This is a genomic window from Flavobacterium galactosi (assembly GCF_048158585.1).
GTDB lineage: Bacteria > Bacteroidota > Bacteroidia > Flavobacteriales > Flavobacteriaceae > Flavobacterium > Flavobacterium galactosi.
This window is the reverse complement of the sequence record NZ_JBLNKV010000001.1, coordinates 865,071-922,741: the sequence shown is the minus strand read 5'-3', so window position 1 is coordinate 922,741 and position 57,671 is coordinate 865,071. Positions and strand designations below refer to the sequence as shown.

45 protein-coding genes (2 of these 45 cut by a window edge) are annotated in these 57,671 nt (G+C 34.1%); 17 read left to right on the top strand and 28 right to left on the bottom strand.

Translation table 11 applies throughout. The features are described from left to right. Window positions 1-819, top strand: partial view of a DUF3078 domain-containing protein gene (locus ACM55M_RS03905; RefSeq protein WP_416856193.1) — the 3' portion only. Its footprint begins 222 nt before the window's first position; only the last 819 of its 1,041 coding nucleotides appear in the window; its start codon lies beyond the left edge, outside the window; its stop codon occupies window positions 817-819. A 5-nt stretch (window positions 820-824) separates the two neighbouring features. Here ACM55M_RS03905 and ACM55M_RS03900 read toward each other — a convergent pair whose 3' ends face one another. Together ACM55M_RS03900 and ACM55M_RS03895 are read right to left on the bottom strand one after the other, a co-directional pair. Further along, the gene (locus ACM55M_RS03900) at window positions 825-2,171 is read right to left on the bottom strand and encodes a deoxyguanosinetriphosphate triphosphohydrolase (protein ID WP_416856192.1); all 1,347 of its coding nucleotides are present in this window, start codon (window positions 2,169-2,171) and stop codon (window positions 825-827) included. A gap of 134 nt (window positions 2,172-2,305) precedes the next feature. After that, window positions 2,306-2,767, bottom strand: a complete 462-nt coding sequence (locus ACM55M_RS03895; RefSeq protein ID WP_416856191.1) for an Lrp/AsnC family transcriptional regulator — start codon at window positions 2,765-2,767, stop codon at window positions 2,306-2,308. A gap of 155 nt (window positions 2,768-2,922) precedes the next feature. On the opposite strand from ACM55M_RS03895, the gene metE reads away from it, so the two are divergent. Continuing rightward, a complete protein-coding gene (gene metE / locus ACM55M_RS03890) occupies window positions 2,923-5,247 on the top strand; it encodes a 5-methyltetrahydropteroyltriglutamate--homocysteine S-methyltransferase (RefSeq protein WP_416856190.1) in 2,325 nt (774 codons plus the stop codon). Window positions 5,248-5,311: 64 nt separating this feature from the next. Here metE and ACM55M_RS03885 read toward each other — a convergent pair whose 3' ends face one another. From ACM55M_RS03885 to ACM55M_RS03870, 4 genes are all read right to left on the bottom strand, one after another. Next, a complete protein-coding gene (locus tag ACM55M_RS03885; RefSeq protein WP_416856189.1) occupies window positions 5,312-5,806 on the bottom strand; it encodes an RDD family protein in 495 nt (164 codons plus the stop codon). A 300-nt stretch (window positions 5,807-6,106) separates the two neighbouring features. Next, a complete protein-coding gene (locus ACM55M_RS03880) occupies window positions 6,107-8,521 on the bottom strand; it encodes a ribonucleoside-diphosphate reductase subunit alpha (RefSeq protein WP_416856187.1) in 2,415 nt (804 codons plus the stop codon). Window positions 8,522-8,698: 177 nt separating this feature from the next. Further along, on the bottom strand, window positions 8,699-9,676 hold the full coding sequence (locus ACM55M_RS03875) for a ribonucleotide-diphosphate reductase subunit beta (protein WP_416856185.1): 978 nt from the start codon (window positions 9,674-9,676) through the stop codon (window positions 8,699-8,701). Window positions 9,677-9,938: 262 nt separating this feature from the next. Next, a complete protein-coding gene (locus tag ACM55M_RS03870) occupies window positions 9,939-10,505 on the bottom strand; it encodes a DUF3109 family protein (protein ID WP_416856184.1) in 567 nt (188 codons plus the stop codon). 248 nt (window positions 10,506-10,753) lie between these two features. Between ACM55M_RS03870 and ACM55M_RS03865 the strand changes: the two genes are divergently transcribed. The 4 genes from ACM55M_RS03865 (at window position 10,754) to ACM55M_RS03850 (ending at window position 13,079) form a co-directional block, all read left to right on the top strand. Further along, window positions 10,754-11,332, top strand: a complete 579-nt coding sequence (locus ACM55M_RS03865) for a MarC family protein (protein WP_416856183.1) — start codon at window positions 10,754-10,756, stop codon at window positions 11,330-11,332. 123 nt (window positions 11,333-11,455) lie between these two features. Further along, on the top strand, window positions 11,456-11,653 hold the full coding sequence (locus ACM55M_RS03860; RefSeq protein ID WP_416848202.1) for a hypothetical protein: 198 nt from the start codon (window positions 11,456-11,458) through the stop codon (window positions 11,651-11,653). A 1-nt stretch (window position 11,654) separates the two neighbouring features. Further along, window positions 11,655-12,260 (top strand): FAD-dependent oxidoreductase, encoded by a 606-nt coding sequence (locus tag ACM55M_RS03855; RefSeq protein WP_416856286.1) that lies wholly within the window; start codon window positions 11,655-11,657, stop codon window positions 12,258-12,260. 69 nt (window positions 12,261-12,329) lie between these two features. Next, complete coding sequence (locus ACM55M_RS03850; protein WP_416856182.1) at window positions 12,330-13,079, top strand: lysophospholipid acyltransferase family protein; 750 nt, start codon at window positions 12,330-12,332, stop codon at window positions 13,077-13,079. A 38-nt stretch (window positions 13,080-13,117) separates the two neighbouring features. Here ACM55M_RS03850 and ACM55M_RS03845 read toward each other — a convergent pair whose 3' ends face one another. From ACM55M_RS03845 to ACM55M_RS03835, 3 genes are read right to left on the bottom strand one after another with little or no spacing between them, the layout of a single operon-like run. Further along, window positions 13,118-14,692, bottom strand: a complete 1,575-nt coding sequence (locus tag ACM55M_RS03845) for a S41 family peptidase (RefSeq protein ID WP_416856181.1) — start codon at window positions 14,690-14,692, stop codon at window positions 13,118-13,120. Further along, window positions 14,693-15,124: a deoxycytidylate deaminase gene (locus tag ACM55M_RS03840; RefSeq protein ID WP_035669575.1), complete on the bottom strand. Its 432-nt coding sequence runs from the start codon at window positions 15,122-15,124 to the stop codon at window positions 14,693-14,695. Window positions 15,125-15,129: 5 nt separating this feature from the next. Beyond that, window positions 15,130-15,723: a HupE/UreJ family protein gene (locus tag ACM55M_RS03835; RefSeq protein WP_416856180.1), complete on the bottom strand. Its 594-nt coding sequence runs from the start codon at window positions 15,721-15,723 to the stop codon at window positions 15,130-15,132. A gap of 189 nt (window positions 15,724-15,912) precedes the next feature. Here ACM55M_RS03835 and ACM55M_RS03830 point away from each other — a divergent pair, with 189 nt between their 5' ends. Then, window positions 15,913-16,344, top strand: coding sequence for a tellurite resistance TerB family protein (locus ACM55M_RS03830; RefSeq protein ID WP_416856179.1), 432 nt, complete (start codon window positions 15,913-15,915; stop codon window positions 16,342-16,344). A gap of 51 nt (window positions 16,345-16,395) precedes the next feature. Here the strand turns inward: ACM55M_RS03830 and fbp are convergent, their stop codons facing one another. Further along, window positions 16,396-17,415 (bottom strand): class 1 fructose-bisphosphatase, encoded by a 1,020-nt coding sequence (gene fbp / locus ACM55M_RS03825; protein WP_039108650.1) that lies wholly within the window; start codon window positions 17,413-17,415, stop codon window positions 16,396-16,398. Window positions 17,416-17,586: 171 nt separating this feature from the next. Between fbp and ACM55M_RS03820 the strand changes: the two genes are divergently transcribed. From ACM55M_RS03820 to ACM55M_RS03800, 5 genes are all read left to right on the top strand, one after another. Then, entirely contained in the window at window positions 17,587-18,066 is a 480-nt protein-coding gene (locus ACM55M_RS03820) for a GNAT family N-acetyltransferase (RefSeq protein WP_416856178.1), read from the top strand. Window positions 18,067-18,094: 28 nt separating this feature from the next. Continuing rightward, window positions 18,095-19,351 (top strand): aspartate kinase, encoded by a 1,257-nt coding sequence (locus ACM55M_RS03815; protein WP_416856177.1) that lies wholly within the window; start codon window positions 18,095-18,097, stop codon window positions 19,349-19,351. A gap of 86 nt (window positions 19,352-19,437) precedes the next feature. Beyond that, window positions 19,438-22,869 carry a hypothetical protein gene (locus ACM55M_RS03810; RefSeq protein WP_416856176.1) on the top strand — a complete coding sequence of 1,144 codons (3,432 nt, stop codon included), beginning with the start codon at window positions 19,438-19,440 and terminating at the stop codon, window positions 22,867-22,869. Between the two features lie 86 nt (window positions 22,870-22,955). Then, the gene (locus ACM55M_RS03805) at window positions 22,956-23,585 is read left to right on the top strand and encodes a hypothetical protein (RefSeq protein ID WP_416856174.1); all 630 of its coding nucleotides are present in this window, start codon (window positions 22,956-22,958) and stop codon (window positions 23,583-23,585) included. Between the two features lie 176 nt (window positions 23,586-23,761). Next, window positions 23,762-24,826: a glycosyltransferase gene (locus ACM55M_RS03800; protein WP_416856173.1), complete on the top strand. Its 1,065-nt coding sequence runs from the start codon at window positions 23,762-23,764 to the stop codon at window positions 24,824-24,826. Between the two features lie 118 nt (window positions 24,827-24,944). On the opposite strand, the gene phoU is transcribed toward ACM55M_RS03800, so the two are convergent. The 8 genes from phoU to ACM55M_RS03760 form a co-directional block, all read right to left on the bottom strand. Beyond that, complete coding sequence (phoU, locus tag ACM55M_RS03795; RefSeq protein ID WP_416856172.1) at window positions 24,945-25,622, bottom strand: phosphate signaling complex protein PhoU; 678 nt, start codon at window positions 25,620-25,622, stop codon at window positions 24,945-24,947. 82 nt (window positions 25,623-25,704) lie between these two features. Further along, window positions 25,705-26,463: a phosphate ABC transporter ATP-binding protein PstB gene (gene pstB, locus ACM55M_RS03790; protein ID WP_416848212.1), complete on the bottom strand. Its 759-nt coding sequence runs from the start codon at window positions 26,461-26,463 to the stop codon at window positions 25,705-25,707. Between the two features lie 42 nt (window positions 26,464-26,505). Next, window positions 26,506-27,450: a phosphate ABC transporter permease PstA gene (pstA, locus tag ACM55M_RS03785; protein WP_416856170.1), complete on the bottom strand. Its 945-nt coding sequence runs from the start codon at window positions 27,448-27,450 to the stop codon at window positions 26,506-26,508. A gap of 2 nt (window positions 27,451-27,452) precedes the next feature. Continuing rightward, window positions 27,453-28,700, bottom strand: a complete 1,248-nt coding sequence (gene pstC / locus ACM55M_RS03780) for a phosphate ABC transporter permease subunit PstC (protein WP_416856169.1) — start codon at window positions 28,698-28,700, stop codon at window positions 27,453-27,455. 75 nt (window positions 28,701-28,775) lie between these two features. Next, window positions 28,776-29,609: a phosphate ABC transporter substrate-binding protein gene (locus tag ACM55M_RS03775; protein ID WP_416856168.1), complete on the bottom strand. Its 834-nt coding sequence runs from the start codon at window positions 29,607-29,609 to the stop codon at window positions 28,776-28,778. A gap of 38 nt (window positions 29,610-29,647) precedes the next feature. Then, on the bottom strand, window positions 29,648-30,940 hold the full coding sequence (locus ACM55M_RS03770) for a porin (RefSeq protein ID WP_416856166.1): 1,293 nt from the start codon (window positions 30,938-30,940) through the stop codon (window positions 29,648-29,650). A 146-nt stretch (window positions 30,941-31,086) separates the two neighbouring features. Continuing rightward, window positions 31,087-32,211 carry a sensor histidine kinase gene (locus ACM55M_RS03765; RefSeq protein WP_416856165.1) on the bottom strand — a complete coding sequence of 375 codons (1,125 nt, stop codon included), beginning with the start codon at window positions 32,209-32,211 and terminating at the stop codon, window positions 31,087-31,089. 68 nt (window positions 32,212-32,279) lie between these two features. After that, window positions 32,280-32,963, bottom strand: coding sequence for a response regulator transcription factor (locus ACM55M_RS03760; protein WP_416856163.1), 684 nt, complete (start codon window positions 32,961-32,963; stop codon window positions 32,280-32,282). Window positions 32,964-33,186: 223 nt separating this feature from the next. On the opposite strand from ACM55M_RS03760, the gene ACM55M_RS03755 reads away from it, so the two are divergent. The 4 genes from ACM55M_RS03755 to ACM55M_RS03740 all read left to right on the top strand — a co-directional run bounded on the left by ACM55M_RS03755 (window position 33,187) and on the right by ACM55M_RS03740 (window position 38,889). After that, window positions 33,187-35,964: a TonB-dependent receptor gene (locus ACM55M_RS03755; RefSeq protein ID WP_416856162.1), complete on the top strand. Its 2,778-nt coding sequence runs from the start codon at window positions 33,187-33,189 to the stop codon at window positions 35,962-35,964. A 138-nt stretch (window positions 35,965-36,102) separates the two neighbouring features. Next, a complete protein-coding gene (locus tag ACM55M_RS03750) occupies window positions 36,103-37,305 on the top strand; it encodes a hypothetical protein (protein WP_416856161.1) in 1,203 nt (400 codons plus the stop codon). 107 nt (window positions 37,306-37,412) lie between these two features. Next, window positions 37,413-37,751: a T9SS type A sorting domain-containing protein gene (locus ACM55M_RS03745; protein ID WP_416856159.1), complete on the top strand. Its 339-nt coding sequence runs from the start codon at window positions 37,413-37,415 to the stop codon at window positions 37,749-37,751. Window positions 37,752-37,908: 157 nt separating this feature from the next. Continuing rightward, entirely contained in the window at window positions 37,909-38,889 is a 981-nt protein-coding gene (locus ACM55M_RS03740) for a LuxE/PaaK family acyltransferase (protein WP_416856158.1), read from the top strand. Window positions 38,890-38,922: 33 nt separating this feature from the next. Here the strand turns inward: ACM55M_RS03740 and ACM55M_RS03735 are convergent, their stop codons facing one another. From ACM55M_RS03735 to tyrS, 7 genes are all read right to left on the bottom strand, one after another. Continuing rightward, window positions 38,923-41,235, bottom strand: coding sequence for a glycoside hydrolase family 2 protein (locus ACM55M_RS03735; RefSeq protein WP_416856157.1), 2,313 nt, complete (start codon window positions 41,233-41,235; stop codon window positions 38,923-38,925). A 51-nt stretch (window positions 41,236-41,286) separates the two neighbouring features. Beyond that, complete coding sequence (locus tag ACM55M_RS03730; protein ID WP_416856156.1) at window positions 41,287-42,360, bottom strand: glycoside hydrolase family 53 protein; 1,074 nt, start codon at window positions 42,358-42,360, stop codon at window positions 41,287-41,289. A 125-nt stretch (window positions 42,361-42,485) separates the two neighbouring features. After that, entirely contained in the window at window positions 42,486-43,622 is a 1,137-nt protein-coding gene (locus ACM55M_RS03725) for a SusE domain-containing protein (protein WP_416856155.1), read from the bottom strand. Between the two features lie 20 nt (window positions 43,623-43,642). Further along, complete coding sequence (locus ACM55M_RS03720) at window positions 43,643-45,205, bottom strand: RagB/SusD family nutrient uptake outer membrane protein (RefSeq protein WP_416856154.1); 1,563 nt, start codon at window positions 45,203-45,205, stop codon at window positions 43,643-43,645. Window positions 45,206-45,234: 29 nt separating this feature from the next. Then, on the bottom strand, window positions 45,235-48,132 hold the full coding sequence (locus ACM55M_RS03715) for a SusC/RagA family TonB-linked outer membrane protein (RefSeq protein ID WP_416856153.1): 2,898 nt from the start codon (window positions 48,130-48,132) through the stop codon (window positions 45,235-45,237). Window positions 48,133-48,797: 665 nt separating this feature from the next. Then, the gene (locus ACM55M_RS03710) at window positions 48,798-52,877 is read right to left on the bottom strand and encodes a hybrid sensor histidine kinase/response regulator transcription factor (RefSeq protein WP_416856152.1); all 4,080 of its coding nucleotides are present in this window, start codon (window positions 52,875-52,877) and stop codon (window positions 48,798-48,800) included. Window positions 52,878-53,191: 314 nt separating this feature from the next. Continuing rightward, window positions 53,192-54,484, bottom strand: a complete 1,293-nt coding sequence (tyrS, locus tag ACM55M_RS03705) for a tyrosine--tRNA ligase (protein WP_416856151.1) — start codon at window positions 54,482-54,484, stop codon at window positions 53,192-53,194. A 94-nt stretch (window positions 54,485-54,578) separates the two neighbouring features. On the opposite strand from tyrS, the gene ACM55M_RS03700 reads away from it, so the two are divergent. Continuing rightward, window positions 54,579-55,580, top strand: coding sequence for an NAD-dependent epimerase/dehydratase family protein (locus ACM55M_RS03700; protein WP_416856150.1), 1,002 nt, complete (start codon window positions 54,579-54,581; stop codon window positions 55,578-55,580). Here the strand turns inward: ACM55M_RS03700 and ACM55M_RS03695 are convergent, their stop codons facing one another. The 3 genes in view from ACM55M_RS03695 to ACM55M_RS03685 are tightly spaced (at most 12 nt apart) and all read right to left on the bottom strand, a layout consistent with a single transcriptional unit that may run on beyond the window. Next, window positions 55,581-56,033: a DUF4296 domain-containing protein gene (locus ACM55M_RS03695; protein ID WP_416856149.1), complete on the bottom strand. Its 453-nt coding sequence runs from the start codon at window positions 56,031-56,033 to the stop codon at window positions 55,581-55,583. 10 nt (window positions 56,034-56,043) lie between these two features. After that, window positions 56,044-57,384: a dihydroorotase gene (locus tag ACM55M_RS03690; RefSeq protein ID WP_416856148.1), complete on the bottom strand. Its 1,341-nt coding sequence runs from the start codon at window positions 57,382-57,384 to the stop codon at window positions 56,044-56,046. A gap of 12 nt (window positions 57,385-57,396) precedes the next feature. Continuing rightward, window positions 57,397-57,671, bottom strand: the 3' end of a protein-coding gene (locus ACM55M_RS03685; protein ID WP_416856147.1) for a polyprenol monophosphomannose synthase. Its footprint extends 451 nt past the window's final position; 275 of the gene's 726 nt are visible here — the last part of the coding sequence; the start codon falls outside the window, past its right edge; the stop codon is at window positions 57,397-57,399.

Sequence of the window (57,671 nt, the reverse complement as noted above, 5' to 3'; positions counted from 1 at the left end):
TACCTCTCAGAAATTGCTTTTGTTAATTGGAGTGCTGGTGGAACAAGCTCCATATCAGGATTGGTTAAAGGAGATTTCACAAGAGTATATGCCAAAAAAAATCGCAAATGGGTAAACGAACTTGTTATTCGATATGGTTTAAACAAACAAGATGGAATCGAAGTAAGAAAAACGGAAGATGCCATCCGATTTAATTCCTCCTTTGGGTATCGAAATGACACCCTTTCAAATTGGTATCACACCGCAAAATTTAATTTTAACTCCCAGTTTTCAAATGGTTATTCGTATCCAAATAAAGAAATTGCCAAATCAAAACCTTTAGCGCCAGCATATGCATTTATGGGGATGGGAGCTGAAAACAGCAGTAAAGATAAAAATAGAATATTCTATATTTCCCCTTTTACTTTTAAAACCACATTGGTTTTAGATCAAAAATTAGCCAATCAAGGTGCCTTTGGTGTTGAAAAAGCAACTTATGACAGTGCTGGGCTTCTAATTTCTGAAGGTAAAATGTCAAAAACTGAACTTGGTTTTTTAGTGACTAGCTCTTATAAAAAAGAAATTGCCAAAAATATTAATATAGAAAACCGCTTAAGTTTATACTCTGATTACATTAATAATTTTGGCAATGTTGATGTTGATTGCGATTTAACATTAGACTTAGTTGTAAACCAATATGTAAAAGCAAATATAGGAACCCGAATAGTCTATGATGATGATATAAAAACAAAAAAAGAAATTGATGGCAAACAAATTACCGAAGGTCCAAAAACACAACTAAAACAACTTTTAGGTGTGGGAATAGTATATGCTTTCTAAAACAATTAAGCTTTTTTTCTTCCATTAATAGTTTCAAATAATTCGAGCGCATTCCCATCAGTCAGCAGCGATACATAATGACAAATATGAAGTAATCTTCCATAAAGATTTTCCTTTTCTAAATGATGTTTCTCTGGCAACATTTTCATAATGAGAGCATCATAATTTGATGCTTCTCCGTTGAATTTATTATTGAAAGCGGTTATGAATTTATCCAATAAAGTTTGTATAATTTGATATCCGACGATTTCTTTCTCGATGACTTCACGGCTTTGGTAAATGTTTTTAACGCTGATTTTAATGATATCATCCATCTGCGCTTTGTACTTACTTTTATCCATTATAGCATACGGAAATTTACCATCCAAAATTAAGGCTTCATTTTCGATAAAAACTTTCACTGCATCATTAATTAAACTACCGATTGCCAAAGCACGCAAATAACTTATTCGGTCTTCTTTGGTTTCTAAAGTCTTGTATTTAGATGTATCGATGCTGTCTTTTACCAATTTTATCAAATATTCCAAGGCAAAATCCTCCGAAACTAACCCTAAATTGATTCCGTCTTCAAAATCGATTATGGTATAACAAATATCATCCGCTGCTTCGACTAAATAAGCCAAAGGATGTCTCTCGAAACCTATATTATCTCCCGATTTATTTGGAATCAAACCCATATCAGTAGCCACATCTTGGAAAAAGGCTTTGTCAGTTTGAAAAAAACCATATTTTTTATCGGCAATAGCTGCGGTTGGTTTTTTCGGCAAACTTTCTTTTGGATATTTCATAAAAGCACCAAGAGTCGCATAGGAAATTCGAAGCCCCCCTTCAATTCCGGGACGACCTGCTGTCAGTACTGAAAATCCATTCGCATTTCCTTCAAAATCAATTAAATCCTGCCATTCTTTGGGAGTAAGCTGGTCTTTGTATTGCTGCCCTTTCCCAATAGAAAAATACTCTCCAATTGCTTTTTCACCAGAATGGCCAAAAGGCGGATTCCCAATATCATGAGCCAATGATGCTGCGGCAACTATAGCACCAAAATCATTCATGTGATAGCCGTGAACCTCTTTTAAATGCGGGTATTTTTCTATGATTTTCTTACCAACCAATCGACCTAAAGAACGTCCCACAACCGAAACTTCCAAACTATGTGTCAATCGGGTATGCACAAAATCAGTTTTTGATAAGGGAATAACCTGTGTTTTATCCTGTAAACTTCTAAAAGCGGACGAAAAGATTATACGATCATAATCAACCTCAAAACCCAAACGGGTATCGTCTTGTTCTACACGCAATCTTTTGCCCTTGTCGCCTTGTCTTCTTAGTGATAAAAGTTGTTCCCAGTTCATTATGATTTATAATTTCAGATTAACGAATTTTGATCTCCGATTTAAAAGAACCAAAAATACATTTTATTTTAAGATTTTACCCCGCAATTAAAATTCTCTTAAAACAAAAATTCCAATACAATGATTTTGCGTTGTTAAATAGCCAATGCCGTACTGTGCTTGATTTCTCCCATCACAAAAACACTTTGCGTATTCCCGATATTTTCGATAGTGGATAGTTTATTCATCACAAAATCTTGATAACTGGACATATCTTCCACCAGAATTTTCAACATGAAATCATAATCTCCTGCAATGTTGTAGCATTCGATAATTTCAGGAAGGGCTACGATATCTTTTACAAAATTACTCCCCACATTTTTGGCGTGTTCTTTTAGCCGAACATTACAAAATACGGTCATCCCAAGATTCAATTTTTTCTTATCCAATAAAGCAACATATTTCATAATATAGCCGTCCCGTTCCAATCTTTTTATCCGTTCATAGACTGGTGTAACCGTCAAAAATAATTTACTTGCTAGCTCTTTAGTATTGATATTGGAGTTTTCCTGCAGGTGTTTTAAAATTTGCAAATCAATGTTGTCGATATTTCCCATAGTACTTTTTACTGTTAAAAATCATTTTCAAAGTTTCATTCCGAACTAAAACCTACATTATATCCATATAACACTTTTATTCACTGAAACAATGCGCTAATTTAAGTTTAAATATCCAATACAATAACTTTGCATAGTAAAAAATACTGTAAAAAATGAAAACAAACAATCTAGGTTATCCAAGAATTGGCAGCAACAGAGAATTAAAAAAAGCCTGTGAATCGTATTGGGCAGGAAAAATTTCCATAGCAGAACTTTTAACTATAGGCGCAACTATCCGCAAAGAAAACTGGCAATTACAAGCCGAGGCTGGAATCGATTTAATCCCTTCCAATGACTTTTCCTTTTATGATCAAGTATTGGATTTATCACTTACATTGGGTGTTATTCCAAAACGGTATCAAGAGTTAGCCAAAACAAACTCCATTATCGATTTGTATTTTGCCATGGCAAGAGGTTCACAAAAAGACGGAGAAGATGTGGTTGCCATGGAAATGACAAAATGGTTTGATACCAATTACCATTACATTGTACCGGAATTTACAAAAGATCAAGAATTTAAATTATTCTCCGAAAAAATAATCGACGAGTTCAAAGAAGCCAATACTTTAGGAATCGCAACAAAACCAGTTCTAATAGGACCCGTTTCTTATTTACTTCTTGGAAAAGAAAAGGAAGAAGGTTTCCATAGAATAGACCTTATTGATAAATTACTTCCGGTATATTTTAAAATTCTTAAAAAATTAGAAGACGAAAACATTGAATGGATTCAATTTGACGAACCATTTTTAGCCTTGAATCTAACTGATAAAGAAAGAAGCGCTATCACGTATGTGTATACCGAAATCAACAAACGCTTCCCTAAAATCAAATTAATTCTTGCTAATTATTTTGATTGCTTTGGTGAAAATCTAGAAACTGTTCTTGCGTTACCTGTTCACACTTTACATTTGGATTTGGTGCGTTGTCATTCGCAGTTGGATGATATTTTAGAATCCGGACAATTATCAGACAACGTAAATCTTTCCCTTGGCGTTGTCGATGGAAGGAACATTTGGAAAAATGATTTCAAAAAATCGGTAGCCCTTATCAAAAAAGCAACGGACGCACTTGGCGAAAACAGAATACTAATTGCACCATCGTGTTCCCTTATTCACTCGCCATGTGATTTGGAACTAGAAACCAACAACACAACATTAACTCCTGAAATCAAACAATGGCTGGCTTTCGCCAAACAAAAAATCGATGAAGTAGTACTGCTTCAAAGCTTTGCTTTAAATGAGATAACTCAACATGAATCGGTTTTATTTCAAGAAAATACGATCGCCAACGAAAACCGAAAAACATCTAAATTAATCCATAATGATGCGGTGAAAAATCGTGTCGCCAGTATTACAACCGGTGATGATCAGAGAGGAAATCCGTTTTCCATTCGAAGAAAAAAACAAATAGACGTATTGAATCTTCCATTATTCCCAACTACAACTATTGGTTCTTTTCCGCAAACTACCGAAGTGCGCAGCTGGAGAGCGAAATTCAAAAAAGGCGAATTAAACCAACAACAATACGATGATTTACTCCAAAAAGAAACCGAAGAAACGATTCGCTTTCAAGAAGAAACCGGCATTGATGTATTGGTGCACGGAGAATTTGAACGCAATGACATGGTGGAATATTTTGGAGAACAATTAGACGGATTTGCATTTACCAAAAACGGCTGGGTACAAAGTTACGGAAGCCGTTGTGTGAAACCTCCCGTTATTTATGGTGATGTATCGCGTCCAAATCCGATGACTGTGAAATGGTCAGCCTTTGCACAATCGCTGACGCCAAAATGGGTTAAAGGAATGCTAACTGGTCCCGTGACTATTTTACAATGGTCCTTTGTCCGCAACGATCAACCCCGCTCAGAAACCTGTACTCAAATTGCACTGGCGATTAGAGATGAAGTAGTCGATTTAGAAAATGCAGGAATTAAGATTATTCAAATTGACGAACCCGCCATTCGAGAAGGATTGCCTTTACGAAAAGAAGAATGGGCAACCTATTTGGATTGGGCCGTAAAAGCCTTTAGAATTTCGGCAAGTGGCGTAAAAGATGACACCCAGATTCATACGCACATGTGTTACAGCGAATTTAACGACATCATCCAGAATATTGCCGATATGGATGCCGATGTAATCACCATAGAATGTTCGCGTTCGCAAATGGAATTACTGGATGCTTTTGCCGATTTCAATTATCCAAACGAAATAGGACCTGGCGTGTATGATATCCATTCGCCTCGCGTTCCTTCCAGTTCCGAAATGGTGAAGTTATTAGAAAAAGCGTCGGCAGTGATTCCTGTAGACCAGCTTTGGGTAAACCCGGATTGTGGTTTAAAAACGCGTCATTGGGACGAAACCAAAAAAGCTTTGATCGAAATGGTAGCCGCTGCTCAAGAAATGAGAATTGCAGTAAATAATATAGTGACATTATAGTTCAATTGAAAAAACCCGGTAGATTTAAAAATCTATTGGGTTTTCTTTTTTAGGGAAACTATCATTAAACTACAATTTCACCAGATGGATCAAGCAATTTCTTTCTCGCAATAAACTCATCCTTTTTTACCACATACGTAACGGATAATGTATCGTGCCATCCTCGCGAATCGCCTGCTAAAAAAGAAAAAGGCTCGAAAGGGATTAATCTGGAGACTGTTCGTAGAATAACGCTTTTCATATTTGGTTTTGAACCATCATGCTTTACAACCAGTGTTTCAGTGAAATATTTTGCGAATGTTCTGGAGAAATACATTTCAGTAAGTCCGTAATAAAAAAACAGGATAATAAGTCCAAAAAAGAAATTTTCAATGGGGCTCAATGCTTTAACCCAATTCGAAGCTGCATAACTATGGGTCAAGTCTCCAATTATAGTTATGGTAGTGCCGATAGTGATTCCGATAATATAAATAATCAGTAGATCGATAATGAAATTCAGGAAACGCTGGCTTTTGGAAGCTAATAAATCATCTGTAACAGTAAATTTTTTATTTTCCATTTTTATCGTTTTTGATTATAATAAAAGACTTTAAGGGCTAATAATTATCTCAAATATAGTGAATTATTTACAAATTTTACTCTTAAATCTTGGGGTTTTAGCCCCGATTGAAGTGGAAATCCTTTTTATTTTTTCTTTAAAAATAAAAAGATTGTAACGGAAAGCGGGAAATTGCTCCAAAAAAAAGCAGCTATCATTACAATAACTGCTTAAAATTTCTCCTTCGCCAAAATGTAAAAGGTTTATTTATACTGATTTTCGATCAAAAATCAAAAATCGTTAATCATCATTCTACAATTCCTAAGACCCACACATTTCACAATCGTCCGGACCAGCATTTTTAGACAATTCGATCATTGCTCTGTATTCTTCGGTAGTCATCTCTACTTGTTCTGCAACTACAGGAACAGCGATTGGTTGTTCTTTAATTTCAATTGGCTCCGCTTTTTTATCGTTGTTCAATGTGAATTTAATCGCATCCACCGCAGCTTTTGTTCTTAAATAATACATTCCCGTTTTCAATCCGGATTGCCAAGCGTAGAAATGCATCGATGTCAATTTAGAATAATTGGCATTTTGCATGAATAAGTTCAACGATTGTGATTGATCCACAAAATAACCACGTTGACGCGACATATCGATAATGTCTTTCATGGACATTTCCCAAACTGTTTTGTACAATTCTTTCAAGTCTTGCGGAATGTTCAGGTCTTGAACCGAACCGTTATTTCGCATTAATTCTTGTTTCAAGGTTTCGTTCCACAAACCGCGTTCCACTAAATCGTGTAACAAGTGTTTGTTTACCACAATAAATTCTCCCGAAAGTACTCTTCTGGTGTAAATATTAGAAGTATAGGGCTCGAATGCCTCGTTGTTACCCAAGATTTGAGAAGTCGAAGCCGTTGGCATTGGCGCTACTAACAAGGAGTTTCTCACTCCGTGTTCCATCACTTCTTTTCGCAAGGAAGCCCAGTCCCAGCGACCGGATAATTCCTCATCTTTCATTCCCCACAAATTGTACTGGAATTCTCCTTGTGACATTGGCGACCCTTCAAAAGTAGAATAAGGACCTTCTTCTTTGGCCATTTCCATTGAAGCGGTAACGGCAGCAAAATATAAAGTTTCAAAAATTTCCTGGTTCAGTTTCTTGGCTTCGTCGCTTGTAAATGGCAAACGCAACATAATGAAAGCATCGGCCAATCCTTGTACTCCAAGACCAACTGGTCTGTGACGCATATTAGAGTTTTCGGCTTCTATTACCGGATAATAATTTCTGTCAATAACTTTATTCAAGTTTCTGGTCACGCGTTTGGTAACGGTGTACAACAATTCGTGATTGAATTTTTTGTTTTCCACAAACATGGGCAACGAAAGTGAAGCCAGGTTACAAACCGCGATTTCATCTTTCGAAGTGTATTCCATAATCTCGGTACACAAATTCGAAGAACGAATCGTACCTAGATTTTTTTGGTTTGATTTTCTGTTGGCTGCATCTTTGTACAACATGTAAGGTGTTCCAGTTTCAATTTGCGATTCTAGAATTTTCTCCCACAATTCATGCGCTTTGATGGTTTTTCTCCCTTTTCCACGTTTCTCGTAATCAATGTACATCGCTTCAAATTCTTCGCCATACACATCATACAATCCCGGACATTCATTCGGACACATCAACGTCCAATAACTGTCTTCCTGTACTCGTTTCATGAACAGATCCGAAGTCCACATCGCAAAAAACAAATCTCTGGCACGCATTTCTTCTTTTCCGGTGTTCTTTTTCAAGTCCAGGAATTCAAAGATATCCGCATGCCAAGTTTCGATATAAATAGCAAAACTACCTTTACGTTTTCCACCACCTTGATCCACATAACGAGCGGTATCATTGAAAACACGCAACATCGGAACAATTCCATTTGAAGTTCCGTTTGTCCCACGTATGTAAGAACCGGTAGCCCTTACATTATGAATAGAAAGTCCAACTCCACCTGCCGATTGGGAGATTTTTGCCGTTTGTTTCAACGTATCATAAATCCCGTCAATACTATCATCTTGCATTGCCAAAAGGAAACAAGAAGACATTTGAGGTTTTGGCGTTCCGGCATTGAACAATGTTGGCGTTGCATGCGTAAAGAATTTTTTCGACATTAAGTCGTACGTTTCTATTACCGATTTCAAATCATCTAAGTGGATACCAACAGACACCCGCATTAACATGTGTTGCGGACGCTCTACAATTTTACCGTTTATTTTTAGCAAATACGATCTTTCCAAAGTTTTAAACCCAAAATAATCGTAATTGAAATCTCTATTGTATATAATATGTGAGTCTAGAAACTCCGCATTATCCATAATCACTTTATGTACTTCCTCAGAAAGCAACGGAGCATATTGACCGTTTCTTGGGTTTACATAATTGAACATATCATTCATCGTTTCCGAAAATGATTTTTTTGTATTCGAATGTAAATTTGAGATTGCAATACGAGCGGCTAATTGTGCATAATCTGGATGTGCAATAGTCATCGAAGCCGCAGTTTCGGCAGCAAGATTATCTAACTCAGATGTCGAAACACCATCATAAAGTCCTTCAATTACTCGCATGGCCACTTTCACGGCATCAACCAAATCATTCAAACCATAACATAGTTTTTTAATTCTATCTGTGATTTTGTCGAACATTACCGGCTCTTTGTGCCCATCTCTTTTAACTACGTACATACGCTTAATTGTTTTAAAAAACAGAAAATCCCTTTCCCGTTTTTGAGTATTTGTTTCATTTTTTTGGGAAGCTAATCCCGCTGTCATTCCAATCTTTTTGTTTTTTTAAAGAAAAAAAACAAAAAGGATATTCCCTTCCATCGGGGCTGAAACACCCGATAATGCGATAACTACTTTCTAAAAATCAGCATCAAAACTAATTTTCTGAGCATCTTCATCGGTATTCATCACACCTGCTTTTTGATATTCGGCCACTTTCTTTTCAAAGAAATTTGTTTTCCCCTGAAGCGAAATCATATCCATGAAATCAAACGGATTTGAGGTATTGTATTCTCTGTCGCAACCTAATTCTACTAATAATCTGTCGGCAACAAATTCTAAATACTGTGTCATTAATACCGCATTCATCCCTATTAAACTCACAGGAAGTGACTCCGTGATAAATTCTCTCTCTATATTTAAAGCATCAACAATAATACCTCTGATTCTTTCTTTTGGAACTTTATTAACCAAGTGGTGGTTGTGTAAATGCACTGCAAAATCACAATGAACGCCTTCATCACGAGAAATCAGTTCATTAGAAAATGTCAATCCCGGCATTAACCCTCTTTTTTTCAACCAATAAATAGAACAAAATGCTCCCGAAAAGAAAATTCCTTCCACCGCTGCAAAAGCAATCAAACGCTCCGCAAACGAATCGGATTCAATCCATTTCAAAGCCCAGTCCGCTTTTTTCTTAATCGCCGGAAAAACCTCTAAAGCGTTGAACAATTCATCTTTCTCTACTTCATCTTTCACATAGGTATCAATCAACAAAGAATACGTTTCACTATGGATGTTTTCCATCATGATTTGAAAACCGTAAAAGAATTTTGCTTCAGCATACTGCACTTCGTTCACAAAATTTTCAGCAAGATTTTCATTTACGATTCCGTCAGAAGCAGCAAAAAATGCTAAAATGTGTTTTACAAAATACCGTTCATCATCCGAAAGTTTGTTATTCCAGTCATTTAAATCCTGTGACAAATCGATTTCTTCAGCAGTCCAGAAACTGGCTTCCATACTTTTATAAAATTCCCAAATATCATGGTGTTTGATAGGAAAAATTACGAAACGATTTTTATTTTCTTGTAAAATTGGTTCAACTTGCGCCATTATAATTGTTTATTTTATTGAGATTTTAACGAAATTTTATGCTTTCTGTGGATTACAAAGATTGTGAAATATTGCCGAAATTAAAAGTCAAACTTATTCACAATCGGACCTAGTTTTTAACAAATAGAAAAAATTAGCACCTTTTTCACATAAAATATAAAAAACTGTATATCAGCTATTTAAAATTTAAAAAAGAGTGTAAAGTACCGTAAAATATAGGATTTTAAAAACAAAAAACAAGAAAAATTTATTTTTTTTAGATTTATTTTTTCATATCCAGAGCCACTTTTTCAAGCTCTGCATACCAGTCTTCTCCAAACTTTCTAACCAATGCTTCTTTAACAAATTTGTAAACAGGAACTTCGAGTTCCTGACCTAAAGAACAGGCCGCATCACAAATATCCCACTTGTCGTAATTAACAGCGGCAAACTCGGTAAAATCTTTCACACGAATAGGATATAAATGGCAAGAAACTGGTTTTTTCCAGTCAATTATTCCTTGATTGTACGCTTGTTCGATACCACAAAGTGCTGTTTTTCCGTCAAAAATCACGTAAGCACAATCTTTATTGTCAATCAGTGGTGTTTCAAGATCACCATCTGTTCCTGTTACCCAAGTTCCTTGCGCTTCGATAGCGGCAATTCCTTGTTTCCGAAGAAATGGTTTTACTATAGGATAAATTTCTTCTAATATCTTAGTTTCCTCAACACTCAATGGAGCTCCGGCATCGCCATCTACACAACAAGCCCCTTTACAGGCTGATAAATTGCAAACAAAATCTTTTCCGAGTATGTCTTCTGAGACGATGGTTTTTCCTAATTGAAACATTCTTTTGGGTTACTGTGATTATAAAGTGCAAAGGTAGTCAAAGTAAATTGTATTTTTTTAGATAAAAATCAACTTTAACTTTATCAGAAAATCGAGTAACAAATCAATAGTAACAATCTAATATTAAGTATAGTAGATAAAAAAAATAACCGAAATAATTATTCTTTTCCAATCTTAAAAAACTACCTAAATAAATCACAATACCATTCTATTTTATCCGAAAAGTTTAACTTTGTAAATAAAAAGCTATGATAGGATTTGACATTAGGGAAATTGTTACCGTAAGTATGGTTCTTTTTGCAGTAATTGATATCATCGGTACTATTCCTATTATCATCGATTTGAGAGCGAAATTCGGCCATATTGAATCCGAAAAAGCATCTTTGGCTTCAGGGGCAATTATGATTGTCTTTCTTTTTATAGGAGAAGAATTCTTAAATTTAATTGGAATCGATGTCAATTCTTTTGCAGTAGCGGGGTCTTTTGTCTTATTTTTTCTAGCATTGGAAATGATTTTAGGCATTCGATTGTATCGTGATGAAGCAGCTAGCTCCGCTTCAATTGTTCCTATCGCATTCCCACTTGTTGCAGGAGCAGGAACCATGACCACTTTATTATCCCTGAAAGCAGAATTTCAGACCATCAATATTATTGTTGCCATTATTTTAAACATTATTCTGGTATATATCGTTTTGAAATCTTCTGCTAAAATTGAACGGATGTTAGGAGAAAATGGACTTGGAGTCATCCGAAAGACTTTTGGAGTGGTACTTCTTGCAATTGCTGTTAAATTATTCGCTGCGAATGTTAAAGGTTTGTTTGTCTAAAATAAATTTTCATAAATTTACCCCATAACGCAATAATATAAAATAATTTGATTTTATTTGGACTTAAATTTCCAAAAGAAATATTCCTAACCATCTATTTTTATATTAAAAACAAAAAATCTTATGAAAATCTTTACTAACATTTTGATATTTTTAGCAGTTGCTCTAATTATCTTTAATATTACACGTCTTGATTTTAAGCATCTATTTCAAGGTGATAGCATGTACGCTCTAATTGGTGTTGCAGCTTCATTTTGTGCCGTTCTAATTCTTGTTATCTTTAGAATGTCGAAAGAAATTGAAAAAAAAATGCATGACTAACATATTTGATGTTCTAATTATTGGTGGCGGTGTTTCCGGAATGTCATGCACGCTCGTTTTGGGTTCCGCAAAAAACAAATCTTTTGCCACTGATAAAAAAATTGGTGTTTTCACTCATCAAAAAGCATCTGCTCTGCAAGATGCATTGTTTAATAATGCTTATGGAATCGCTGCAGGTAAACTAGGATCTGAATTATTGACCGAGAGTATTCAGCATCTTTCAGAAAGCTATCCACACATTACACAAATTCCGAATGAAAAAGTGCTGCAAATTGAAGGTGTTTTTCCTGAATTCACCATAACTACAAACAAGAGCACTTACAAAACCAGAACAATCGTCATAGGCATTGGGTCCTCAAATACGTTTGCAATAGACGGATTAATGCAGTATGTAACCCCGCATCAAAAAGCTCTTCCAGAAAAACAGAGAATCCAACTCATAAACAGCGACCACAAAGTTGCTGACGGTATTTATGTTGTGGGAACTCTAGCCGGTTGGAGAAGCCAATTGGCTATTGCTGCCGGAAGTGGCGCTGCTGTGGCTACTGACATTCTTACTTTATGGAATGGCGGGGTGCAAACACATTGTCACGATAGTATTAGATAAATAGAATTTCATTTGTGAAAAATCTCTAAAAAAATAATGGTAGGTTTACACTTTCATTAATCTATTTCTATGTTATCACTATTATTGAGCTTCACAAGACTGATTGTTTTTATAGCATTCGTTTCCTTTTTCTCGATTATTTTCTATTTTATGAGTTTCTTTTGGAGTGAAGAAACTAATTCTAAAAAAGCACTCGTATTACGCGATTTTTTAATAAAAGTATCCAATGTAATTTTAGGCATACGCACCATCGTTTATGGCGAAAAACCCACCGTACAAGGACTAATTGTAGCCAATCATAGGTCTTATTTTGACCCAATCGTAATTGTAAATCTAATCCATACCTATCCTGTTGGAAAAATAGAAGTCGCTTCATGGCCACTTATTGGATACATCTGTAAAATATCGGGCGTATTATTTGTGGACAGAAAATGTTCAAAAAGCAGACAAAATACCGCCGAAAATATTCGAGAAGTTCTTAGCAAAGGATACTCAATCATCAATTTTCCCGAGGGCACAACTCATGATTTGCCAACCACTGTGGATTTCAATTATGGCTCATTTGTCATGGCAACCAAAATAGAATCCGCAGTTATACCAATTGCCATTGATTATAAAGAAAAAACAGATGCCTTCATTGGAAACGACACTTTTATTCCACATTTTTTAAAATGTTTTGGAAAACCAACCACCGAGATTAAAATAACTTTCTTTCCTCCTATTTATTCTAAAGATGCAACTTATTTATTGAACACATCTAAAGAGATTATCGACAAAGAACTCATTCGATATAGAAAAGATTGGGACAGTGAAAATTAGCTGCCATTTTATAAATTAAAAACAGTGCCAATTCTTTTCTATTGACTTTTTAAAACCGCTTTAATCATCGCATCTTCTTTCAATACAATTTCATAGAAATACTTTTCACCATACAATTGTCTGGCGAATTCTCCAGCTACATAACGTTTTACTAACAACTTGCTTTTTCCAAATTTCAAATCCAATCCGTTTTCAAAAATATATTTTTGAAACGAATTGAAATATACATCCGTTCCATTCATCTTCGTCATGAATTGTTGAAAAGTCAATCCTTTAAAAGCATTTCTATTTTTGTCTAATTGCTCAAATACAAAATGTCCAACAACACCCGACTGCAATAAATAAGCAGTACTTTCATTCCCATGCTCTACTTCAAGCGGCACAAAAACATCCGGAACAATCCCGCCACCTCCGTATACGATTTTACCTTTTTTAGTTTTAAATTTTAAAGAATCCGAAACTTTTATACTGTCTTTTTCATACAGTTCCCCGTTTTCAAAACGATTATCCGATTCTTTAAAATACGCATCATTTCCTTTAGCATATGGCTTTTGAATGGAACGCCCGGTTGGCGTATAATATCTCGCAATAGTCAACCGAACTGCCGATCCGTCGTCAAAATCCATCTCGCGTTGCACCAATCCTTTCCCAAAAGAGCGTCGGCCCACAATTGTCCCCCTGTCATTATCTTGTATGGCTCCCGCGAGAATTTCACTTGCTGATGCACTGTTTTCATTAATTAATACAAACACATTTCCGCTTTCGAAACTTCCTCTTTCAGTCGCAAAAGTTTTATCGGTGTTTCCTTTTTTATTTTTGGTAAAAACAATTAATTGCTTGTCTTTCAGTAATTCATCCGCAATTGCAATGGCTTCTTCCATATAACCGCCACCATTATCTCTCAGATCAATAATTAATGATTTAGCACCTTGTTTTTTCAATGCATCCAACCCTCTTTTGAACTCGCCGTAAGTAGTTTCGGCAAATCGATTTATTTTTATATAACCGGTATTGTTTTTCAAAAGCATAGAAACATCAACGCTTTTCAAAGGAATAACATCTCGTTTTACTATTAATTTAATTTTTTTACGCTCTGATTTTCTGTAAACGGTAAGCTCAATTTCGGAACCCACAGTACCTTTCAGTTTAGAAAACAAACTGTCATTTGGCAATTTACGTCCAAATAATTTGGTTTTATCAGCATACAAAATTCGGTCTCCTGCTTTTATTCCTGCTTTTGCCGAAGGGCCATTTTCAATTGGTTTTATTATCGCCACCGAATCATTGTACATATAGAAATTGACACCTATACCCACAAAATCTCCTTTCATGCTTTCCACAACTTCAGCTTGCTCACTTGGTGGAATATATACAGAATGCGGGTCTAATTTTGCCAAGATATTATCAACGGTAAGATTTACAATAGAATCTGTATTGACATTATCGACATATTCGTTATCAATAAAATCAATCAGTTTATTGAGTTTATTTTTGGAACTGTTTTTAGAGAAAAAATGATTTTGATTTGGAGCATTCAATAACCCGCCAAGAACAACTCCTATAGCAAGAGCCACACCAATAATTATAGGTAGGTATTTATTATCGATTCTCATTTATTCTTCTAATACTGGAATATGCTCCACTTCTACTCCCGCTTTTATCAAAAACTGAATTCCGGAATCATCGCGGTACCCATTGTGATATACCACTCTTTTTATCCCCGATTGATGTATTAATTTACTGCATTCTTTGCAAGGCGAAAGCGTAATATATAATGTAGCACCTTCACAAGATTGTGTAGATCGCGCTACTTTGAGAATAGCATTTGCTTCAGCATGCAACACATCCCAACGCGTCAAACCTTCCTCATCTTCGCAACAATTTTCAAATCCGGATGGCGTTCCGTTGTAGCCGTCCGAAATAATCATTCGGTCTCTTACAATGATAGCGCCCACTTGCTTTCTTTTACAATATGACAAAAGTCCCCATTCAGTAGCAATTCTAAGATAGGCTTTATCGTATTTATTTAATTTTTTTGATTCCATTATTTTTATCTAATCCAGATTTCATTTTCAATAATCATTGGCAAAACTACTCCTATTATAAATGCTGACATCACCAAAGCCCAATCCCGTTTAGAAAATCTAAAAACAGTTTGAACAATATAAGACAATACTAACACAACAAAAACCACAATAATTTGAGCTGCTTCTATCCCCAATGCAAATTCGCCCAAAGGCAATAATTTAGAGGTTGCACTTCCTCCCAGAATTGATTTAAAATAGTTTGAAAAACCCAAACCATGAATAATACCAAAGAAAAGTGTTATAAAAAACACCAAATTTATACTTTCTTTTTTACTGGATTTACCAGCCGTAAAAAGATTAAACAAGGCTGTTATTAATATCGTTATTGGTATCAACAACTCAACAACATTCACTTTTATGGCAATTATACCAAAAACGGAAAGCAGCAAAGCCAGCGTATGTCCAATTGTAAACAGCGTTATCAAGAGTACTATTCGCGGCCAATCCTTGAAAGAGAAAGGAACGGCTAATGCAATTAAAAACAAAACATGGTCATACGCATGAATATCCAAAACGTGTTTTAACCCTATTTGAAAGTAAATCCAAAATTCTGACATAGGTAATTTATTATATTGATAAGGGGTTGTAAACTTACGATTAATTTTGAAAATGATCGTTTTGAAAATATAAATCATTCTTTAAAAAAGGATTTAAAATACTTTGATTAACAAATCATAATTTTAAATAAAATTAAAATCAATAATTTAAAAATAGATTTATCTTTGTAGGATAAAAAATTAATAATTATGTCATTTTCAGATTTATTTGATAGCGAATTCAAACAAAGAAATAAAGGTCATTTTTCAGCCATAGTTCGTGTAGCACTTGCCGATGAAAAGTTTGCTCCAGAAGAAAAAATGTTTTTAGATAAGCTGGCCGTTAGACTAGAAATTTCTCCAGAAGAATATACCGAAATTTTAGACAACCCACTAAAATACCCTATTAATGCTCCCTATTTACATGAGCAAAGATTGGAGCGTTTGTATGATTTAGCCAGAATGGTTCATGTTGATCATCATTTAGGTGACAAACAAGAATTATTGTTAAGAAAAATTGGAGTAGCATTAGGCTTTAATGGTGAAAATGTGAATTATATCATAGCCAAAGCATTATCATTAGTAGATAAAAAAGTAGATTTAGATGCTTTCCTTTTCGAAATGCAAAATATGCATAAATAAAAATCATAAAAAAGCTCCTAAAAATTCTAGGAGCTTTTTTTATAGTTGTTTTTAGTACTTGCTCAATTTTGCTTTGTGCATGAAATCTTCTGCCTTCTCTACCATATTATAGCTTCCACAGAAAAAAGGAACGCGTTGGTGCAATTCAGTAGGAACAATTTCCATTATACTTCCAAAACCATCTGAGGCTTTACCGCCGGCTTGCTCTACAATAAATGCCATTGGATTACATTCATATAACAAGCGTAATTTTCCTTTTGGAGCTTTAGAACTTGTTGGATAAATATAAATCCCCCCTTTTATCATATTTCTATGGATATCAGAAACTAAACTTCCTATATAGCGTGAAGTATAAGGTCTGTCTTCCTCTTCTAGTTGGCAATATTTAATATAGTCTTTTACTCCTTGTGGAAAATGAACATAGTTTCCTTCATTGATAGAATAAATATTCCCGTCTTTAGAAAACTGCATATTGGGATGCGATAAATAAAAGGTTCCAATTGCCGGGTTTAATGTAAATCCATTTACGCCATGTCCTGTGGTATAAACCAGCATTGTAGATGTGCCATAAATCACATAACCTGCAGCAACTTGATTAGTTCCAGGCTGTAAAAAATCTTCAATTGTAACTGGAGTTCCAATTGGAGTAACACGTCTGTAAACCGAAAATATTGTCCCTACAGAAACATTCACATCAATATTAGAAGATCCGTCAAGAGGATCCATCAAAACCACATATTTATTGTTATGGCTTTTATCACTTCCTTCTACTGTAATAAAATCATCATTTTCTTCCGAAGCGATTCCGCATACAATTTCACGATTAATTAAAGTTTGAATAAAAATGTCATTGGCATATACATCAAGTTTCTGCTGATCTTCTCCTTGTATATTTTGTTCCCCAGCAGCACCAATTATATCTACTAATCCAGCTTTGTTTACTTTATAGTTAACCACTTTTGCAGCCAACCGGATAGAATTGATAATTCGGGATAATTCGCCTGACGAATATTGAAAAGCATTTTGGTTTTCGATGATAAATTCCCCTAGTGTTCTGTTGCGTTCTTCCATTTAAGAAATCGTTGTAGTTAGTTTGAAGTCACAAATATCGGATTTTTTGTGAAAATGAATTGAATAATATTTACTTAGTTTAGCAGTATTGTATATTTGCTTATAAAATAGTTGAATAATGGGTAGAAAATGCTTTATTTTGAGCAATTCAACCATTAAAAATAAGAATATATGAACATTAGAAAAGGAAATCCAGAAGACATGGAAGCGGTTTTAGGACTTATTCAAGAGTTAGCAGACTTTGAAAAAGAGCCTGATGCAGTTCTTATCACTGTTGATGATTTAATCCGCGATGGTTTTGGAACAACTCCTTTATTTCATGTTTTTGTAGCCGAAGTGGAATCAGAAATTGTGGGTATTGCTTTGTATTATTATCGTTATTCTACCTGGAAAGGAAAAATAATCCATCTGGAAGATTTAGTGGTAAAAGATAAAATGCGCGGAACAGGATTAGGCTATGCTTTGTATTCTGAAATTATCAAGCAAGGAAAAAGAGATAATGTTCGAAGAATTGACTGGCATGTTCTTGACTGGAATACTCCTGCAATTGATTTTTATGAAAAATCAGGTGCAAAAGTGCTCCGAGATTGGTACGTGGCACAAATGGATGAAGCAGGGATTAACTATTTTGTAGATAATAGATTGAAATAAAATTACAAATTTTTTTGTTTAAAAAAGTATGAGAGTATTCAAATTTGGTGGTGCTTCTGTAAAAGATGCCGAAGGAATAAAAAACGTATATGACGTTTTGCAAAAAGTAGGTTATGAGGATGTATTATTGGTCGTTTCTGCAATGGGAAAAACCACTAACGCACTTGAAACCGTTATAAAAAATTATTTTGATAAATCGGCTGAATTAAATTCATCGGTTCAAGAGGTAAAAAAATACCACAATCAAATTCTGATGGATTTGTTTGAAGAAGAAAAGCACGAAGTTTTTACTGCCGTAAACAATCAATTTTCTGACTTAGAATATTTTTTAGCGCATAATAAATCGCCAAATTACAATTTCGTTTACGATCAAATCGTAAGTTATGGTGAATTGATATCTACCACTATCCTGAGCCATTTTATGAGCTTTATGGGAATAAAAACGCAGTGGTTAGACGTACGGAATTTTATAAAAACCGATGCTACTTATAGAGATGCAGAAGTAGACTGGGAATTGACCCAAAAGAATATTGCCAAAAACGTAAAAAGAAAAATATTAAACATTACTCAAGGTTTCTTGGGTTCTGACGAAAATAACTTTACTACTACTTTAGGTCGTGAAGGTTCCGATTATACTGCGGCAATTTTTGCTTATTGCCTAAATGCGGAAAGTGTAACCATCTGGAAAGATGTACCTGGAGTTATGAATGCTGATCCTAGATATTTTGAAAATGCAAGTTTACTGAACCAAATTTCGTACCGTGAAGCGATTGAATTGGCTTTTTATGGTGCTACGGTTATTCATCCTAAAACCTTACAACCTTTACAAAAAAAGGAGATTCCTTTATTTGTAAAATCGTTTATAAATCCCTTGCTACCAGGAACTCGTGTCGCAAAAGGTGCCGATTTAGAACCTTATTTACCTTGTTTTATTGTCAAAAGAAACCAACTCTTGATTTCCCTATCGTCAATAGATTTTTCTTTTATTATGGAAGAACACATCAGCGAAATTTTCGCTTTGTTTCACCAATTTAAAATAAAAGTAAATTTGATTCAAAATTCAGCGATTAGTTTCTCTGTTTGCGTTGAGGACAAATTTGAAAATTTCAAAGATTTGAACGCCATTCTTTCGAAAAAATTCAAAGTTGATTTTGATGAAAATGTTACTTTATACACTATTCGACATTTTAATGATAAAGCTGCACAAACAGTTGAAAAAAACAAGGTCGTTTTGTTAAAACAAGTTAGTCGCGAGACGATGCAGATTATAACGAAAGAAAGTTAGAGAAAATCTTTTCATCGTAAAGTTTCCACTTGTATTTATTGTTTTACAGAATACACTACTTTTGATGCATAGACGTTATACAATCTATGTTGAAAAAAGTAGTGTTTTTGTTTTTAATAATGTGTTTTTCCGGACTGCAAGCCCAGGAAACTAACTCGTTATACAAAACCAAAAAAATCCCCGCTACCCATGATACTATTCATCTTGAAAATGAAAGTATCAATTCTAATTTCTTCAAAGTGCTTGACGCCAATAAAAAACCTATTGACACCGTCTTTTATAAAATAAATTTTCAAAAATCTACCTTAATTTTTAATGAAAATTTCACTCAGCCACCCGATTCTATAACGATTCACTACCTCAAACTTCCTGAGATTCTGACCAAAGAATATCATATCTATGATTCAAGCCAAATAGTCAGTAACGAAGCTGCGTCAGGAAATTTATATAAAATTGAAACAAATCCAATCAAAAAAAACATCCCTTTTGACGGATTAAACACTTCCGGAAGTATCACGCGTGGCGTTACTATCGGCAACAATCAAAATACCGTTTTAAATTCTAATCTGGATTTACAAATCACAGGAAAACTATCCGAGAAAGTGAGCCTCAGGGCTTCCTTGCAAGACAGCAATATTCCGTTGCAAGATGGAGGTTATTCTCAAAAGTTAGATCAGTTTGATAATATTTTCATGGAACTTTTCAGTGACAAATGGAATATTAGAGCCGGTGATGTCTTCCTTGAAAACAAAAAAACACAGTTCCTTAATTTCAATAAAAAAGTACAGGGACTTGCCACTAATTTCGATTTTGGAACAGAAGACAGTAAAACCAATGTTTTTGCATCGGTAGCTTTGGTCAAAGGGCAATATGCCAAAAGTAATTTTGTTGGTCAGGAAGGAAATCAGGGACCGTATAAATTAAAAGGTCAAAATAGTGAATTATATGTTCTTGTCATTTCAGGTTCGGAACGGGTTTACGTAAACGGCATATTATTGAAAAGAGGTGAAAATAATGATTACACCATTGATTATAATGCTGGTGAAATCGTGTTCACACCGCTTTTCACCATTACCTCCGAAATGCGAATTGCTATAGAATACCAATATTCGGATCGGAATTACTCTCGATTTGTAACGTATGCCGGAGCTTCGCACGAAAATGAAAAATGGAGTTTTGGAGGGTATTTATACTCCGAAAGCGATTTGAAAAACCAGCCTTTACAACAAAATATTTCTCCAGAACAAGCGCAGATTTTAGTGAATGCCGGTGACAATCCGGACTTGATGACGGCACCTTCCGCGTATCCAGATTCGTATTCGGATAATAAAGTGTTGTATCGAAAAATGACATTTAATTTTATTGAAATTTTCGAATATTCAAACAACCCCGAAGATGAACTCTTCAACGTTCGATTTACTTTTGTGGGGGCAAATAAGGGAAATTACATCTTGAAAAACTCATCGGCCAATGGTCGAATTTATGAATACACCCCACCAATTAATGCTATTCAGCAAGGAAATTATGAGCCAATAATACAATTAGTTTCTCCAACGAAAATTCAAGTGGCAACATTTTTAGGAAAGTATAAACCAACAGAAAAAACAGCTTTTGATTACGAAATAGGAATCAGTAACAATGATAAAAATCTTTTCTCCCCAACAGATGACTCTGATAATCGTGGTTTGGCAGCCAAAATAAATGCCAAACAACGCTTGTTTTCAAAGAAATGGAATGTGGATGCTTTTGCCAGCTATCAATTTATCCATAAAAATTTCAAATCTGTGGAACGCCTTTACAGCATTGAATTTAACCGAGATTGGAATTTAAGCACAACAGCAATAGGAAATCAAAGTTTACTGGTTTCTGGCTTACATTTCGAATTAAATCCAAAAGAAACCCCCCAGAACAAAGGATTGCTAAACTATCAATTTGAAAAACTGGATTTCTCAGAAAGCTTTTCGGGAAGCAGACATAGTATTGACGGAGCATTTAAATTAAAAAATTGGACGATTCAAAATCAAGGTAGTTTTTTAAAAAGCGATGGTACTGAATCTTCGTCTAAATTTTATAGAAACCAAACTCAAGCTCGTTATCATTTTAGCACCAACTGGATTGGCACCAGCCTAAGATTAGAAGACAATCAGGAAAAAATAAAAACTACCAATCAATTTTCGGCTTCAAGCCAAAGGTTCATGGAGTATAGTTTTTTCACTGTGCGTGGCGACAGCACCAAAGTTTTTGTAGAATTAGGATATTTGAGACGAAAAAATGACAGCTTACAAAATGGATTCATCCAACGTGTAAATGCATCGCAAACATACTATTTGAAATCAAAACTAATTCAAACAAAGAAAAGTGATTTAACTGCTTATATAAATTATAGAGTACTTGATTTTGCTGATCAAACAAAGAAAAAAGAATCGTCATTGAATTCCAGAATAGTGTATTCAGATCGTTTTTTCAACCAATTAATTCAAAGTACCACCGTTTATGAAACCAATTCCGGAAGTATTCCTCAGCAGGAATTCACGTACTTGGAAGTCTCGGCTGGTCAAGGCGTCTATACCTGGAATGATTACAATAGCAATGGAATTCAGGAATTACAAGAGTTTGAAATTGCTCCATTTATTGATCAGGCTAAATATATTCGGATATTCTTGCCGAACCGGCTTTACATAAAAACGCATCAAAATAAGTTCTCCCAATCCGTAACTATAAATCCAAATCAATGGCAAAATGAACTTGGATTAAAAAAATTACTGTCCTATTTTTATAACCAAACCTCCTTTATAATTGATCGAAAAATAAAAAGTGAAGGCGACAATTTCGAATTAAATCCTTTTCGTTCTTCTAACGAAAATGTGCTGGGATTGAATTCCAGTTTCAGGAATAGTTTTTTTTATAATCGAGGGAAACAAAAACATTCCGTAACTTATAACTATTTGCAAAATCAAACAAAAAATTTATTATCAATAGGAACTCAAGAGGCAAAGAACAGTTCCCATCAACTACAATATAGCAACTTATACAAGAAAAGCTGGCTGTTGAATTTTTTTGCAAAAACAATCCAAACCGCAATTGAATCTGAAAATTTTTCCGAAAAAAATTATAGTATTAGCGGCTATCAATTGGCTCCAAAAATCAGCTATTTATTCTCCAAAAACACCAGTTGGGATTTATTTTATGAGTTACAACACAAAGAAAATCAGATTGGAATTTTAGAGCAATTAGTACAAAATCGTTTTGGAACTTCATTCACCTATTCGAGTGATAAAAAATTCACCATGAATGGAGAGATTTCTTTTTATCAGAATAAATTCACCGGAAATAAATTCTCTTCGATAGGTTTCCAAATGCTGGAAGGGCTCCAAACGGGACAAAATATGACTTGGAGAGTATTGTTGCAAAAAAATCTGACGCAATTTTTGGATATAAATTTAAATTACCAAGGTCGAAAAAGTGAATCCAGTCAGACCATTCACACGGGAAACATACAATTAAGAGCTTATTTCTAGACTATTAGATAAATTTTTAAGAAAAAAATTCTTAAATTTATTCTGAAATTAAATTTAAGAATCCTAACTTTAAAAACACAAACATCATGAAAAAATTATTGTTATTATGTTTTGTATTTATTTTATCTGGAAATTTTTATGCCCAACAAACTGCCGCTGAAAAGAAAGCTGAAAAAGCAAAAAATGAAAAAGCTGCCAAAGCAAAAAAAGAATCTCAGGAGAAAGCCGCTAAAGCAAAAAGCGATGTAAAAGATAAGACTGCTAAAGCGGAAAGTGAGGCTAAAGAAGCAAAAAAGAAAGTTACTAAAGCAAAAAGTGACATAAAAGCTAAAGAACAAGCCACGAAAGCAAAAAGCGACGTAAAAGGTAAGACTGCTAAAGCCGAAAGTGAAGCTAAAGAAGCAAAAAAGAAAGTTACTGAAGCAAAAAGCGATGTAAAAGCTAAAGAAAAAGAACAAAAGGTTGCTAAAGCAAAAGCAGCAGCGGTCAATGAAAAAGCTATTCAAACGAAAAAAAAGGCAGAAAAAATACAAAAAGAGACCACAATAACCAAAGCGAAAAGAACTGCAGTAAAAGTTAAAGAAACCACTGAAAAAGCTCCAACTGTACCCGACAGAATAACAGGAGAATACAATGGTAAAAAAGTATATACCGGTCCTAGAGGAGGGAAATATTACATTAACTCTAATGGAAACAAAACCTATATCCAAGAGTAATATTTTAAATCTAATTTTAAAAAGGGGCTGTTCAAAAAATGAGCAGCCTCCTTTATATTTAACAAATTTTTTCTTACATTTACCGAAATAAATTAATAGTTTGGTAATGCACTCGAAATGTAAAAAACCGCTTCATTGAGTAACTTTCAAATTTAAACAACGAACCTTATCGCTAAATGAATTTGAATACTAACAATAAGACTATTTTGATTGCTCCATTAAATTGGGGACTGGGCCATGCTACCCGATGCATCCCTATTATTAAGGCTCTACAAGACAATAATTACATCCCAATAATCGCTTCTGATGGTATTGCTCTGGAATTATTGAGAAAAGAATTTCCATACCTAAAAATACTGGAATTACCTTCATACGAAATAGAATATTCGAAAAATGGTAAAAATTTCAAATGGAAATTATTGCAAAATTGTCCAAAAATGATTGAAGCTATTTGGTCTGAAAAAAAATTGGTAAAAAAATGGATTAAGAAATATTCCATTGAAGGTGTGATATCTGATAATCGGCTTGGCGTATTTAGTAAAAAGGTACCTTCAGTATTTATGACGCATCAATTGAACGTGATGACCGGAAATACCACTTGGATTACCAGTATGCTCCATCAGCATATTATAAAAAAATATACTGAATGCTGGATCCCTGATCTGGAAGCAACTCCAAATTTGACAGGCAAATTGGGACATATAAAAAAGGCTAATTTTGTGACAAAATACATTGGACCATTAAGCCGATTGCATAAACGCGAGACTCCAAAAAAATATGACTTGATGGTTATTTTATCTGGACCAGAACCACAACGGGGCATGCTGGAAGATAAATTAAAGACTGAAGTATTGAAATACAATGGGAATGTAGTTTTTATAAAAGGGATAATAGAAAAAGACCAAATAAAGGAACAAATAGAGAATATCACCTATTATAATTTCATGAATACGAGACAACTTGAACAAACTTTTAACGAAAGTGAAACCGTGCTATGCAGGTCTGGCTATACAACCATTATGGATTTGGCTAAACTGGATAAAAAAGCTTTTTTTATTCCTACTCCCGGTCAATACGAACAGGAATATCTGGCAAAAAAACTAAAAAAAGAAGGCTTGGTTCCTTACGCGGAACAAAATGATTTTAGAATCGAAAACCTAGAAGAAATCAAATTATATAATGGCTTGCCACGATTAGACACTGCATTAGACTGGAAAGAATTGTTTCAGATTTTTGAATAGAATCAATAATTCCAATTTATTTTACAATCAAAAAAACACCCTAATTATATACTTTGAAAGTAATGCAATTAGGGTGTTTTTATAAAAATTAATAACTTAATAGATTATCAGTATCAGATTAATCCTCTGATTTCTTATCTCCAAATTTTTCGTGTTTGATGATTTTGGCATTAATCATAAAATAAACATACTCCGCAATATTCGTACAATGCTCAGAAATACGCTCTAAATGTTTTAAAACAATCACTAGATTCGTCCCTGAAACTACCGTCTTAGAATTTGACTTCATTTCATTGATGATATTATGTATCGCTTCATCACATTCATTTTTTATGGTGTTGTTCAAAATAAAAATTTCCCCAATAGTATTTTCATTACGAGTCAAGAAACATTCATTCGTTTTTATGGTAATCACCTCAACTTGTCGGGCTATATCCGAAATATTAAACTTAACAATTAAATCATGTTTATCTTTAATATTCTTAGCCTTTTTTATGATGCTTATCGCCAAATCTCCTATTCTTTCTATCTCATTGCTAATTTGCATGGCAGACATAATAAAACGCAAATCAGAAGCGACTGGCTGTTGCAAAGCAAAAATACTTTGACAAATTTCATCAATTTTCACATCTAATTTGTCAATCTTATTTTCTGTTTTTTTAACTTCTTTACCTTCAGCAAAAGGTTCCGAAAGCAAAGCATTAACTGATTCTCCTACTTGACCTTCCGCTAAAACACCTATTTTCTGGATAACATTTTTAAGTTTTTCTAATTCTATTTCAAAGTGTGATGTCATGTTTTTTTGTTTAAAATTAAAGATTTATAAAATTCACAAAAACTGAAACAAGACTAAAAAGTCTGTTTCCAATTGCTGATTTTTATCCAAATCTTCCTGTAATATAATCTTCAGTCTGTTTTTGTTCTGGTTTGGTAAATATAGTATTAGTTTTACCCATTTCAATCAATTCACCCATATAAAAAAATCCTGTATAATCACTGGTTCTTGCTGCTTGCTGCATGTTATGAGTAACAATTATTATTGTGTACTGCTCTTTCAACTCATGAACTAACTCCTCTATTTTTGAAGTAGAAATAGGATCCAGTGCACTCGCAGGTTCATCCATAAGAATAATATCCGGGCTTACCGCCAAAGTTCTGGCAATACACAAACGCTGTTGTTGTCCACCTGAAAGACCCAATGCTGAATCATCTAAACGATCTTTCAATTCATCCCAAATAGCAGCCTGGCGCAATGAAGTTTCTACGATTTCGTTTAACTGTGCTTTGTCTTTTATCCCATTGATTTTAGGACCATAGGCAATATTTTCATAAATAGATTTTGGGAAAGGGTTTGACTTTTGAAAAACCATTCCAATTTTTTTTCTAATGTTTACGACATCTACGTCTTTATTGTAAATATCCACCCCTTCTACAAGCATGCTACCCGTAATTTTCACACTCGGAATAAGATCATTCATTCTATTGATACATCTCAAAAAAGTAGATTTACCACATCCCGAAGGTCCTATTAATGCGGTCACTTTATTCGCCGGGATTTGCATTGAAATTTCCTTTAAGGCCTTTTTATCACCATAATATAATGATAAATCCTTAACCTCTATTTTTATATCTCTCATGTTTTCTTTATTAAATCTAAAAAAATTATGTTGTCTTTGAAATTATTTTGCTCTTCTTCTAATTCTTGATCTGATAATTACCGCCACCAGATTTAATGATAAAGTAAGGATTAACAATACTAATGTGGTTGCGAACTGAATAGGCATTGTTTTCTCTACATCCGAAGACTGTGTAGACATGATGTAAACATGGTATCCCAGATTCATAAATTGATCGCTCAAAGACTCTGGCAAAGTGGCTAAATAATAGGCTGCTCCGGTAAATAAAATAGGCGCTACCTCTCCAGCACCTCTACTCACAGCAAGAATAGTTCCTGTCATAATTCCAGAAATAGAACCTGGGAAAACTATTTTTTTAATAGTTTGCCATTTTGTTGCTCCTAATGCTAAACTGGCCTCCCGTAACTCACGAGGAATTGTTTTTAACGCTTCTTCAACAGAAACGATAATCACTGGAAGTGTGAGCAATGCCATAGTCAAACTTGCCCAAAGAATATTAGGCTGTCCCCAATGCAATTTACCATCATTGAAAGCAGAATCCATTCCTGTCCCAACAAATTGGATAAAAAATCCAAGTCCAAAAAGACCAAAAATAATAGAAGGTACTACTGCCAATGTCCGAATTGAAAATCGAACGGCAGCTGCAAATTTTGAATTTTCTTTGGCATATTCCGTTAAATAAATGGCTGTTATTGTACCAAAAGGAACTGCCGCTATCGACATGACAATAACTAATATAAAAGTCCCTATCAAAGCAGGAAAAATACCTCCTTTGGTCATTCCGTCCGTTGGAAAAGAACTGATAAATTCCCATGAAAATTTTTCACGCCCTTGGTAAATAATAATACCTAAAATTATAAACAAGATAGCAATAATTAAAAGAACTGCGATTTGTGTCAATCCTACAACTGCATTTTCTTTAATATTCCCACCCGTTTTTTTAGTCTTATAAAACGAGTCTTCTGATACACTGATTGCTTTTTCCATGTTTATTTACCTTGGAATTTTTTGATTAATTTTCCTTTAACATAAAATTCTGCCACTGCATTTAATATAAATGAAAAAATGAAAAGCAAAGACCCAATAAAAAACAACACGCTGTAATGGGTTTCCCCAAAAACAGTCTCCGCCATTTCTGAACCAATTGTTGCCGCAAAAGTACGTACACTTTCAAAAGGATTTGCAGACAAAAGTGCTGCATTCCCTGTTGCCATCAATGCAATCATAGTTTCTCCAAAAACTCTACCTATACCTAACAAAATAGCAGCAAAAATACCTGGAGTTGCAGCAGGAAGAATGACAAAAAATGCAGTTTGTGCCTTGCTCGCTCCCAGTGCTAAACTGGCCTCAGTAAATGTTTTAGGGACTGCTGATAGCGCATCTTCTGAAATGGTATAAATAATTGGAATAGCTGCTAATGCCATAGCAACACCTCCTATAAAAGCATTCAATCGCGAATCATATCCAAAAATATCCTGAAAAAAAGTGGCCAAAACCATCATCGCAAAAAAACCAATTACCACTGATGGAAATGCCGCTAACATTTCGATAATAGGTTTTATGATTTCCTTTCTTCTATTAGAAGCAAAACACGAAGTGTAAACTGCTGCTAATATTGCCAAAGGACCTGCAATCAACATGGCAATTATAGTAACTTTTAAAGTTCCAACAAGTAATGCTAACAAACCAAAACGTGGATTATCGGAAACCGGAACCCATTCTGTGGAGAAAAAAGTACTCCAGGTTTTATCAGCTCCTTCTTTATTTTCTGTAACTTTTTCGTCAATAACAACTTCCTGATCCGTTGCTGTTTCTGGGTTCAAATCTTCGGTTGGAGCCCCATAAGTTTCAGGTTCTAGCTCTTCCGAAGTTTGTGTTTCTTGAGCTACTGGATTTAAATCTTCAGTAGGCGCTCCATAGGTTTCAGGCTCTAGTTCTTCTGCAGGTGCTCCGTATGTCTCTGGCTGCATTTCTTCTGTTGAAGTTTCCGCTCCGTCATAGCTTTCTACTTTTACATCCGAAGTAGTTTGTATTTCAGTTTTTACTTTGTCTTTTTTACTAAAACTAAATAACGGCATTGATTCTTTGAAAACAAAAATAAATATCAAAAAGATAATGGCTATCGACAAAAAAGCTATAAAAGAAATAACTTTCTCGGCGAGGAACTCTGAAAGTCTAAATTGTTTTTTCAAACTTTCTTTGGTGAAAATTTGTTTACTTGGAAGTGGAGAATTCATTTAATTAATTTAAGAATTCATAAATTTTTAAAAAATATCCCTCCATAATTAAAGAGAGGGATATTTTTATATTTTTTATTTTACGGGAAAATATCCTACTGTTACAATCATTTTTTGACCTTCTGGCCCCAAAATCCAATCTATAAAAGCCTTAGTATCTCCTGTTGGCTTAGATTTCAAATACATATACAAGTATCTTGAAATTGGATACGTTTTGTTTTTTATAGTTGCAGCAGTTGGCAAATATCCTTTACTTTTAGCGTCTTTCTTCACTTTACAATCTTTCACACCTTCAGCATAAGCAGCTCCGCCATATCCAATACTATATTTGTCTTTCTTTACTGCATTCACAATAGCTGCTGTTCCTGGTAAGGTTTGACAAGTAGGCGAAAAATCAGTTTTAACTACATGCTCTTTAAAAAATTCAAAAGTACCTGAACTACTTTCTCTGCCATACAATTGTATTTTGGCATCAGCTCCACCTACTTGTTTCCAGTTGGTTATTTTTCCGGAGAAAATATCACCTAACTGTTGTATTGTTAATTCTGAAACCGTATTTCCTTTGTTAAGGAAAACAGATAAACCATCTTTTGCACAAGCAATCTCGATAGCATTTTTTTGGTATTTCGCTTTTATTTTTTCTAATTCAGACGGTTTTATTGGACGGCTTGAATTTGCGATATCTGTAGAACCATTGATTAATGCTGCAAGACCTACTCCTGATCCACCACCTGTTACTTGAATTGTTGTTTCTGGATGCTTTTTCATATATGCTTCAGCCCATTGTTGTGATAAAATCACCATCGTGTCTGAACCTTTAATTGTTATTTTACTCAAAGAAGTAAACGAATAGCCAATAGCCATTATGACCAATAATATCGCTGCAATTTTTAATTTTGTTGTTTTCATTGTTTTTAATTTAAGTAATATGTTTTTATTGTTTTTTATTAAAAGTTGAACTGAGCCTGTAATCGCAATAAATTTCCTCGTTGTCTGTTATTAGGTAGCGCACTATCTTCAAACGTTCTATCAGCAATTACCCACTCTGCTACCAATTCAAATGCTTTAATAGGCTGCCATTCTATTCCTAACTCGTAATCTCTTACCACATAGCTTCTGGCGTCTTTCTCAAATTTCTTTCCACCATCATAATATTGAAATTTGGCAAAAGGATAAATATATTGATGTTTAGGTAAGTCCCATTTGTAATTTAAGGTTACATACCCTCCTTCTAAATTAGAAGATTCTACCGTATTAGTCAATTTATCATAGCGAGGTCCTTTCCCAATATTATATTCCGCCTGAACCCCAAATGGTTTAGGATAAAGAACAAACGAAGCGGCAACCCTTTGATCTAATGTGTTTATCTTATTTGATGTAGTTACTCCTGTAGAAAGCTCATTAGTAAAAGCCCATTTCCCTGTATATGCTTGTATACCTGGCTCTATAATTTGACCTCCTACCTCAAATGGATAACTTATCCTTGTCACTACATGTAAGTTTCTATTTGCTTCAGACTTGTTTGCCGTTTGCCCATTGTATGCCCCAAATGCAAATACCCCATAATCTCCAGAACCTTTGTATCCATCTTTTACCAACATCGCAAAACGTTCTCTGATTTTACTTGGAGCCCAGTAAAAGAACACTCCTAAATCTCTTTCATTTGCAACGGCACTATTCAAGGCATCGTTACGGTCTAAAGTCAATCGGTTTTGACTCGATTGTAAGTTTTCAAATCCAAAAGGCACTTTACTTTGTCCAACTCTCACACGAAACTCTTTCTTGGCATCAAATGACAAATCAAAATACGCATCTCTAATTTGGGCAAAATTATTTATCCCAGTCGATGGCGAACTTGCAAAGTCCGGTTGAATATAAAAATATACATTAGGATGAATTTGTCCTGAAAACACGATACGGGCTCTTCTTATAAAAAGACCATTATTCGATTTTGCATCGATTGCTGTTGATGTAGTTCCCCAAGATTTGTCACACTGATCACATGAGACTTTGTCATTAGAAGAAAACAATCCGCTATATCTTACCTGCACGTAACCTCTGATACCTATATTATCGTACCAATGTTCTTTCTTAACCTTCGTTTTTTCTTCCGCTACATTTACCTTATTTATAGAATCCAAAACACGAACCACTTCTTTTGTGATTTCATCCTTCTTCACCTCTTGTGCATTGGCTATACATGACAAAACAAGCAAACCTGCAAATAAAATTTTTTTCATCTTTACTATATGATTAATTTTTTTGCAAAAGTGATGCTGGTATGTTAAGCTAATGTTAACAAATTATTATGTTGATGATAAATTATCGTTTCGCTAAGATTATCGATCCTATTTGTAGGATTTTTTTACACTCATTTCCAGACTTACTATTTTTTTAATTTATTGATTTTAAGACTCTTACTATATATTTCTTCAGGATTTAATTCTGGCTTTTTTAATCTGGCCTTTTCAATTGTAAAGGAAAATTCAGATCCAATTCCAAATTCACTTTCCACATATATTTTTTCTTTATGAGCTTCTATGATGTGTTTTACAATTGCTAATCCTAAACCGGATCCCCCTTCTGAACGGGAACCACTTTTGTCTACTCTGTAAAAACGTTCAAAAAGCCTTGGGATATTTTGCTTCTCAATTCCTTCTCCATTATCAGTTATTCGAACCAAAACCTTTTTCTTAGTCAAATTGACAACGGCAACTTCGGTAAAACCACCTTCTTTACCATACTTAATGGAATTTACAATTAGATTCTCAACGACTTGTTGTATCTTGTCTTTATCTCCATGCACGATAATAGGCTGTATGTGATAATTTTCGAAAGCCAATGTGATTTTCTTTTTATCGGCTTTCATTTCCAATAAATCAAAAACGTTTTGTATCAATTCTACAATATCAAATTCAGAAAACTCCAGATTCAAATCACCTGATTCCAACTTTGTAATCATATCTAAATCTTCCACAATGTAGATTAATCGCTCTACTCCTTTCTCGGCACGCTTTAAATATTTTTTTCTAATATTTTTATCATCCATTGCTCCGTCTAGCAAAGTAGAAATATAACCTTGAACCGTAAACAAAGGTGTTTTAAGTTCATGTGAAACATTACCAAGAAATTCTCTTCGGTATTCTTCCCGAATCTGCAGCATTTCAATTTCCAGCTTTTTATCGGTGGCAAACTTCTTGACTTCTCGCGTCAAGGTTTCCATATCAGTTGTAATGGGCTGATTTATAAAAGTACTGGATTCCAATAGCGACACATCATCGTATATTTTTTTTACACGTCTGTAAATAAACCGTTCGACGCGATATTGCAAAACCAAAAAAGAAAATAAATAAATTATTAAGAGACAAACGATTCCAAACAGCAGCAAATTAGTTACTTTGGAACCAAAGAACAACAATACCATTGACATGACAAATCCAGTAGCAAAAAGGCTAATGAACAAAGCAGATTTTATGGCAAACTTATAGGTTTTCTTAAAATTTATTTTCATCGATTTCACACCTCGCTTTCAAAGCGATTTGAATGTTGTAATTTGTATTCTTATAAAAAAAGGTGTACTTACACTTCAAATTTATACCCTACTCCTTTAATGGTTTTGAATAAATCTTCCCCTATTTTCTCTCGTAATTTTCTAATGTGAACATCTATAGTTCTTCCACCAACCACAACTTCATTCCCCCAGACTTTATCTAAAATCTCATCGCGCTTGAATACTTTTCCTGGCTTGGAAGCCAATAAATAAAACAATTCAAATTCTTTTCGTGGCAAGGCAATCTCCACATTGTCTTTTCTTATTTTATATTCTTCCCGATTGATTTCGATTCCTCCTACGTTAAGCGTTTCGCTATTTTGCTCCTGTTCGTTCAAACGTCTTAACAATGCTTTTACTTTACTGACTAGTAGTTTTGGTTTGATGGGTTTTGTAATATAATCATCGGCGCCAGCATCAAAACCGGCCACCTGAGAATAATCTTCACTTCTTGCCGTTAAGAAAGTAATAATTACATTATTCAATTCCGGTATTTTTCTAATGTTCTCACACGCTTCCATTCCATCCATCTCCGGCATCATTACATCCATGATAATAAGATCCGGCAATTCTTTTTTGGCTTTTATAATAGCTTCTTTTCCATTTGCTGCAGTAAATATCTGATAGCCTTCTTGAGTAAGATTATACCCTACAATTTCCAAAATATCCGGCTCATCATCAACTAGTAAAATCTTTGTGTTTCTTTTTTTCATAATAGAAAAATTATATTAATCTGACGGAATTTACACCTGAAATGCTCAGTGATTTTCAATTCCGATTGTAAATATAACAATAAAAGAACCGTTTAAAAATCACATTAACCGTAATTTAATATGTTAACGATTTATTAATATTCACGAAACTAAATGGTAATGATCAAGTAACTTTTACTTTACAAAACAGACATTACTTTGCATAAAAATAAAAAACACAAAAATGAAATTTAGAATATTGCTTATAGCATTGTTAATTACAACTTTTTCTTTTTCACAGAATAAAGGTACCGTTTCTGGAATCCTAACTGATAAAGATGCTAACAATCAATCATTGCCTTTTGCAAACGTACTAATAAAAGGAACCACTATAGGAACCAATACTGATATTGACGGTAAATATGCTATCGCTATGGCACCTGGAAATTATACTGTTCAATTCAGTTTCGTAGGATATGAATCTATAGAAATTCCTGTAACTATAGTCGCAAATGAAACTGCAACTGTAAATCAAGCGATTGGCTCAGGAAGTTATAAACTGAAAGATGTAGTTATCAAATCTTATGTTAGCAGAGAAAAAGAAACTGCATTATTGCTTGACCAAAAACAAGCGGTGGTTATTAAACAAAGTATTGGCGCTCAAGAAATGGCTCGTAAAGGAGTTAGCGATGTAGAGGAAGGTTTGACAAAAATAACCGGAATCACTAAAGTTGATGGTAGAGGATTGTTTGTTAGAGGTTTAGAAGACCGCTACAACAACCTACTCATCAATGATTTGGCCGTTCCATCTAACAATCCATTTAAAAAAATAATCCCATTAGACTTATTTCCAACAGACATCGTTGGAGTTATTGAAACATATAAAACGTTCAATACCAATTTATATGGAGATTTCGCTGGAGGAACTTTTAACATAGCTACTTCTAAAGGATCAAAGAATTTAACCAAAATTAATTTTGGTGCCGGATATACCACTAACAACAATTTACGCAAATTCTTAACTTCTAAGGATGCGACTTCAACAGGAGATATATTTGGATTCTCAGGAAACGAAAGAGATTTTCCAAGTATATTGGGAAGCGTTCCAAGCAACCGAGTTTTAACAGCTGACGAATCGTTGAAACAATTTGGTTCAGGATATGATGTAGAACAAAGTAAATCGCCGTTAAACACAAGTTTTGGAATTTTAAATTCAGAAAAATTTACTTTTGGAAGAAATAATAATTCTTTACAGTATTTGATGTCATTTAATTTTGATAATAAATTTCAATACCGAGAAGGAGTAGATCGTTTTTTCAATATTGGTCAAGGAATATACGACAACAACTTGTACAATAAACAATATAAATATATTACAAACTCATCTGCTTTAGTTGCCTTAAATTATAAAACAGAAAGATTAGACTTAACTTCTAATACATTTTATTTAAAGTCAACCGAAAACATGATCCAAGACCAATTGGGTTACACTAATGCCGCTCCAGTAAATAATAACGCATTTATACGTCTAAATCAACTTACACAAACAGACTTTCTGAACTCCCAATTACTAGGAAATTATAAACTTTCAACAGACGATAGAAAAAACATTAAAGCAGGCATTTCATTCACAAAGACGAGTTTTCAATTACCTGATAGAAAATCATACAAAGGGGTTTTGTTAGATGAAAACACGACCGCAATTAGCTACACTGGAAATAGTTTATACAGACAGACTTTTGATGTAGATGGGAAATTCCACGTTTCAGGTATGCTAGAGTACAAGTGGAAGTTTGGTAAATCCGAATCAAAAGACAATCACAGACTTACTGTAGGATATAATTCTTATGTAAATAGCATGGAATCAAGTTTCAGATTTTTAGTTTCTGAAAGATTAAATTCTAATGCTGCAACATTTAATACGAATACTCCTGATGGCACTTTAGCAACAGCTTTGTCAAATGGTGATTTTACATACCGTGAAGGAACGAACTCAACTTATAAAGCTAAGTTATTTGAATTTGTAAATGCGGGTTATTTAGACTTGGCATTGAAATTAAGCGAAGCATACGAATTAAATATAGGAGTTAGAGTCGAACAAAGTAGTAGAGAAACAAAATTTAGAAATCCAGGATCTTTTGATGATCCATTTCAAAAAAAGACTGTTACTGGTCTTGATATTCTACCTTCTTTGAACATGAAATACAAATTTAACGACACTTCAAATTTAAGATTTGCTGCAGCAAAAACGATTACTAGACCGGTAATTATGGAGGCGTATCCATTAGAGTTCGTAAACTTAGATGGAACTATTGAAAATGGAAATACCAACATTATCAATAGTGATAATTATAATTTCGATTTGAAATACGAATTGTTCCCTACGGCTAAAGAAATGATTGCTTTTTCTGCATTTTCAAAATTAATTCAAAACCCAATCGAGAGATTGTTTACACAATCAGCAGGTAGTGGTGGACAAATTATAACCTACGACAACTCTGATAAAGCTGTACTTTTAGGAGCTGAATTAGAATTTTTAATTCAACTTGATCGAATTTCTGAAAAATTCAAAAATTTATCGATGGGCTTTAATACTTCTTTGATGTATTCCAAAGTTACTATAAGCAAAAAAAATGCAGCCGAAACTAATCCTGACAGACAATTGCAAGGTGCTTCACCATGGTTAATTAACGCTGATTTAAAATACGACTATGAATTTTCAGAGAATTGGACCAACACTATGTCTCTAGTATACAATGTTTACGGAAAAAGAATATTTGCAGTAGGAACTAATGGATTAGATCACTATTATGAACAACCTTTTAGTAAGCTAGATTTAGTGTGGACAAATAAAATAGGAAAGAACTGGGATGTTAAATTTTCTATAGATAACATTCTAAATCCAAAATACAGTATCAAATTAGGAGAGGATAATAAAATTCCAATTATTGAACAAGACTTAACTGTAAAAGATTTTAAAAGAGGGACAGGTTTTTCTATGAATGTATCGTATACATTTTAACATGTAACTCTTAACACTACGGTAATATTTAAATAGCTATTTCATTACGATTTGATAACAATTTACTCAGGTTGTTCCAAGACATATGGAGTAATTTTACACGACGAAATTAACATTAGAAAATTAAAAAAAATTATTATGAAAAAATTCGCATTAAGCTTAGCTTTTATTGCATTAATCTTTACTTCTTGTTCAAGTGATGATACAGAAGAAACAGTAAAGACTCCAGTAACAGGAGAAATAACAGGTGATTTAACAGTATCTAAAACCTATGCGTTTGGTAATTATACCCTTAAAGGCTTCGCAAAGGTTGCTTCGGGAGTGACAATTACATTTGAAGCAGGTTCCACAATAACAGCTGATCCAAGTAATGGAGAAGATGCATTCGTAATTTTGAATGGTGGAAAATTAATTGCTGTAGGAACAGCTACAGAGCCAATTGTATTTACAGCAACAACAAAAACCGCTGGATCATGGGGTGGAATTATCATGTACGGAGATGCTCCAATAGTAAACTCTGCTACAGCTGCTGCGCCTCAAACTGCTACATCTGAAGATGGTTTAGTTTTACCTTATGGTGGTTCTAATGCTGCTCACAATGGTGGAACATTAAAATTTGTAAGAGTAGAATATGCTGGTCAAGTAATTACTCAAAATAATAAAGAACAAAATGGATTCTCTTTTTATTCAGTAGGATCAGGAACTATATTAGAAAATCTAGTTTCTTACAAAGGTAATGATGATGGATTTGAGTTTTACGGTGGAACTGTAAGTTTAAAGAACGCAATCTCTTACGGAAACTCTGATGATGCTTTTGACTGGCAAGATGGATGGAGAGGTCAAGAAAGTACTAACTGGTATGCCTATCAAGAAGGTGCTGCAAACTACGGTATGGAAATTGAAGCAAAAGGTGTGAACAACGCATTTTTTCCAAAAGTAACTAATATCACTCTAAAAAGAGCTGCAGGTACTGTAACAGAGGCACAAACTGAAATCCAATTAGATGCTATACAATTCAAAGCTGAAGGTAATGGTGATTACAGTAATATTCTAATTGATGGATACAAAAATCAAACAACTCCTACAACTAAAAATGGTGGTGTATTGCAAATTAGAGATATAACTACATACAACAATCAAGTAGTTGGTGGTAAAATAAAATTGACAAACGTAACTATCAATAACTCTGATAACATATTTATCTCTGGAGCTACAACATTTACAGTTACTGCAGCAAGCTTTTCTCCTGCCGCAAATTGGGGTGTAACAACGACAGCAACAGGTGCAAGCTTAACAGCTGGAAACTGGTCAACAGTAAACGGAGCAAGCCTAATCAAATAGTTTAGAACTAAAATATTTTATATGAAACATCCTGAAATTCAGGATGTTTTTTTTTGTGGTACAATATTTGAAATATTTTTTATATATTTACATAACAAATATTTATCATGGCAAAAAACTACTTTTATATTACTATCTTATTGGTTTTTTTCTTTTCGATGAGCCTTTCCGCTCAAGAGAATAAGCAACAGCCAAGAACACAAGAAACTGCTTCGATAGAGGGACTGAGTTTGTACCCAAATCCCGTAAGCAATGGTAAGGTCTACATTTCTTCAAAAAACGACTTAGATAAAGAAATAATTATCTTTGATGTTTTAGGAAAAAAAGTACTCCAAACAATGATTAGTTCAAGAGAACTAAATGTCTCAAATCTTACTCCAGGTGTTTATATCATCAAAATAAATGAAAATGATGCATCTGCTACAAGAAAATTAATTGTGCGATAATAATTATCACTGACAAATTTAAAAGCTCCAATTCTGTTGGGGCTTTTTTTATAATAAAATGCTGCTGGTCTTCATCAAATGAAGTAAAACGCTTGCAAAGACTTTGAGCTCTTAAGTGCCTACCAATTTTTTACCTACTTTTGTAAAAAAAAAATTCTTGATTACAACTACCGATATATTTGCTATTTCAAGCCAAAAGCAATTTGAAAAAATAGCTTTAAAAGTGTTTCGCTTTCAATACGAAAACAACTTGGTATATCAGGAATTTTGCGATTTTTTAAAAGTCGATGTCCAAAAGGTGAAATCATTATCTCAAATTCCTTTTTTACCTATTCAGTTTTTCAAGAGCCACCAAGTAGTTTCTAATACAGACGCAATTGAAGAAACATTTATCAGTAGCGGAACAACCGGAATGATTACCAGCAAGCATTTAGTCACTGACGCTTCCATATATGAGGAAAGCTACCGCAAAGGATTTTCTCAGTTTTATGGAAATATTGAGAATTATGTCGTCTTGGCGTTGCTCCCTTCCTATCTTGAAAGAGAAGGCTCTTCTTTGATTTACATGGTTGAAGATTTGATTGCACTTTCCAATCATCCGGAAAGCGGTTTTTATCTGCACAATCATGACGAACTTATAGCGAAATTAATTGCTTTAGATCAGGCAGGACAAAATGTCATTTTAATTGGCGTCACTTATGCTTTGTTAGACTTAATTGAGAAACATCAATTCCAACTGCAAAACACCATAATCATGGAAACAGGTGGTATGAAAGGCAAACGAAAAGAAATGATTCGGGAGGAATTACACGAACAATTGTGTAAAGGATTTGGCGTTCCAGCGATTCATTCTGAATATGGGATGACCGAATTGCTTTCACAAGCCTATTCTTTAGGAAATGGCGTATTTGAATGCCCTTCTTGGATGCAAATCCTTATTCGCGATACCGAAGATGCTTTGACCTACATTCAAAACGGAAAAACTGGAGGAATTAACGTAATCGATTTGGCTAATATCAATTCCTGTTCTTTTATCGCCACGCAGGATTTAGGCAAAAAAAATCCCAACAACTCTTTCGAGGTATTGGGACGTTTTGATAATTCTGATATTCGTGGTTGTAACTTAATGGTTCTTTAAAGTTTATCTCAATAACTCATACTATTTCCTGCCTTAATTAATTTTTAGAGTAGCAGATTCTAAATTTGCTCCCGAAACCTTTATCATTATCGGACTGTTTAAATTCTTAGTTTTAAGAATAATCGTGGCAATTCCTGCTTCGGCCTTTACCGGATTTTCTCCAATTAGTTCTGCATTTTCTCCGCTTAAAGCAAAAGTAACTTCGTTTGTTGCTGTTGGTATAACAGTTCCATTCGCATCGGTGATTTTGGCATATACAAAAACCACATCAGGCGAATTCGCATTGATTGCTTTTGACGAAACATCATAACTCAATTCGATTTTCATAGCGCTTTCAGGAGTTTTCACAACATTTGAAACCACTTTTTCTCCTTTGATAAATCCTTCGGCACGCAAGGTTCCGGGAACAAATTTATCCAGTTTAAAAATAAAGGGAGGATGTTGTAAAGCATCACTATTACCGTTTACAAATGGTTTTTCCTTAGACACCAAAGCATCGTTTAAATACAAGGCCACCTCATCACAATTACTATACACAGTCACATCCAAAGGAGAATTTCCTGTCCAATAATTAGCAATTTGCACCATTGGCCCTGAAACCAATTTTGAATCTAAAACCACATCGGCATTACGCTGGCTTTGGTAAAAAGAATAAGCAAATTTTGGAATTCTGAAAATATCGCTTATTCCAGAGCTCTCCAGATCATTACTGTATCCGCGATTGTAATCAAACATCACCCAGTTTGCTTCTCCAATTGTCTGTGCTCCTTTTCTATTCGAATTGGCTGCTTCCTGAAAATTATAGGCTTGCTGTAACAGTCGTTTTTCTCCATTGCTACGTAACTGACGTGAAGTTCTTTCATCTTCTTTCAAATTTGAAAATTCCTTTTGATTGAATCCGGCATTCTGCGCATAATATTCCCAATCACCATATTCAGCTATAAATATTTTTCTGTTTCCTTTGCTGTATTTTGTCCAGTAATCAGGTGCTTTTGCGTGTTGACGTGCAGGAATAAACAAATCGTAATTAGCGTTGTCAATCCAACTAGCACTATAATTATGAGGGAAAGGCAATTCTTCTTTTAAGGCCTTGGATGCTTCTTTCATGAAATTTTCACTCATTTGCGTTTCATTCAGGGAGGCTTCCCAAAAAATAATACTCGGATGATTCCGATCTCTTCTGGCCATATCCCGAATATCTTTGATTGCATTTTTTTGGAAGGTTTCATTTCCAAAAAACTGCCAGCCCGTTAAACTGTTCATCACCAAGATTCCTAATTCATCACAAGCATTCAAAAAAGCTTCAGCATGTGGATAATGAGATAATCGAACAAAATCAAATCCTGCATTTTTAATTTTCACCGCATCGCGATACTGAGCTTCATCCGAAATCGCATACCCTACATACGGATATTCCTGATGCTCGTTTGTACCTGTGATGTATAATTTTTCATCATTCAGATAATAACCATCCTCTTTCAGTTCTGATTTTCGAATACCCACCTTTTCCGAATAACTGTCAATGATTTTATTATTTGAAAATAACTGAACTTCCAAATGGTATAAATTCGGTTTTGAAATCGACCACAATTTTGGGTTGCTTACGGTAATGTTTTGGGTAATCACATTATCCGAATTGGCTTTAACAGAAAAAGCTTTCGATAGAAATTCAGATTTCTCTCCTTCATTATCTGTAAGAATAAATTTTAATAAAGCCTTTTTATTGCCCGAAAATTCATTTTTCAAATGCACTTGAATGCTTCCGTCAGCTTGGTCTTTATTGATTTTTTCAAAATTCACATAAATACCACCGCTTGCTTTTTTATTGGCATGAACGGCATTGGTAATGTATAATTTATTAGTTTTAACCAAATATACATTTCTATAGATTCCGCCGTAATAATTAAAATCCAAATCCTTCAATGGCTTTCCAGGCAAAAACTCAGGATTATCCTCATTGTTCACCTTTACTTTGATGAGGTTCTCTTTATTTGTTTTCAAAAAAGGAGTTGCATCAACCGTGAATGGCAAATATCCTCCTTTATGATTGGTTACTTTTTGGTCGTTGATCCAAACATCCGCTTCCTGCATCACCCCTTCAAAATAGAGAAAAACTTTCTTGCTCTTGAAATCTCCAACTTTAAACTTTTTTTGATACCAAGACGTACCCTGAAACTGGTTATTAACTACCAAAGGTTCTATTTTTGCAGTGTGCGGAATCGTAACTTTCTCCCAGTTCGAATTGGCATTTTCTTCTCTTCTAAACTCCCAATCCGAACCAAAATCGACTTTTGTTCTCGATTGAGCATTGGCTTTTTCAACAGAAAAAATCAAGAGTATTAGCATTAAAAAGATAATTTTATTATTAATCATTTTCATATCCTTCAGTAATTATATTTATTTAAAAGCATCTAAGGCCGGTGATGGTTTCCCATCAGATTGCCATGTATTTAATTGATAGCCACTCCAACTTTTCTCTCCTTCTGGTTCCCAATAAATTACGCCAAGTCCTTTATTATTGGGTACATTTTTTACAGCATTAATTACGGCAACTAACATATCCTTGGTATTTTGGGCTAAGGTATAATCCCCTCCAACCTCAACAACCATAACTTCTTTATTGTATCTGGAAACCATATCATTGAGATTATTGGCTAAATCAGCAATAGTAGCTTTATAATCACTTTTTAACCAATATGGATAATAAGAAAGGCCTATTACATCGTATTTCACATTGTTTGCTTTAGCATTGTCAAAAAACCATCTGAATCTTCTATTATCATTTCCTTGATCAAGATGAACAATAACTTTGATAGCCGGATTGATTGCTTTTGTGGCATCATAGCCTTTATTCAAAAGTTGTGCGAGTTGACCGAAATTAGCCGATTTCCCTTCTGGCCATAACATGCCGTCAGGAATTTCATTCCCCACTTGTACCCATTCAGGAGTTACTCCAGCCGCTTTTAGAGAATTCAAAACTTCATACGTATGATTATAAACATCATTTAATAATTCCGTAAAAGAATGGTTTGCCCAAGCCGCGGGTTTTGTTTGTTTTCCAGGGTCGGCCCAAGTGTCACTATAATGAAAATCGATCATGATGCGCATTCCTAATTTTTGAGCACGAACAGCCATAACCACTGTTTCTGCAGGACTACAATGTCCACTTGCTTTGTCATTGGAAGGATTTACCCAAACCCGAAGACGAATCGTGTTGATTCCTCTGTCTTTTAGCAATTGCAAGCAGTCTTTCTTTGTACCGTCTGTATCATAAAATTTATACCCTGTAGCTTCCATTTGGGGTAGCCATCCTACATCGGCTCCTTTTGAAAAAGCAAAAGTTGTTGGTACTGTTGGCTCCGCAGGAGTTGTCTTTGGACCTTCTGGATTTTGTGCATTACTACAAGAAAAAGTTGTCAATGTAATTAATACTATGAAAATCTGTCTTAATTGTACAAATATTTTATTCATCTTAATTTTTTTAAAGCCTGAAAAACAGACGTATTATTAGAGTTCTAAATTTCTTTACTCAACTCTTTTTTAAATCTATTGGTTAATTTTATTAGAATCAACCAATAGAATCAGATTACTAATTATTAATTTAACTTGATTGTTTTGTCTATTGCATTGATTTTTACCGTATAAGTTCCTGGGGTACCAACGAACTTAAAATTGGCATCCCCACTTCCGTCATTTTCCAATTTTGTATCGATTGTATATCCTGCATTTTTATAATACGCATAATTATTATTGATATCCCATTGACCTTGCGTTTTGAAAAATCTAAAAACACCCGCTGAAAATTTAAAAGTAGCTTGCCAAATATCAGGACTGGTTTCAACTATTGCCGTTTCACCGCCAGTAAAATTCCATCCCCCCGGTGTTGCATCACCCACAGCCCAAAAAGAACCTGATGGATTTAATACAATGGTTTTTTTACTAGTATCTACCACTAATTCATAAATTCCTGGAGTACCAATAAAATCAAAATTATTATCCCCTGCACCTTCGCTTTTAAAACGAGCATCAATTGTGTATCCTTTGCCTTTATAGTATTCGAAATTTAATCCTGTAGCCCAATTATTTTCGGCAGTAAAAAATCTAAATTTCCCATTTTGCAATGAAACTTTAACTCGCTGCACATCAGAGTCACAAACAGTAGTTTTTGAAAAATTCCATCCAACATTCTTGATTGCATCTCCCACTATCCAAAGAGGATTGCAAGTGGTACTTGTTGGCACTTTTTCAATCAATTTAATATTTATCATGTGAGTTGTTGAAATGATTTCTTGGGTTCCTGCACCACCGTTACCAATTTTAGATTTCACTCTAAAATACACAACCCCGCTATTATTTGGTTTCCCAGTACTATCAGTAGTTTTAGGGTCTTCATCTAAACCCAATTGATCTACCAATTCCAATAATTGACTTACCAAAACGGTGATATTGGTTTGCTTCGAAACTCCAATTGAAACTGGCTTTGTAAATGCTTCATCTATTGCCGCTTGAACTTCATAGTTGCTATTCACACCTAAAATCGAGGCGTTCCAAATAAATCGATCGGCAATATTGTTTTTTGTGTCCTTGGACAGTAAATATTCGCTGGCAAAATTGTTTGTAAAAGCAATTTTTTCCGAACCTAAATCAGCGATAAAAATTGGTTTGTCATCTGTACAACTATTAAATAGCAGTACATTACTAATTAGTAATACGCAATAGATTAATTTTTTCATCTTAGTTTACTTTTATATTTTTAATAGCCTGGGTTTTGTTTTAAATTTGGGTTTGATAAAATTTCAGATACTGGAATTGGAAATAATTTGTATTTATTATCAACTGCTTTTCCATTCATTACACCGCCTTTCCAAGCCCATAGATAATCTCCTGAAGTAAACTTTTTATAACGAATAAGATCGGTTCTTCTATACCCTTCCCACATCAATTCTCTTACTCTTTCGTCTAAAATAAACTCTAAGTTCAAATCTTTTGAAGCTATGTTCCCCAGACTGCTGTTTGGATTGTTGGCATAAGCCCTTCCTCGTATTTTGTTTATATTGCTTAATGCCACTTGAGAATCACCTCCTGTACCTCCTCTTAATATAGCTTCTGAATAAATCAAATACATTTCGGGTAAACGGAAAACTGGAAAATCAATGTCACTTAAATTATTATAGGTGTTTTTTTGTGGAATTTTATCTCCTGCTCTATCTACATTACGGTATTTATAAATTGAATACCCACTTTTTGAATTTGATAAAAATTCTATTTGGGATGTACGTTTTGGCTCATCATTTTCAGTCCAAAACACCGCTCTTTTATCTACACTTGGATTATTAATTGGAAACAATGCGGGGATAGAAGGCGTTACACGATAAAGATTCCAACTAGCGCTCATGCCGTTAATTTCTTCGGGAACTCCTGAAGCTCCTAATGCAAAAACATTTGTTGTTCCCCAAGAAGTTACATATTCATTATTATAATTGAAGGTGAAAATAAATTCATTGGTGTTTTTATAATTATCCCCAAGCATTAGCCATTGATGATTTAACTCTAAAGAATAACCTGCATCAATTACTTTTTTGCTATAGGCAATGGCTTCTGTATAGTGTGCTTCGCCAGAATACACCTCGGCATTTAAATAAAGCCGTGCCAAAAGCGACCAAACCGCGGCTTTATCTGCACGTCCATACTCGTTTGTTTTTGGAGCTATCATAGTTCCATCAATGGCTTTTAATTCCGATTCAATAAAACGGTATAAATCTGCTTGCTTTATTTGTTTAGGAATATCCCCATTTGCCAATGTCGCTTCGGTCGCAAATGAAGGATTTCCGAACACGTCCAAAAGCATCCAATAAGCATAGGCTCTAACAAAACGGACTTCAGAATAGTACTTTGCAATCTCCGTTTTATCTGCTTCAGAAAACCCTCTTTTACTTACCATTTCTGGTGCTGCTTCAATAATAAAATTGTTGCAAAGCGTAATTAGATACAAGCCACTTTTATAAACATCAGCTGATTCTGCATGATCAGAAGACCAGTCCAACTCTGTGGTTTTATGACTGCCCCATGTGTTTACAGCTTCATCACTTGAAAGTTCTTGCAATTCCCAATATCCTCTGTAAAAAAAATTGTTGGCCCCCGATAATTGAATATAAGTAGAAACAAGCCCTTGTTTATACCCTTGAAGCGTGTTAAATTGGGTCTCGTTTGTCAATGCGTTAGTAGGGAATCGATTCAAATCTTCAGTACAAGATATAAAGATTAAAGCGACCAAAATGACCCCTATGTATCTGATTTTAAAAAGTCTTTTTTTCATTTTTATAATTTTAATAAATTAAGTTTTCTTTAGAAATTTAAATTCAAAGAAAGTGAATATGTTCGTGGTGAAGTATAATTACCTCCAAAATTGGTCCCATAATTATACGATGCTTCCGGGTCGCCTCCTGTAAAATCAGTAATTACAAATACATTTTGAACAGAAGCGGACAAGACAACATTATTATTATCTTTTTTAGGATTTATTAAATTCCCAAAATCATAGCTTAAGTTGATGTTATCCATTTTTAAGAAGGAAGCATTTTGCAAGTAATAATCACTATACTTTTGATTGTTATTTCCGGTTTGCGTAAAATTAGTTTTGTAATACGATTGGTGTATGTTATTACGCGTTATACCATCATATATAGCAGATAAATTATCGTTAGGGTTATAAAACACATATTGTCCAAGATTGGAGTGAAACGCCATACTTAAGGCTAGCTTTTTGTAATTAAAGGCGGTATTAAAACCTATAACATGTTTTGGGGTGGAGCTTTCGGTTCTATATCTATCCTGTTCATTTATAACACCATCGTTATTTAAATCTACCATTTGATCTTCGATAGGTTTTCCTTGTGCATTATAAACTTGGCGATAAACAAAAAATGTGTTTCTAGAATATCCGACCGTATTTACCAATAAGTTACCGCTAAATAAACCAACACCCGAATTGTCTCCTATAGAAAGCTTTGTTATTTTATTTTCATTATAGCTATAATTAACTCCTAAATTCCAATTAAAATTCGTTTTTTGAATCAGAACTGCATTAGTATTGATTTCAAAACCTTTATTATCCAAACTCCCTATATTTTTAACAATATTATTGGCAAAATCTGTCCCTGAAGGAATGGTTACATCGTTTAATAAATCATCGGTAATTCTATGATAAAAATCGACCCCTCCATTTATTCTATTTTTAAACAAGCCCCAATCTAAACCAATATTTAAAGATTTTGATTGCTCCCATTTTCTATTACGATCAGTCGCACTAGGATTGACCCCTTGTATAAAATTATTGCCAATTGGATATTTAATATTGGAAGCCCCTAAATTATATATTGGGATATAGCCATAATTACCTATTCCTTCCTGTTGTCCTGTAATACCCCATCCCACTCTAAATTTAAGGTTTGAGATAACTTTAGAGTCAACCAAAAAATTTTCATCGTTTATTTTCCAAGCAGCCGATATAGACGGAAATGAACCCCATCTTGTTTTGTTAGAAAATCTTGAAGAGCCATCTGTTCTATACGTTCCGGTAAGAACATATTTATCCTTAAACGTATACATTAATCTTCCAAAATAAGATATTAAAGTGTTTTGAGGAATATCAAAATTGAAATTCGGAGTAGAACCAGGCTGCACATTCCCATTTACATCATAAGAGGGATAATAATAGTTGGTTGTTTTAAAATCGTTATATGAATGTCCTGCCAAAGCCTCGATACGACTGTCTAAAGCTTTAATTTCTTTCAAATAATTCAACGTAGTTTCTGAAAATACATTCTCCGTCTTAGAACTTGGATCGCCTTTAGTCACCAGTCCGTTAGAAATAATTGCTGGGAAAAAATTGGCTGGTGCAGTATAATTCCAGGTTCCTTTCGCAACATCATAACCGGTATTTATTTTTATACTTAAATCTGGAAAAAAATGTACTTTATAATCTAATTGAATATTCCCAATACTTCTTAGACTTGAAACTCTGTCATTGACCTGTTCTAATAGAGACACTGGATTATTATGACCATGTAAAACGGCTGGATTTGATGCAAATTCATAATATTGCCAATAGCCCCCATAAATTGAGTTTGGGTCTTTAACTGATTGTGTAGGATCAAATGTAACAGCTGCGTAAATAGCGCTTTCATCGGCTCTTCTTTCTTTTTGAGTTATTCCTTTTACATTTAAATTTACTTTAAGATGATTGTCAAAAAAAGTTGGATTAATATTAAGCGAGATTGTATTTCTCTTAAAATTACCCGTTTTAAGAGTACCATCTTGATCTAAATATCCCAATGACAAGCGGTATGGTAATACTTTTATCCCTCCTGTAAAGCTAATTGAATTGTCTTTTGTCAAAGCCGTTTGATAAATCTCATTCTGCCAATTCGTGTTTGCTGTACCTAAATTAAAATTAGAAATAGGTATACCTGAAACTAAAGAAGCTTGCTTTGCAGCTTCTCTATATTGATCTCCAGACAATACATCTTGTTTGTAAATATTGTTCGACGCAGAAAGCTTAGAAACAAATGAAACTTTCAAATCTCCATTTCTTCCATTTTTAGTTGTGACAATTATAACTCCATTCGACCCTCTTGAACCATAAATTGCGGCGGCTGAAGCATCTTTTAAAATACTAAAAGAAGCGATATCATCAGGATTCAAAGCACTTAGTACTCCAGGTCCGTCATTAAGACCAATAGGAACTCCATCAATTACGAATAACGGATTATTGGAAGCACTTAATGAAGCTCCTCCTCTTAATAAAAATGAACTTCCGGCTCCAGGTTTTCCACTTATTGGTGTAATTTGCAATCCAGGAACTTTATTGGCTATAAGTTGCTCAGCATTGGTTACAAATCCTTTTTGGAAATCTTTAGCACTTACTTGTGTTACTGAACCTGTAAGGTCTTTTTTTCTTGTAGATCCATATCCAATAACCACTACTTCATTCAGTGTTTTAGACTCTTCATGAAGGGATATATTCAATATACTCCCTGAAATTTTCTTTTCTATTGTTCTATACCCTACAAATGAAAATAGTATAATATCTCCATTATTTGCATTAATCTGGTAATTCCCATTACTATCTGAAATAGTAGAATTACTACTATTTTTTAAGGTTACCGTTACACCAGGAAGAGTTGCCTTAGTAGCTTCATCTACAACGGCACCTTTAATGGCTGTTTTTTGTCCGAAAAACATAAGAGGTATTAAAAAAAATATCATGAAATAGGATAGCTTAAAAGCTATTAAAGTTCTCTTTTTCTTTTGCTTTAGTTCTGAATTCATATTCTGTTTTGATTGTAAAATGTTTGATTTCTTCAATTTGGTTTTGGATTAATTAATGTTAATTTGTTTTTTCCATAATTAAATTTTTTGGTTGTTTTGCTTAATTTGTTTTAAAAAAACAAGTGGTTCTAAAACGTTGCAATTTAGTTTTAGCGTTAAAAATCAAAGGGGAATTAATTCATCTTTATAGGGAGACAAAATCGTTTTATCGGGATAAAATACCAGTAAAATTAAGAATACAAGAAAAAAAAGCTATTTTTAAAATTATTCTTGTTTTTTTATTTAAAAATTACAGCTGTCTTAAGGCCAAACCAAATTAGACATGCAACTTTACAAAAACTTTCCTTTTTTAGTCCTCGCCAAGTAAGAATAGAATATTAAACGAAGAAAAAAGGAGTATCAATTTTTCTGTGAAATAAAAATTGACACTCTTTTGGGGTCTATAATCCGGAATTACAGTCGTCGGTAATAGGCAAAAAACAGTTGGTGAATTTTAGGTTTCACCTTATACCGAATTTCTGTTGGAATTAAAAAGTACATTGTATAATTATCTAAATAATCCAAGACCTATATAATCATTAATCGTTTAAATAAGAGGAAGGATTTTTGCCAAAACGTTCTTTAAAGAGCTTGCTAAAATATTTACGATCAGAATACCCTACCAAATAAGAAACCTCAGCTACTGTATTTTCTTTTTTCAAGAGTAATTGTTTTGCCTTCTTTAATTTATATTCTCGAATATATTCTACAAGTGACAAACCCGTTAATACTTTAAGTTTTTTATAAATTACGGAATGGCTCATGCCCAAATGCTTAACGACCACATTTACAGAAAAATCAGTACAATCTATATTTTCCTCAATCAATTGTCCTAGATTTTGAAGAAATTCAAGGTCTGATTTATTTTTGGTTAAGTCCCCAATAGACATAAAATCCTCTGAACGGAATATTTCATGTAATCGCGCTCTGTTTTTTAAAATATTTTTGATTCTGGCACGAAGGAGCGACTCATTAAAAGGCTTTGTGATGTAATCATCTGCACCTGTTTCAAAACCTGCCATTTTATGCATAAAAGAAGTTCTGGCCGTTAAAAGTATAACGGGTATATGACTGGTACTCGCATTTGATTTCAAATTATGGGTCAACTCTATTCCATCCATTACAGGCATCATGACATCACTCACAATGAGATCAGGCAATTTTTCCAACGCAATTTCCAATCCTTCTTTTCCATTGGAAGCTTGTAAAACAATAAACTCATCCGAAAAAAGTTCAACAATATAGTTACATATATCCGCATTATCTTCTACAATAAGTAGGGTTTGCTCTTTGATTACAGAACCATCTACAGCAGGATGACTTTGCTCATCTATTTTTTCATTGCCTTTTTTACTGGTAAAGTAATTTTCAATAAGTTCATCATTGGTTTCATCCCCTCCGATTTCATCCTGTCCAAAATAAGAATTTCCTTTTTTTAGCCTGATTATAAAGGTACTACCGGAACCTTTTTTACTTTTAACGGTTATTTCTCCATGATGCAGCTTTATAATTTCATTTGAAATCGTTAACCCTAATCCAAAACCGGCTCCATTGACACTATTGGAATCATTGACTTGATAGAACCGATTAAATATTTTCGAAAGATGTTTCTTTGAAATCCCAACTCCTTCATCCACTAGTTCTATTTGTACTGTTTCTTCCGTTTCTGTAACAAAAAGCTTTATGGTGCCTCCCGTGTTTGTAAATTTTAATGCATTCGAAAATAAGTTATAAAGCACTTTCTCCATCTGATTTTTGTCAAACCATAATTCGATCATCTCGCTTGAGGATTCAAACTCAAATTTGATGTCCTTCTGATAGGCAAATTCCTTAAAAGACAGGTAAATCTCCTTGCTAAACTTGACCCAATCCTCTTTTACAACCTTTAATTTGATTTGATGATGCTCCAGTTTTCTAAAGTCTAGAAGTTCATTCACCAGATTAAGTAAATATTCTCCATTTTTTTTAATGGTTCCAAAAGAATTTTGTTGATGGTCTTCGGGAAAGTCATTATTTTTTAATAATTTATTTATGGAACTCAAAATCAGCGTTACCGGCGTTCTGATCTCATGGGAGATGTTCGTGAAAAAATCTTGTTTTAAATTGTAGAGTTCAATGTCTTTTTCATGTGTGAATTTCTCGAATCTTAAATCCGCTTTCATTTTTTCCCAAGTAATGATGTATTTTATAAAAACATATAAAATTAGAATTACCAAAAGGGTATAAATTAAAAAGGCCCACCATTCCAACCAAAAAGGTTTTAATATTTTAATATTTACAGCACTATATACATTTGTCCAATTGCTTCCCAATTCTCTGCTCCTAACCTTAAAAACATATTTACCCGGTGAAAGATTCGTATAAGTAGCCGTCCCAGCTTTACCTATTGATCGCCAATTTTTATCAAAATTGTCCATTTTAATTTGGTACTCACAAGTCGCAGAGGATGGAAATTGCATTGCCGCAAATTCAAAAGTAATGACATCCTGGTCATATTCTAAAATTATATCTTTAGTAAAAGCAATGTCGCTTTTTAAAATTTCGTCTTCCCCGATTGCAACTTCTTTGTTGAAAAGTTTAAAACTTGTAAATTTCACTCTTGGGGTTATATTTTTAACCTTGATTGTCCCGGGATTAAATTTAATAACTCCTTTAGAACAACCAAAATACAACATCCCTTTTTCGTCTTTGAAACAAGAGTTAATATGATAATCCCCTTTAAGATTTGAAAAGCTTTTAAAGTTTTTTATTTTATAATCATAATTAAAAATCCCTTGTTTGGTGCTAAACCAGATTAATCCGTTGTTATCTTCTATAATTGCCGTTACAGTCTGATAACGGACATTTTTATGTTTTTCAAAACGATTAATTCTTTTGGTCTTTTTATCCAAAAGATTAATTCCTTCCCCAGCGGTTCCAATCCACAAATTGCCTTTGGTATCTTTTAAGATGCTATAAACATAATCACTGCTAATGGAGTTTTGATTATTCGCTGAACTTTTATAAACTTTAAAACGGTTGGTTTTGGTATCCAAGAGATTGACTCCGCCACCAAAAGTAGCCAGCCAGATTAAATTCCCGTCTTTCTGAAGTGAGATTACATTGTCGCTACTTATAGAAAAAGGATCTCCTAATTTCTTTTTAAAACTTTTAAATTCTTTTGTAGTTACAGTATAATAATTGAGACCACCACCCCAAGTAGCTACCCAAATATTGTTTTTTTCGTCTTCAACAATATAACGAACATCATTATAACTTAACGATTTGGAATTTGCAATATCCTGTTTGAATTGCGTAAAAGAACCCGTTTTGTAATTAAAATTTACCAGACCATTCACAAAGGTTCCAATCCAAAGAGTTCCATTACGAGCCTCTTTTATATACTGAATATAATCGTCTCCTATTGAATTCTTTCGCTCACTACTATAGCGCTTTACGGTATTTGTTTTTTCTTGTAAAACAGTCAATCCTTTTCCGTCCAATCCCATAAAAAAAGTATCCTTATTTTTATAAACAGACAATACGGAGACGGGAGTTCCTCCTTTATCGGTACTAGACAAAAAAGTATAGTCTTTATTAAAACTTAAAACATCAACACCATTCCATGCCGTTCCTAACCAAATATTAGAATTCTCATCTTCCATGATATTATAGATGGCATTACTGGAAATTGAGGAGTGTAATTGGGAGTCATTTGTATAATTATAAACAATTGGTTTTGCACTATTTACATTGGTTATTTTAAAAAGCCCATTGCCATCTGTTCCAATCCATAAAGCACCGTTTTTTCCCTTTTTTATGCATCGTACAATCGTAATCGTTTTATCTATTCCATAATTTTTTTTTTGAAAGCTTAAACTATTTACATCTAATGTCAGCAATCCTTTCCCGCTCGTACCGATTAGAATTTCATCCTTATTCAAACTGCTTATGGAATGGATGTAATCCGGCGACATAGTGCTGGAAGAATTAATGCGTACAAACTCTCCCGTTTTGGGATTGAATTTATTTAAACCGCCACCAAAAGTACCGATCCAAAGATTTTTATTCGCATCTTCATAAATACTTCTAACATCATTATGACTTAATGATTTTTTATTGTTGGCCTGAAACTTATACGTTTTAAATGTTTGTTTTTTTGTATTAAAAAAAGAAAGTCCATTTTTTGTTCCTATCCAAATCGTTCCTTTTGAATCTTCAATAAGGGTATTCAATTCATTGGAAGGAATCGCGTTAGTATCGTTGGAAATGTTTTTGTAGGTAACAAATTTATCATTCGAAGGATTGTATAAATTCAAACCGCCTCCAAAGGTAGCAATCCAAATTTTCCCTTTATGATCTATTAGCAAATCGGAAATATCATTGGCACTTAAAACACTATTTTGTTTATTGTATGTCTTTATTTTGTTCCCATCATACCGATTCAAACCGTTTTCAGTACCAATCCAAACGAATCCATTTTTTTCCTTTACAATACTTCTGACTCTATCATTAGACAGTCCATTCGTTTGATTTATTTTATTAAATATAACTTGCGACTGACTAAAACAAGGAGTAAAAACAGCAGATACTAAAAGGGAAATTAAGGCAAAAAAAGAGTGTAGTAGTTTAGTTTTCAATGTCAAATTTGATTTAAGAAATCCCTAGAAATAAAGTATCGAATGTATTATTTTGAAAAACATACTTTCCGAGAAGTTGGTTCTAATTAACAAATATATACATTTGAAACCTACATCCGCCTTATTCTGTTAATAATGAATTTTAACGCCTGCTCTTTAGATAAAATGCAGAAATACAATTTAAATAAAATTGCAGCTTTTTAGACAAAAAAAAATCCCAACCACTCTTTCGAGGTATTGGGACGTTTTGATAATTCTGATATTCGTGGTAATTTGATATTTTATAAAGTTTAATTGTTGATTTGTTTAATCGATTAAACAAGTCTCAATACAAAATAATTTTTCTTACCGCTTTGTAACAATACAAACTGGTTATTGATTAAATCTTTGCTAGAAAGCACAAAATCTTCTGCAACTTTTTCTTTATTTACTGAAATAGAGTTTGCTGTCAAAGCACGTCTTGCTTCGCCATTCGATTTCAAAAAACCTGTCTTTTCGTTTAAAACGTCAACAATATTTATTCCAGCTTCAATTTCATTTCTTCCAATTTCGGCTTGAGGAACACCGTCAAAAACATCTAAAAAAGTTGCTTCATCCAATTGTTTCAAATCATCTGAAGTAGAATTCCCGAACAAAATATTCGAAGCTTTAATGGCATTTTCTAAATCTTCCGCGGAATGCACCATTACGGTAGTTTCTTCTGCCAAACGTTTTTGTAACAAGCGTAAATGCGGCGCTTCTCTATGTTTTTCGGTTAGAACCTCAATTTCTTCTTTTGATAAAAAAGTAAAAATCTTAATGTATTTCTCCGCATCAATATCTGAGGTATTCAACCAATATTGGTAAAATTTATACGGAGAAGTTCTGGCCGAATCCAACCAAATATTCCCACCTTCTGATTTTCCAAATTTTGTCCCATCCGCTTTTGTAATCAACGGACAAGTCAATGCATAGGCTTTACCCTGTGCTATTCTACGCACTAATTCCGTACCAGTGGTGATATTCCCCCACTGGTCGCTTCCTCCCATTTGTAGCGTGCAATTTTTATTTTTGTACAAATGTAAAAAGTCATATCCTTGAACCAATTGGTATGTAAACTCCGTAAACGACATTCCTTCGGCAGCTTCAGATGACAAACGTTTCTTAACTGAATCTTTGGACATCATATAATTTACCGTAATGTGCTTTCCAATATCCCGAATAAAATCCAGAAATGAAAAGTTCTTCATCCAGTCGTAATTATTCACTAGTTCTGCCGCATTCGCCGCATCGGAAGTAAAATCTAAAAACCGAGCCAATTGCCCTTTTATAGCTTCTTGATTGTGACGCAATGTCGTTTCGTCAAGTAAATTTCTTTCATTGGATTTCCCGGATGGATCACCTATCATTCCTGTTGCACCTCCCACTAATGCTAATGGTTTGTGTCCGGATAGCTGAAAATGTTTCAATAACATCACCCCTACTAAATGTCCAATATGCAATGAATCGGCAGTTGGGTCAATTCCCACATACGCCACACGCATTTGTTCCATCAAATGTTCTTCTGTACCGGGCATAACATCGTGGAGCATTCCTCTCCAAGTCACTTCTTCAATAAAATTCTTCATCTTTTTAATCAATTTGCACAAAGATAAAATTTATTGTGGATTCGGTTATTTGTTTATTCGGTTATTCGAAAAAAATTATTCGTATTTTCGTAGCATGATTTTAGTCACAGGAGGAACAGGTTTAGTAGGTGCCCATTTATTGCTTCATTTAATTGAATCCCGCAGCATCGGGAGTGAAAAAATACGGGCTATTTATCGCGAGGCAAAAAGTATAGAAAAGACCAAAAATCTCTTTCATTTATACAAAAAACCTCATTTATTTGATGCTATCGAATGGATTCAGGCTGACATTACCGACGTTCCGGCGTTAGAAAAAGCTTTTGAGGGAATCGATTCTGTTTATCATTGCGCCGCTTTGATTTCTTTCGATCCAAAAGACGAAAATTTAATTCGGAAAACCAATATTGAAGGAACCGCGAATATTGTCAATTTTTGTATTGCCAATGCAATAAAAAAACTGTGTTATATGAGTTCAATCGCTGCTCTTGGCGATTTAGCCTCTCACGAAAAGGTCATCACAGAAGAAACCGAATGGAATCCCGAAAAGCCACATAGCGATTATGCCATTTCTAAATATGGCGCCGAAATGGAAATATGGCGTGGGCAACAGGAAGGACTGCAAGTGATAATTCTGAATCCGGGTGTGATTATTGGTCCCGGTTTTTGGGAACAAGGAAGCGGACAACTTTTTATGAAAGTAAAAAAAGGAATGTCATTTTACACTTTGGGAAGTTCGGGATTTGTTGCCGTGACTGATGTGGTCCGAATCGCTACACAGTTAATGAAAAGCGAAATTCAGAACGAAAGCTTTACATTAATTGCAAAAAATATCATTTTTCGAGATATCTTAAATAGCATTGCCGATACTCTTCTTGTAAAAAGACCTGCTATTCATGCAAAACCTCTGTTCATGAAAATTTGCTGGAAAATAGACTGGATACTCTCGAATATTTTTATGCAAAAAAGACAGCTAACTAGCGCTATTGCAAAAGCGTCTTATTCAAAAAATGAGTATTCCAATGAAAAAATTACGACTGCATTGAATACTGAATTTTTAGACATTCATCAATACATCAAAGAAATTTCAAACTTGTAATTAAAGTCTTTTTCTTTGGTTGATTTCTAATGAATCTATTAGTTTGGTTGTTGGTGAAACTGGTTTTACAACAGGCTTTTTCTTCTTATTCTTATTCTTTTTTGCTTCAGCCTTAATCAATGCGGTTATCTCTGCTTTCTTTTTAGTAAACCTATCTTCTAATTGAGCAACAATATTTGCATATTCTTCATAATCAGAAGCATAATATGCAATGTTTTGTGCAAATTGCAGACTATCAATTTTATACTTTTTATAAATATATTTTTTAGGATTTATTTTAAAAGTATCCAAAGACATCGGATTTTCTAATCTAATAGCTTCCAGCAATGACAAATCATACATAATATCAACCATGACCTCTTTTTCCATAAGACGATTTGGTTTTTTCACTACCTCCTCCTTACAGCTTATGAGTATGGAAATAATCGCTAAAAGTGATATTATTTTCTTCATCTTTTGCCTTTTATCTGTCAAACAATAATCGTTTTCCTGCACGAATATCTTTTACTTTGAAAGCCGTATACACTAATTGTCCGTTTACAAAAGTATGCGTTATTCTGGATTTAAAAGTAAATCCTTCAAATGGTGACCATCCACATTTAGCAAGAATATTTTCCTTTTTAACACTCCATGGCAAACCTGAATTTATAATAACTAAATCGGCATAATAGCCTTCTTTTATAAAACCACGTTTCTCTATTTTGAAAATCTTAGCCGGATTATGGCACATTTTTTCGACAATTTTTTCAATACTTATTTTACCCTGATGATGTGCTTCAAACATGGCAACAACCGCATGTTGCACTAATGGCCCACCAGAAGGAGCTTTTAGATACGGCAGTTTCTTTTCTTCCAGTGTGTGTGGTGCGTGATCAGTGGCAATAACATCAATTCTGTCATCAAGCAATGCTTCCCAGAGTACTTTTCGGTCATTGGCTGTTTTTACTGCCGGATTCCACTTGATTAAATTGCCTTTGGTTGCATAATCATCATTGGTAAACCATAAGTGATGCACACAAACTTCGGCAGTGATTTTCTTGTCTTCCAATGGAATTTTATTGGTAAACAAATCCATTTCTTTCGCAGTCGAAAGATGGAATATATGTAAGCGTGCGCCTGTTTTTTTAGCAAGAGCAATTGCTTTTGAAGACGAAATATAACACGCTTCTTCACTTCTAATTAAGTGATGAACCGTTACCGGAACCTCTTCTCCAAACTCTTCTTTGTATTTTTCTAAATTATTCTTGATGGTCGTTTCATCCTCACAGTGAACTGCAATAAGCATGGGCGTACTAGAAAATATTTTTTCTAAAGTAGCCTCGTTATCCACCAACATATTGCCTGTAGACGAACCTAAAAATATTTTTATTCCCGCAACATTCTTCGGATTTGTTTTTAGAACTTCTTCTAAATTATCATTTGTAGCGCCCATCATAAAAGAATAATTCGCATAGGATTTCTCCGCAGCAATTTGATATTTTTCTTCTAAGATTTCTTGGGTTACCGCATTTGGCACCGTATTTGGCTGTTCTATGTAGGAAGTAATTCCTCCGGCTACCGCGGCTTTCGATTCTGATTCAATGTCACCTTTGTACGTAAGACCCGGTTCCCTGAAATGAACCTGATCGTCTATCGCACCCGGGATTAGGTAATTCCCTTCGGCATCGATGATTTTACATTGAGAAGATTTAGCGCTTATGCTTTCGGCAATTTCAACAATTAAGTCATCTTCAATTAGTACATCACCTTCGAAAATCGTTCCTTCATTTACTATTTTGGCATTCTTAATTAAAATCCTGTTCATCGTATCTTCTGCTTATAATGTGTTGACTAATTTTTTTAATCTAAGTGAAACAACCCCAAAAATGGCCTCTTTAATAATTAAATTACTCATTTTAGATTGTCCTTTTGTTCTATCTGTAAAAATAATTGGAACCTCAACAATTTGGAATTTTTTACAGTAGGTTCTGTATTTCATTTCAATTTGAAATGCATAACCTACAAACTTTATTTTATTTAAATTGATACTTTCCAGCACCTCTCTTTTATAACATACAAACCCCGCTGTCGCATCATGGATTTCCATTCCTG

Coding starts and splice junctions, on each gene's coding strand:
- ACM55M_RS03900 (WP_416856192.1), bottom strand. CDS start 2,171: ATGAACTGGGAACAACTTTTATCACTAAGAAGACAAGGCGACAAGGGC.
- ACM55M_RS03895 (WP_416856191.1), bottom strand. CDS start 2,767: ATGGGAAATATCGACAACATTGATTTGCAAATTTTAAAACACCTGCAG.
- metE (WP_416856190.1), top strand. CDS start 2,923: ATGAAAACAAACAATCTAGGTTATCCAAGAATTGGCAGCAACAGAGAA.
- ACM55M_RS03885 (WP_416856189.1), bottom strand. CDS start 5,806: ATGGAAAATAAAAAATTTACTGTTACAGATGATTTATTAGCTTCCAAA.
- ACM55M_RS03880 (WP_416856187.1), bottom strand. CDS start 8,521: ATGTACGTAGTTAAAAGAGATGGGCACAAAGAGCCGGTAATGTTCGAC.
- ACM55M_RS03875 (WP_416856185.1), bottom strand. CDS start 9,676: ATGGCGCAAGTTGAACCAATTTTACAAGAAAATAAAAATCGTTTCGTA.
- ACM55M_RS03870 (WP_416856184.1), bottom strand. CDS start 10,505: ATGTTTCAATTAGGAAAAACCATCGTCTCAGAAGACATACTCGGAAAA.
- ACM55M_RS03865 (WP_416856183.1), top strand. CDS start 10,754: ATGATAGGATTTGACATTAGGGAAATTGTTACCGTAAGTATGGTTCTT.
- ACM55M_RS03860 (WP_416848202.1), top strand. CDS start 11,456: ATGAAAATCTTTACTAACATTTTGATATTTTTAGCAGTTGCTCTAATT.
- ACM55M_RS03850 (WP_416856182.1), top strand. CDS start 12,330: ATGTTATCACTATTATTGAGCTTCACAAGACTGATTGTTTTTATAGCA.
- ACM55M_RS03845 (WP_416856181.1), bottom strand. CDS start 14,692: ATGAGAATCGATAATAAATACCTACCTATAATTATTGGTGTGGCTCTT.
- ACM55M_RS03840 (WP_035669575.1), bottom strand. CDS start 15,124: ATGGAATCAAAAAAATTAAATAAATACGATAAAGCCTATCTTAGAATT.
- ACM55M_RS03835 (WP_416856180.1), bottom strand. CDS start 15,723: ATGTCAGAATTTTGGATTTACTTTCAAATAGGGTTAAAACACGTTTTG.
- ACM55M_RS03830 (WP_416856179.1), top strand. CDS start 15,913: ATGTCATTTTCAGATTTATTTGATAGCGAATTCAAACAAAGAAATAAA.
- fbp (WP_039108650.1), bottom strand. CDS start 17,415: ATGGAAGAACGCAACAGAACACTAGGGGAATTTATCATCGAAAACCAA.
- ACM55M_RS03820 (WP_416856178.1), top strand. CDS start 17,587: ATGAACATTAGAAAAGGAAATCCAGAAGACATGGAAGCGGTTTTAGGA.
- ACM55M_RS03815 (WP_416856177.1), top strand. CDS start 18,095: ATGAGAGTATTCAAATTTGGTGGTGCTTCTGTAAAAGATGCCGAAGGA.
- ACM55M_RS03810 (WP_416856176.1), top strand. CDS start 19,438: ATGTTGAAAAAAGTAGTGTTTTTGTTTTTAATAATGTGTTTTTCCGGA.
- ACM55M_RS03805 (WP_416856174.1), top strand. CDS start 22,956: ATGAAAAAATTATTGTTATTATGTTTTGTATTTATTTTATCTGGAAAT.
- ACM55M_RS03800 (WP_416856173.1), top strand. CDS start 23,762: ATGAATTTGAATACTAACAATAAGACTATTTTGATTGCTCCATTAAAT.
- phoU (WP_416856172.1), bottom strand. CDS start 25,622: ATGACATCACACTTTGAAATAGAATTAGAAAAACTTAAAAATGTTATC.
- pstB (WP_416848212.1), bottom strand. CDS start 26,463: ATGAGAGATATAAAAATAGAGGTTAAGGATTTATCATTATATTATGGT.
- pstA (WP_416856170.1), bottom strand. CDS start 27,450: ATGGAAAAAGCAATCAGTGTATCAGAAGACTCGTTTTATAAGACTAAA.
- pstC (WP_416856169.1), bottom strand. CDS start 28,700: ATGAATTCTCCACTTCCAAGTAAACAAATTTTCACCAAAGAAAGTTTG.
- ACM55M_RS03775 (WP_416856168.1), bottom strand. CDS start 29,609: ATGAAAACAACAAAATTAAAAATTGCAGCGATATTATTGGTCATAATG.
- ACM55M_RS03770 (WP_416856166.1), bottom strand. CDS start 30,940: ATGAAAAAAATTTTATTTGCAGGTTTGCTTGTTTTGTCATGTATAGCC.
- ACM55M_RS03765 (WP_416856165.1), bottom strand. CDS start 32,211: ATGAAAATAAATTTTAAGAAAACCTATAAGTTTGCCATAAAATCTGCT.
- ACM55M_RS03760 (WP_416856163.1), bottom strand. CDS start 32,963: ATGAAAAAAAGAAACACAAAGATTTTACTAGTTGATGATGAGCCGGAT.
- ACM55M_RS03755 (WP_416856162.1), top strand. CDS start 33,187: ATGAAATTTAGAATATTGCTTATAGCATTGTTAATTACAACTTTTTCT.
- ACM55M_RS03750 (WP_416856161.1), top strand. CDS start 36,103: ATGAAAAAATTCGCATTAAGCTTAGCTTTTATTGCATTAATCTTTACT.
- ACM55M_RS03745 (WP_416856159.1), top strand. CDS start 37,413: ATGGCAAAAAACTACTTTTATATTACTATCTTATTGGTTTTTTTCTTT.
- ACM55M_RS03735 (WP_416856157.1), bottom strand. CDS start 41,235: ATGCTAATACTCTTGATTTTTTCTGTTGAAAAAGCCAATGCTCAATCG.
- ACM55M_RS03730 (WP_416856156.1), bottom strand. CDS start 42,360: ATGAATAAAATATTTGTACAATTAAGACAGATTTTCATAGTATTAATT.
- ACM55M_RS03725 (WP_416856155.1), bottom strand. CDS start 43,622: ATGAAAAAATTAATCTATTGCGTATTACTAATTAGTAATGTACTGCTA.
- ACM55M_RS03720 (WP_416856154.1), bottom strand. CDS start 45,205: ATGAAAAAAAGACTTTTTAAAATCAGATACATAGGGGTCATTTTGGTC.
- ACM55M_RS03715 (WP_416856153.1), bottom strand. CDS start 48,132: ATGTTTTTCGGACAAAAAACAGCCATTAAAGGTGCCGTTGTAGATGAA.
- tyrS (WP_416856151.1), bottom strand. CDS start 54,484: ATGAAGAATTTTATTGAAGAAGTGACTTGGAGAGGAATGCTCCACGAT.
- ACM55M_RS03700 (WP_416856150.1), top strand. CDS start 54,579: ATGATTTTAGTCACAGGAGGAACAGGTTTAGTAGGTGCCCATTTATTG.
- ACM55M_RS03695 (WP_416856149.1), bottom strand. CDS start 56,033: ATGAAGAAAATAATATCACTTTTAGCGATTATTTCCATACTCATAAGC.
- ACM55M_RS03690 (WP_416856148.1), bottom strand. CDS start 57,384: ATGAACAGGATTTTAATTAAGAATGCCAAAATAGTAAATGAAGGAACG.